Genomic DNA, 57,671 nt, shown 5'->3' with positions numbered 1-57,671 from the left:
CGATTTTGAAAGCGAAGAGTTTATGAAATGCGCAACTCCATCTTCTTCACTAAAGTTACGCATAGCATCTACCTGATTCTTCATAAGTGCAATAAGCGGTGAAATCACAATAGCAGTTCCTTCCATCAAAAGTGAAGGCAACTGGTAGCATAGCGATTTTCCTCCACCGGTAGGCATCAACACAAAAGTATCATTACCATCAAGAAGACTTCTTATTATAGCCTCTTGGTTTCCTTTGAAAGTATCAAAACCGAAATACTTCTTCAACTGTTCTGTCAAATTGATTTTTTCCGCCATTGCTTCCTATGAATTAAATGATTTTATGATATACTGAAAAGTTCTTATGTAACAAAGTTATAAACAACTTTCAATATTACGCAAATAAAAGGAGAAAAAAAATCGCTAAAACATGCTTTTTTCCCCTTTATCAATTTAAACAGACTGCAGACGAGAAATATTCGACTTTTCCATCTGCTCTTTGGCATATTCCATTGTTACAACAAATTCTTTGACGTTCTGAGACGGTACTGTATACATAACATCTATCATTATTGTTTCAACAATAGATCTCAACCCACGAGCTCCAAGCTTATATTCTACTGCCTTATCAACAATATATTCCAATACCTCTGGCTGGAAGACCAACTTAACTCCATCCATTTCCAGAAGTTTAATATATTGCTTGATTATAGAATTCTTAGGTTCTGTCAGAATATTACGCAATGCATTTCTGTCAAGAGGATTCAAATAAGTTAAAATAGGCAGACGACCTATAATCTCAGGTATAAGTCCAAACGATTTCAAATCCTGCGGTGCGATATATTGCATCATATTGCTACGATCAATCTTAACAGCATCTCTTACCGAATTATACCCTACCACATTAGTATTGAGTCTTTGAGCTATCTTGCGTTCTATACCTTCGAAAGCTCCACCACAGATAAACAGAATATTCTTGGTATTTACCGGTATCATTTTCTGATCAGGATGTTTCCTTCCTCCTTGTGGCGGAACATTCACTATAGAACCCTCTAGTAATTTAAGCAAACCCTGCTGTACACCCTCACCACTAACGTCTCGTGTTATAGAAGGATTGTCACCCTTACGTGCAATTTTGTCTATCTCATCAATAAACACTATACCGCGTTCAGCCTCCTCTACATTGTAGTCGGCAACCTGCAGCAAACGCGTCAACAGACTTTCAATATCCTCACCAACGTAACCGGCCTCGGTCAATACAGTAGCATCTACAATTGTGAATGGCACTTTCAACAGTTTAGCTATAGTACGTGCCAGCAGCGTTTTTCCGGTACCGGTACCTCCAACCATTATGATATTTGACTTTTCTATTTCAACATCATTATTGTCCGATACCTGAAGGAGACGTTTGTAATGATTATATACAGCCACAGACAAATATCTTTTGGCATCATCCTGACCTATTACATACTGGTCAAGAAAAGCTTTGATATCAGCCGGTTTTGGTAATTCTTCCAAACAGATATTACCTACCTTACCTGAATGTGAATGTATATTGGCTTCCTTAACTATCTCATGAGCTTGCTCCACACATGAATCACAAATACAGCCATTAACTCCAGTTATCAGAAAACCTACTTCATTTTCCGAACGTCCGCAAAAGCTGCATTTGTTCCTATTTCTAGTTGTTTTTGAATTTTCCAATGACTATAAATTTTAGTTCTTTAGTTCTTTTTGAGTTTGCAAGTTTTTAAATTACAAAGAAGGCTTGCGAGACATAACTTCATCAATTATACCATATTCCTTCGCTTCCTGCGCAGTCATCCAGTAGTCTCTGTCCGAATCCGCCCACACCTTGTCAAAATCAGTATGCGAATGTTCAGCTACGATAGTATATAACTCTTTCTTGAGCTTCAATATTTCGCGAGCTGTAATTTCTATATCCGAAGCCTGACCTTGTGCGCCACCCAGAGGCTGGTGTATCATCACTCGTGAGTGCGTCAATGCAGAACGTTTGCCCTCCTGACCAGCCACAAGCAACACAGCAGCCATTGAAGCAGCAAGACCTGTACAGAAAGTAGCCACATCACTGCTGATAAACTGCATTGTATCATATATTCCCAAACCGGCATATACAGATCCGCCCGGTGAGTTTATATATATGGAAATATCCCTTCCTGAGTCTATAGAGTCAAGATACAGCAACTGAGCCTGCAATGTATTGGCTGTGTAATCATTGATTTCTGTTCCCAAGAATATGATACGGTCCATCATCAAACGAGAGAACACGTCAAGCTGAGTAACGTTCAGCTGTCTTTCTTCAAGGATATAAGGATTAAGATAACCAGCCTGTGACTTTATAACATCATCAAGCACCATGCTGCTCATTCCCAAATGCTTGGTTGCATATTTTCTGAAATCATCCATAAGTTATATTTTTTTATCTTTTAAAAATACAGAAAGAGACTTTTAGCCATTTCTTTTCCGAGTACAGGACTAGAGCTTGCACCAACCAGAAAAGCCTCGGTTAAAAGCCTCTTCCATTATAATAAGCCTCAGCAATTAACTTCAGCCTGGAATTATATTACTGAAACATTTTGTTGAAATCTTCTACAGATACAGCTTTGTGGTTCAATGTTACCTGACCCTTAACAGCTGCAGCAAGCTTAGATTCAATTGCTCTGTTTACAAGAGCTTCAACGCTTTCGCGTTTCTTAAGCATTTCTTTAGAGTAGTTTTCAAGCAATTCTTCAGGAACGTTGATCATACCGTACTGAGCGAACTGAGCACGAGTAGCTTCCTTAGCCATATCCTGAATGTCAGACTGTTCAATCTTGATGCCGTTAGCTTCAACAAGTTTTTCCTTGATCAAGTGCCAAGTAAGTTCTTCAAGGCTCTTTTCGTAGTTTTCGTTTACGTATTCTTCACCTTTTTCCTTGTTGTTGTCAAGCATGATACGTTTCATCAAATCGTCAGCAAATTCCAATTTACCAACCTTACCCATAGTGTAAGCGCGCAAGTCGATAAGGAACTTATAGTCGCTGTCAGCTACAAACTGAGTAGAGATGCTTTCCTTAACCTGAGCACGGAATTCTTCTTCGTTTGAAGCCTTGCCTTCGCCAAGAACCTGGTCGAACAATTCCTGATTCAATTCACCCGGAATCATACGAGTGATTTCTTCAATCTGGAAGCTGAAGTTACCTTTGTAGTTAACAACTTCTTCTTTCTTAACTTTCAGAAGAGAAGCAAGTTCTGCCTCGTTGTTATCGAAAGCTACAGAAGGATTGAACACCAATACAGTGTTTACCTTAGCACCGTTGAAGATAGCTTTCTGGTCGTCGTTCTTCATGTATGTAGGCATCATAACTGCACCTTCTACCTGAACACCGCCTTCTTTTGTATTTCCGTTTTCATCAAGCTCAGCCAAAAGACCTTTTAGCATATCCTTTTCCTGATAATCTTCAACCTTGTCATATTTAGCTGTACGCTGTCTGTACATATTAACCTGCTGTTCTACCATTTCGTCAGTTACATCGATATCATAGTAGTCAACAGTATCATTGTTTGACAATTCTATAGAGAATTCAGGAGCCAAAGCGATATCGAAAGAGAATTCGAAGTTTTCGTCTGTTTCGAAGTTAGCGTTGTTTTCCTTTGGAAGTGGAGTACCCAACATGTTCACTTTGTTTTCGCGGATATATTCACCAACTTTTTCCTGCAACAGCTTGTCAACTTCTTCAAGAAGTACAGATACACCATACTGTTTCTTGATAAGACCCATCGGAACCATACCTTTACGGAATCCAGGCATATTTACTCTCTGACGAAGTGTCTTCAACGCTTTTTCAACTTTTTCCTGATAATCAGTTTTTTCGATTTGCGCAGTAAGCACAGCACTTACGTTGCTTACATTCTGTAATGAAATATTCATTTCTTAATTGTTTTATATTAATTATTATTCTTATTTTCAAAAGTATAAACTTTTTGGGGTGTGCAAAAATAGTGTTTAATCTTGCAACTACCAAAAAGTCAGGACAAAAAAAATTTCAAAACGGATATGATATAACACTATCACTCACGTATATTCTGTACTTGAAATTCTTTTTTTCTCAAGACAAAGCTATTACTTAAGTACTTTTCTCGTACTATTTTATTCTCTGCTAATTCCTCAGGAGTACCCTGGAAAAGGATTCTTCCTTCAAACAATAGATATGCTCTGTCGGTTATACTCAATGTCTCCTGAACATTATGGTCAGTAATAAGAATTCCGATATTCTTATCCTTCAATTTCCAGACTATATGCTGTATGTCCTCCACGGCAATGGGGTCAACACCAGCAAACGGTTCGTCAAGCATTATGAATTTTGGATCGATAGCCAGACATCTTGCAATCTCAGTTCTTCTGCGCTCACCTCCTGAAAGCTGATCGCCTAAATTTTTTCTTACTTTCTGTAATCTGAATTCAGCAATAAGACTTTCCAGTTTATCTTTCTGATATTCCGGACTTTTATTAGTAAGTTCAAGAACAGAGGCTATATTATCTTCCACACTCATTTTCCTAAATACAGAAGCTTCTTGAGCCAAGTAGCCTATTCCCTTTTGTGCACGTTTATAAACAGGATACGATGTTATATCTTCATCATTCAAAAAAATATGTCCTTCATTTGGTACTATAAGTCCTGTTGTCATATAGAACGATGTAGTCTTTCCTGCCCCATTAGGTCCCAATAGACCGACAATTTCTCCCTGCCTTACGTTTATTGACACATCATTTACTACAGTTCTTTTACCATATTTCTTGACAAGATTCTCCGTACGAAGCACCATACATTCATTATAATCCGCCTGCAAACCGGCATTAGCAGACTTACCTTCGTATTCTTTATCTTTCAATTCTTCCATATAGCTTATTTTGAGCACAAAAGTAGTAAAATTCTTGGGTTATATGGTCATTTACATTAAAATCCTCCTATCTTTTATTATTTAATAGCTAAAAAACAGTACTTTTGCAACAAATTATTTTTTGACATCATGATAAAACCAATCAGTATTCTTGGCAAATACGTAATTCTTATGGGCAGAGTCTTTTCCCGTCCAGAAAGAGTAAAGATGTATTTCAAACAATATGTAAACGAATTGTATCAACTTGGAATAAATTCCATTGGTATAGTACTCCTGATTTCATTTTTCATTGGAGCGGTAATATGTATTCAGATTAAGTTAAACATAGAAAGTCCGTGGATGCCGAGATTTGTCGTAGGATATACTACCCGAGAAATCCTGTTGCTTGAATTTTCTTCAGCCATAATGTGTCTTATTCTGGCTGGAAAAGTCGGTTCTAATATTGCATCCGAACTTGGTACAATGCGAGTCACCCAACAAATAGACGCACTTGAAATTATGGGTATAAACTCGGCATCATACCTTATTTTACCTAAGATTCTTGGACTTATGACCATGATTCCATTTCTTGTAATATTCAGTATATTCGCAGGAATAATAGGAGCATTCTGTACAGCATGGTTTGCAGGTATAATGAACGCAACCGATCTTGAATACGGTCTTCAATACTGCTTCATAGAATGGTATATCTGGTGCAGCTTTATCAAGTCACTGTTCTTTGCATTCATTATAGCGAGTGTTTCGGCATATTTCGGATATACAGTTGACGGCGGTTCCATATCTGTAGGTAAAGCAAGTACAAATGCCGTTGTTTCAAGCAGCGTACTCATTCTATTCTCAGATTTAATTCTTACACAACTATTAATGGGATGATACAGTTAAAATCTATATGTAAGTCATTCGAAGGAAGAACAGTCCTTGATGACATCAATTTCACTTTCGAAAACGGAAAGACCAACCTAATCATAGGTCAGAGCGGCTCCGGAAAAACCGTTCTAATGAAATGTATTGTGGGACTTCTGACACCAGAAAAAGGTGAAGTGCTTTATGACAACAGAAATCTTCTCGGTATGGGAAAGGCAGAAAAGAAAACTCTACGCAAGGAAATGGGCATGATATTCCAAAGCGCAGCATTATTCGATTCACTATCCGTTCTTGAAAATGTCATGTTTCCTCTCGACATGTTCTCGAATGATACATATCGAGACCGAGTTAAACGTGCCCAATTCTGTCTCGACAGAGTAAACCTTCTGGATGCACAGAATAAATATCCCGGCGAGATAAGTGGAGGCATGCAAAAGCGAGTAGCAATAGCCAGAGCAATAGCTTTAAATCCACAATATCTGTTTTGTGACGAGCCAAACTCTGGACTTGACCCTAAAACATCTTTAGTGATTGACGAACTTATACACGACATTACTACAGAGTTCAATATGACAACCATAATCAACACTCACGATATGAATTCTGTAATGGGTATAGGCGACAGTATACTGTATATATATCAGGGACACAAAGAATGGTCTGGAACAAAAGATGATGTGTTTACAGCTACTAATGAAAGATTGAATAATTTCATTTTTGCATCAGACTTATTAAGAAAAGTAAAGACAGAAGAAAATAAGAAAAAATTCTGAATATATAAAAATCACTAATATATGATTTTTTCACATTTTCATGATATCTCGAAATATTCAATAAATATCTTTTAAAATAAAAATGGCATATGAAAATGACAAATTGAAATCATTTCATATGACATTTTATTGACAGATATAGAGTCATATTATATGACATTTAAATGCTTCTTATAAATAAGAGAGCAATTTTCTAACACACAATACATTAAAAATCAATTATTTCACAATAAATTAAACATGTAAGTTACCTATTAATATTTATTTACGGAATATAACAAGTTAATGATAACCTTCCATGAATACAAATTCAAGTTTTCTTATAATAAAATTCCACACATTTTTCTTCAAAAAAAGCATCAAACGCATTTTTACAAACACGTCTGATGCCTAATTAATTAACCATTCAGACTGTTTTTTAAAAACAGTCTATTCCCCATTTGATGTTATTTCATAGTTAGCTTCTACTTTAAAATAAGCACAATCCATAATCCGTTTGTCCCTGTATTTTCTGTATGACAGTTTCCTGATTCCTTGTGGATTTTCAGATTCCAATTATTCTCATTTTGGCAAGCCAAAGGCTTCTGTCATTTCCCTCATCTGATTTTCTGTCATTCCATCCGGTTCAAAGCCCATTTGCTTGGCTGCCGCATATATCAATGCTGATTTATTCAGTACATCTATCTGATCGAATGCAGACATTATGTCTACATCTACGGCAAATGCCCCATGTTTCTCCCAAAGAACTACATCATAATCGTCAAGTTTACTCAAAGTTCCATCAGCAAGCGCTACAGAGCCAGGCAACTCGTAAGGTATAATACCAAGACCGCGAGGACAGAAAGCTTTTGTTTCAGGTATCATACTCCACAATACTTTTGTAGCGACATCCTTTTCCAAAAATCTCTTGTTGTGAGACATAGCTATCAATTCTATGGGGTGTGTATGAAGCGATGCCTTATAAGGAGAATTATTCTTTATAAGATAATTATGCACGCTCAAATGTGCTGGAACCTCTGAAGTAGGCATTACTGGTTGATCGGCTATTATCACATAATGGCTACAGTCGTCAAGTATCCTGATTACAGAACCGTTCTCCATGGGATTACGGGCCAAGTCACGCATACGTTTCTGAGTACCCTTACAATAGAAATAACATCCCTTAAGATAAGGTAATGTTGCGCCTATGGATATCGGCTCAGTGAGGGGAGACATCGATATTATGTCGTCATCCACAAACTCGGTAATATTAAGTGTTATATTACCACCATTACGCTCTGCCCAGCCTTTTTGCCATAGATATCCTGCCACTTCTGCGGCTTGTGATATCTGATAGGCCAAAGTAGGACGATTATTCAAAATTGATACCATAATTGATAAAATTAATAAGTTGTTAAATACTATCAAGTAATTTGTCAAGCAAGTCTTTAAGTTGCAATGGTGTAAGTTGCTGTCCGGAATCGGATAGTGCAGCATCTGGATTGCAGTGACTCTCTATGAAAAATCCCTGAATGTCATATTTTAATGCATCGACACATATACCTTCTATAAGGTCACGTCTGCCGGAAATATGACTAGGGTCGCAATACAAAGGGATGTGTCCGAATTCTTTACGGACTTCAGAACAGATGTTCCATAACGGTGTGTTGCGGTATGGTGTATTGTCCTGAAGACAGAAACCGCGATGAATGAGCCGTACATCACTCAATCCATATTTCATGATTCTTTCTACGGCTCCTTTCCATAACTCTACATCCGGACAAACAGGATTCTTTATAAAAACAGGAATTTCTACACCACGCAAGGCTTCTGCAAGCTCTGTAATCATAAAAGGATTGACTGTGGTACGTGCACCTATCCATAACTTATCTATACCATATTTTAAGGCAACCTCAATATGAGAAGGTAATGCCACTTCTGTCATGACTTCCATTCCAAAATCATGGCGGATATTCTTAAGCCATGGAAGAGCAAGTTCACCAAGTCCTTCGAAACTACCATACCTGGACCGTGGCTTCCAAAGTCCTACACGCATGGTTCTTATACCTATTCCGTTTAAGCCTGATGCTGTATCATAAAGTTGCCTTTCTGATTCTGCACTACATGGCCCCGCTATTATATCAAAAGTTTCTTTCATAACAGTTACAGACTTAAAACAACATCCCGCCATACCGGAGCATGGCAGGAGTTCTTATAAAATAATAATTACTTTTTCAAATCTTCATAAAGTTCAAATGCTTGTTCAGGAGTAAAACCATCATGAACAACAGCATGTACGGCCTGAATCATAGCTGCCGGAGCGTCGCTTTGGAAGACATTACGTCCCATATCAACACCGGCTGCCCCATCATTTACAGCCTTATAACATAATTCAAGTGCCTCTTTCTCAGGAAGTTTCTTACCGCCGGCTATAACTACCGGTACAGGACATGATGCAGCTATCTTCTCAAAGCCTTCACAATAATATGTTTTAACAATTGATGCACCATTTTCAGCACATACGCGTGATGCCAATGCAAAATAACGGGCATCGCGTGCCATCTGTTTGCCTACTGCAGTAACTCCCATTACCGGTATACCATATCGGTAACCCAAATCTGCAATCTTAGCCAAATTAGAAGCAGTAACAGCTTCCTGTTCACCATCACCTGCAGAGAACATTACTGCCATTGCAGATGCATTGACGCGTATCGCATCTTCTACATCTATAAGTACATTACGGTTTAATTCTGTGAGGATTGTCGAACCAGCATCTGAACGTAAACATATCGGTTTGTTGAACACTGGTGGAACTGAAGTACGCAGTATTCCACGTGTACACATCAGGCAATCGGCATATTCTATCAATGGAACAATACTGAGGTCTATCCTTTCAAGACCTGAGGTTGGTCCCATAATAAAGCCGTGGTCGAAAGCCAACATTACTGTACGTCCTGTCTTTGGATTGAATATACGTGAAAGTCTGTCTTTCATTCCCCAACCGAGTGATGAAGCTCCTTTTACATGAAAATCCTGTACGTTGTTTTTTTCCCCTATTCCGAAATTTGCGGCTTCTCTGAAGCCATCCATATCTGCCATAATTCTTAGTTTTTAGTTTGTAATTATATAATATTGTCCCTTATTTTACTGCTTCGCTGAACGAATGAAACATACAGCTCCATGATGTGGCTCCGCTATCGGCAAAACCTATGGAACGTTCGCCATAATTACGCGCACGGCCAAAATTGGCTTTCATCTCTATTGTCCGCGCTGCTCCTTCCAGAGATGCGTCAGCTCCTGCCTTAAGTATTTCAGCAATATCAGAGGATGTACAGGAAGTTATTACATCTACTGCTGGTACCAATGCGTCCATCATGGTCTTATCACCTGGTTTAGCCTGTGTCTGCATCTGAACATTAGCAAGTCCTCCAGCAAACATTTTCTTCACCCCTTCGGCATCAAGTTCAATTCCTGACACTGCATCACTCATTCCAAGGAAGAACGCACCCAGAAGCGTACTTGTGGAACCACTCACCTGAAGCATTACATCAAAACCCATATCGCTAAGCATGGCTTTGAATTCTGTTCCCTTTCGTGCTGTTTCCACTACTACTGTCATAGCGGCTGCTATTGCCTGTCCGTGATCACCGTCGCCTATAACGGCATCGAGGCGTGAAAATTCATCTTCCCTTTCCTTTATATTCTTCAATGCACATTCCAGCATTGACTTGAAATCATCTATGGTAAGCTTGTCTTTCATAGGCTATATGTTTATTTTCCCAGTGTAGTCCAATAAGGAGCATTAGACGGTCTATTCTTAAGATATTCGATGTGGTCATCATCCAATACGGCTACTATCATCTGGAAACCTGCCTGTTCCTGTACGGTGAGCAGTTCCTGAATACGTCCGTAAACCACTTTCAGTCCTCGCGATTCGAGTTCCTTATATGCTTTGCGGAAAACGATGCTCAGCTCCATATGTGTTGTAGCTCCTACACCGTTTATAATAAGCATCATCTTGCTTCCGACAGAAGGTTTAAGCTGTTTACAAAGAAGATCAGTCATCTCTGCTGCTGTATCATCTGCCGACACAAGAGGCTTCTGTCCTCCACCACCTTCACCATGTTGTCCCATTCCTATTTCCATTATTCCTTCAGGAAGATCGGTAATGACAGCTCCGTTCTGAGGATGTGAACATGATTTCATTGCTACTGCAAGTGTAGCTACATTATTGTTATATCTTTCTGCTATCTCTACAAGTTCTTCCAAAGATTTACCTTCTTCAGAAGCTGCTCCCAAGATCTTATATAGAGGAACACACCCCGCAAGTCCGCGACGGTCTGTGTCATCTGCTCCAATACCGGCACTGATGTCGTCGTGTGTAAGTACCTTAGCTACCTTAATGCCGGAACGAGCCGCAAGCTGACAAGCCATATTTGCGCTCATGACATCCCCTGAATGATTAAGAACAACAAGCAGGATACCAGCCTCACGCTTCATAATCTGCAATGCCTTGAACAGGCGTTGCGCACCTGGAGCCGCAAATATATCGCCTACTACAGAACAGTCAAGCATTCCTTCACCTACGAAACCACTTAATGCCGGTTCATGACCAGAACCTCCTAATGTAACTATGGCCACCTTATCTTCTGATTTCGGATTGGCGCGTACCACAATGTTCTCGTCTGCCAGTCTGACCTGGTCTAGATACGCCATTACATAACCTTCAAGCAGTTCGGCTGTTATATTCTCCGGATTGTTTATAAATTTTGTTTGCATAGTAATATCTCCTATTCTTTTAATGTTTTACATGGTTATAGGTCAATGTCATTTTATTTCCATCAGTTCAATTGATATACCTTCTTCTTCGATAAAAGCTATCGTAAGGTGTTCATCGCAGACAGCAGGACCGAAAATCACTTTCTTACCTTTAAGCTCTTCCTCAAGAGAAGATACTGTATATGCGATATGTCCCTGTTTCTGAACTAGCTCCGGCATACAACTACCGGGTTCGAACTTAAGAAACTCGATTTTATTCGGGCTTTTTGAAAAGTCTGTAAGCCAAACGCTCAACCCTTCATTATAGACCGCTCCGGTAGGAATTGTGTCGGTTACAATTCCGACATGATTAAATGTTCTCATGGTTTTAATACTTTTTTAAAGGTTATTACTTATATATCTGTGCGTTTTTATATACGAATATATTCCCAGAATAAATACAGCCATGAAAGCTGATACGACCCATACTATGGCACTGGAGATATCTCCACTGTGACCGTAAGAATGCATCCCGCTAAGAAAATAGTTTACTCCGAAGAATGTCATCAAAACTGTTGATATTGACAACACTGAAAGAAAGTTGAACAGCCACACTGTTATACGTGACTTGAGAAGATGTATATGCGTAACTATAGCATATATTACAACCGTGATCAAAGCCCATGTTTCTTTGGGATCCCACCCCCAATACCTTCCCCATGATTCGTTTGCCCATACTGCGCCAAGAAAAGTTCCTGCAATCATCAGTGCAAGTCCTATCCACATTGATATCTCATTCAGTATGCTGAGTTCATTTATAGTATCAAAGTTCTTTACTACAGATACAGACATTATGGACATATTGGTTAGCCCAATCAGACAGCTGAGACCGAAAAAACCGTAAGCAGCTACTATAACGGCCACATGTATCATCAGCCAAGGGGATTTAAGTACAGGAACCAAAGGAGTGATATGTGGATCCATCCAGTTTAGACCGGAAACAAACAGAAGTACTCCGGCAAATATAATAGCAAGACTGAAAACCAGATAACTGCGACGCATGAACAACAATCCGGCGCAGACGGTAGCCCATGCCACATAGACCATTGTCTCGTATGAATTGCTCCAGGGAGCATGTCCAGATATATACCAACGGAGTGACATTCCGTACATTTGTAAAAAAAAGACTCCAACTATAAAGACGAAAAGTATGGATTTAAGTGTTCTGAATCTTAAACGTTTAATAAGCGATAATAGAGACAGAATCAAAGACAAACCTCCTAAAATGAGATATCCCATCCTGCAATACTTGAACGCATTCAATCTATTGTATTTCACCTCAATCCCCATACGTTTGTGGGAGATATCAACACCAATAGACTTTGCCTGTTGGTAAGTATCTATCATTCCAGCTATCTCGTCAGGAGTCTTCCAATCACCACTTTTCAATGAAGATGAAACCTCTTCAAGATACCAGTCGAATATTCGTGACACAAACATCGAATCTTTCCCTGAAAAAACTGTAAGATCGTCTCCAGGAGAATACCATGTATGAGTAGAATCACCAGGCAAAGGGAATATTCTGAATGCTCTGCGATTCAACAGCATATCCATAAGATTTATCTGTTCGTTGAGTTTCAGCAAATCCTTATCGAATGTATCTCTCTCAGAAGGATTTTTCCTGTAGGTTTCTTCAAGGTCTGTCTGAAGTTTGTATGCACCTAAAGAATCAAGAACTTCAACAAATGCACAATATGGCATAGACAAACCGTAGCGCTCAGCAATATTTCTGTCATCGATGTTTATAAAAGGTACGTTTATCCAGACATCAGGCATAAGGAACATACTCAATAGAGACTGTTCGGCCGAAAGATTTCCAAACTTGTCCGATTTATGTATCTTGCGCAAAACCTCTGATGCAAAAGTTCCTACAGGCATCATCCTACCTCCAGGAGACTGTAGAGGTAATTTACCAAAAATCTCGGCATGTGCTGGATTTATAGCATATTTATTTATGACAGCCTTAAAATCGTTCGTTTCAGAAGCTGTTACTTGTAAGGAGGTTGACAGGAATATTAAAACGGGAATCATAACCTTTACAGACTGAATCACACACAATTTACGGTATAAAGTCATCACACGGGAATGACGTCCGAAAAGTGAGAATAACAATCCGGCCAATAATATTACATACCCGGCATAAGTAATACTACGTCCTGGAAGGTCATAATTTACTGTGAGTATTGTGCCATGCTCGTCCCTGTCGAAAGAAGACTGGAACAAGCGGTAACCTTCGATATCAAGCACATTATTCATGTAGATATGGGCCTTTATACTCACTCCCTCACAAGACACAGTAACAAAACTTTCGTAAGATGAAGGGCTACCAGAACCTGGATAACGTTCAAGAACAAAATCATCCAGTCTCACACTAAACGGGAGCGAAACTATGTGATTAACCCCATTTTCTGTCATAGTCATGCTATCAGCCGTTTCTCCTTCACGAATATGAAGAATACCTTCCTTACCGGCAAAATGGGTTGTAACAGCCCCTGCTATTATTACAACAAAAGCCAAGTGCGTAAGAACAACACCGGGACGTCTGATGCTCAGATATTGATGATTGTGGCTATATACAAAGAAATTCACAATCAGCAATAGCTGAATAAGAAAAAACAATGGGGAATAATACACAACGTCTTTTGCTACGGGGGTGCCGTATATCTTCTCTATAATTGTGGCTACAGCCAATAATACCGCATAAATCACCAATAATATTGCTGAAACCCGGAAAGAAGAAAAAAAACTGTATATATTATTAAAAATCTTATGCATACAAATTAAAAACAAAAAGAGATTCCGGTGCAAACCTTCATTTACATCAGTATTTCCTAATCAGTATCGAAGTATCTGCAGGAAGCACCGGAATAACCCAACAATCAATCCTAAATAATCAATCCTCAATAATAACTCTAAATCCTACATTGAATACTCTCTGGTATGGTAAGAAGCCCTTACGTGAATAAGAAGTAGAGAATTTCGGACGCTCTATATATGAACCTCCACGGGCAACCTTATATTCAGTTACCTGCTTACTGTTTTCTTTATATGGATATGGCAAATAGTCAGAACGGGTCCATTCTGAAACATTTCCATGCATATTATAAAGTCCGAATGGATTAGCTTCATATATTTTACCACCCACTTGTACCAGATTACCGTCATCAACGCTTTCTTCCTTAGGAAGGAATGTATAATACTTGTACCAAGGACTGGACGGAGACATCGGTTTCGGATCAACACCCGACACGGCAAAAAGGAGTGTTGTCTTGTCTGCCAGATTCTCTTTTTTACCAAAGTCTGTGTGCATGTCACCGAACCAGAAATCGCTGTCACTTCCAGCACGGCAAGCCCATTCCCATTGTGCCTCCGTTGGTAACGTAATATTAAGACCTGTCTTTTCGCTCAACTTACGACAATATTCCATTGCGTCATTATAGCTCACACGTATCACAGGCTGTTCAGGTTTGTTGGCAGGATAACCCTGTACAACGTGATCTTTCCACTGTTGGTCAACGTAACGACTATCGTGATCAGGGAAAATTACATTAAACTGTTCATTAGTAGTTTCAAGTTCCGCCATCCAGAATGCCTTCCTAATCTTAACCTTAGATGTAGGATAAGTATCAGAAGGACCATTATAGCTACCCATAACAAATTCACCGGCAGGGATACGCACAAAAGTCATCTTGATTCCCGGAGCAATTTCCACGACTTTACGTGTCTCGCCCTCTTCAGACTGTTTCTCCGAAGCTTTAGCCACATCAAATGGCCATCCCTTGGCTTTGAGTTCCTTAACCTTAACCTCCTTCATCGGTTCAGGCATTTCAGGAGTAATATCGCCCTTGTTCTTCAGGTATGAAGCATAGTCAGCGAGTTCCTTTTTCCAGTCGACACCTGCACCGTTACCATATTTATCTGTAAGTTCCTTACGGCGTTCTATTTGGTCGAATCCCTTATACGGCAACACATCTATTTTATTGGCAAGGAAATATCCCTTGTCCGGAGCGTTATAATCTATCCAGTTATACAATATACGCCATTCTTTGTCTGTAAGCTTGACATTATAATGTCCACGCTTTAACATACGGACCAGTTCACTGGTATTAGGATGGTATTCGTATGGCTGAAGAACAACCATATCACCTTCACCACCCTGACGATGTATATAAGGGTGGAAGTTAAGATATGATGTTCCATAACCTTTTTCATCCTTTTTACCACCTCTCAAATCAAAAGCTTTTTCTCCATTATGACATGCGATACATGCGCGGTCGAGGATAGGCTGTATCTCAAGATCGAAAGTAAACGAGCGTACACCACCTTCCGGAGGAGTAAGTTTAGAAGGTTCCTTCTGTGATGCAATCACGCGCTTAGGTATTGCAATCTGGTTTTGATCCTCATGACATCCGATACATGAAACCACCTCACCAGGCTGACCTGTAACCCAACTTCGCATCCACTGTATTGCTACACCGTCCTTATCAATAGGCTGGATTGAAATAGGAGTATTAGCTGGAGCCTTGAAGATGACAGAACCGTCCTCTTCCACAGGAACCGTACCCAAAAGTCTCTTTATATCCCAACCGGACTGAATTCCGTGCCAGTTATGGTCAGATATTGTCTTTACGTAGGCATATTCGTAAGCATGAAGCCTGAGTTCCTTCACTGTTCCACGAGGAATACCACGCAAGCCTTCTCCTTCATAAATATCCTGAATAAAGAATGTAGCTTCTTTCTGGTCTAGTTTTACACGATCAGGAATTACCGGAGGAGTTACTGATTTTTTTCTCAGAATAGGACTTATAAATCCTTCGCCTTCAGCTTCCATAATACAGGTAACATTGTCAAATATATCTACAAGATAAAGTCCCCACAATCCTGTAGGACTCAATTTAGCAGCTACAAGAAAATATTTGTCATTTATCACAGTAGGCTTGATGAACTGAGGCCATACTCCGTCAACTAATCGATCTTTTATTTCCTCTTTGATTGGTCTGTTACGGTGCGGTATTTCCTGTACCATACCACTAACGCTTTTTCTACCCTTGGCTGGGTCGAAAACTATCATACGTCCGGAACGTGCTATTCCATGATGTCCGGAAATAATTCCAACAAATGAAGAACCTTTTCCAGGGATAGGCTGCACATCGAAAGTACTGTTAGGAAACATGGCACCACTTCCATACAAAGCCTTGTTCTCAGTACCGTCAGGATTCATGTGCATCACGATACGCGAATAATAGTGTGTAAGGTCTGTATATTCCCAACGTGTATACATGATTCGACCGTTACCCATAACCACAGGATTCCAGTTTGCATCCTGATCAAATGTGAGACGGCGCAGATTCTTGTCCTTAGGATTATACAGCACAAGATTACCAACCTGATCACTACCGTTCACACATGGCACTCCCTGATATCCGATATTTGATATGGCAAGAATTCTTCCGTCAGGCAGATATGTTCCATCATAGAACTCTAGATCAGGTTCCTCATTCTCAATCAGCTTGCGGAAACCTGTTCCATCGAGTTTTACTTCGAATACATTCCACCTTTTGTCTTCCTGAAGCTGAGTAAACATTACCCTGTCAGCATCCCAGTGCATACGCAAATCAGCAATAGATGAACCGTTATCCGGTTTGTAAACAGATGTCATATTCACATCACCGTCAATATTTGACAGCGAAACTATTTCAGCGTCAAACCCACCACGACGTGCCGATTCCTGGTTGCTCCAGTTATTGGACTGTGTTCCCAATTGTGGCGCCATAGCTCTATTGGCCTCAGCTCCTAACTTGTACCTCACTGCCAAAATATCCTTATTCTTGACAAGTGGGTTAGAAAGCAAAATGCTTTTCTTTAAAGCTAAAGCTTCCTTAGCATTCTCAACAGCTTGCTTGTCAGCATTGTATATACCGTTAAAACCATTATTTACCAGTTCTGTCAATCTGTCAAGCTTTGAGGAATTCTCCTTATAATCAAATCCTGACAACTTCTTCATATCATCAAAAGCCAACTTGACAGCGTCGACATTTACCCACTTCAATTGCTCCTGAATATTATAAACCTGAAGAAGTTCTTTAGAGAAAGATACATAATCGGTAGTACTACGCAACAGTTCCGAATAATACTTCTTGTCTGCCAACAGACTGACGATATGAGTCAACCCGTTTGTCACAGGATTCAATATCCAGTCTTTCAGATTTCTGTGAAGATTGAAAAGCTGACTGAATAACGCCTCATCTTCTATAAGCGGATTATTTATTGAATAAGCTTTAAAATTTATACTTCCAGAATTAGAACTGTCATCAATACCGACCTCGGCTTCGAATCTGACAGAATTCTTGGGCAACTTATACAATATCATTCCAGGACCCCAGATAAGCACACCGTTATTATACTTTTTGCCTTTAATTGTTATTTCGTCGCCATTATAATCAATATTCTTTTTTACTCCGCCTTTAAGTGCCTGAAAACGCGTATAATCCAGTTTATCCAGCCATATAGAAGATCCGTCTTTCAGACAAACCTTAGCATTTGCCCACAGCGCATAATCATTTTTTCTACCCAAAGAGCCCTGTTCTGCCACAAGCAAAAGGTAATCAGAGTTTTTAGTATCAATCTTCAATAGCTTTGCTTCCTGATTATTTTTAAGTTCAGGTACCACCACCTCATTGCTAATGAATGGTGGTGAACATGCTTTACCACTTTGTGCAAATGCAGGAGCAGCACTACCGCATAACAAAGAAATGAAAGCTATATTAAAAATTTGTCTATACATAAAACCACATTTTACAAAGAAGCTTTGGAATTAGTAAATCTCAACCCAGCATTATCGTGATAACAAGCCCATTCATCAACAATAGCGCCTTCAGGACCGGCCATCATAAAATGGAAAGAACCCAATTTCTTAAGTCTTAATACATCACCAACGTTCTGCACTACATAATTCTTGCTCTTGATAGGACCGTGTACCGCACTTACAGCAGGAGCGTTAGGAGTCTCCTCGCCAATCTCCGAGAAATTATATACCCAGCCGTGATTCACCATCCACGATTCATGCTTGGCAGGGAATCCTTCAGTAGCCACATGAGCATGTTCCGGTATCATCTGTCCTGGAAGCAAATATATGGCATGAGCAAAATATTTGTATTCTGGATCGTTCACCCAAAAAATACCCCCCATACCTACATTTTCAAAATCTCCCAATCCAAAATCTGTAACCCACATATCCTTCGCCATCAAATCAGTGAACGGTACGTTATAGAATTTGAACATGTCTTTCATAGCTTCAATAGCCACATCTTGCTGAAACTTGCCGTCCTTATAGAAATCGGCATTTGTAAATTTTTTACTGTACTTCATAGCTTTATTAATTTCTGTTTTATTACACTCAACTTTTTTTTCTGAATCTTCTTTCGTCTGCGAATTTCCAGCACAAGAAAATCCGAAGGCAGCTACCGCCATAACAATTAAATAATTTTTCAAACTCAAACCTGTTCTCATATCCGTTATTTTTTAAAGTTAATGAATCGCATTATCTACAGTCGATAGCCACGCCCTCTATTTCTATGAGTAACTCGTCACGACATACATCCGCCAACAAATAAGACTGACTTATATTCTGATATTCAGCCATAATCTGATGTACCACCTCATAATCTTCCTCATTTTTCAGATAGATCCTCAATAGCTTTATTTCGGAATCGCCCGTCAGCTGTCGGATATTCTCCATTGTCACATGAAGTTGTTCAACCACATCGTCAGTAATACTTTTCTCCCCACGTATTGCTGCCGTACCGGAGACATAAACCATTCTTTCATTCCCATAACCAAGAGATTTGGCACGTTCAAACTTCGGAGTTGTAAGCCCTGTATCAGCTTTCTCCAACACATTTTCGGAATACGCATGCGCCGCAATCTGCAATTTATTGTCAATAGGCCTAATTTCAAAATCTGCACACTTCAACATAACCGCATCCGCATCCACAACAACACTTTGCCCCGATGTTCCTATCCCCGTAGCAGCCGGATACCCATCGGACCATCCCCATGAAGAATAAAAATCCGTACGCGCGTTATTAAACATCTGGTAATGCTGATTTCCACTATCGTCGAACGAAGTTATGTTTCCTATATAATTCCATTGCCTGACAATAGAATCCACATTAAAACCTTCACCGCGCAATATATTTCCCAAAACATTAAATATACCGACACTACCGGCAGATATATCATCGCCAGAAGAAGAGTGTAAACCTCCAGCATAAAGGAATCTGCCATAGCGGTTTTCCAGCACCACATACGGAAAACCGTTAAAATCTTTGTAGATAAGAGATTCATCCGGGTCAGGTCTGTAACTATGTACCTCAACCACGAGTCCAGCATCCAAAGGTTTCTGAGGCACCAGAGATATTATAGGTAGTTTCCCCTTAAAAAGCTCTCCAACTCTGATACGCAAACTGTTCAGTTTGTCCCGATAATCATCATCGTCCGCCACAGCAGAAAAGAAAACCAATCGTAGAATTTTATATCCGGTATCCATTTTCTGCAATATTTCATTCAGCATTCCATTAAAATCATCACCGGCAGACTTCAATATACTATAATCTATATTCTTAAAATAACTCATAATGAATTAACATATTCAGTTAATGCCTCTATTTCCTTTTTTGAAACTTTTTTATCAATACCATGTTTATGCACCTCAAAAACCTCGCGCATCGTAGCAGCCCTTCCATCGAACAAATATGGAGCCGTACGCCATACCTCCCTCAGCGTTGGAGTATCCCATCCTTGCTCGAATTCCACATCATCTCCTATAACATGCATTTTCATGTCCGTAAAATAAACACCTGAATGACATTCTCCACATTTAAGCTTATCAAAAACCTTCTTACCAAGTTTGGCCTTATCAGAAAGTTCTCCATTCACCAGCCAGGGGCTCGGGACGGGCTTCAAAGATTTGAGGTACTCGTCAACACAACGCGCATCCTCTTCGGAAATATCGAAAAACTGAATGAACTTATATCCAGCTCTGACTGCCAGCTCAGCTGATTCTCTAATTCCTGAAATCATACACCTTGGTGTTACATGGCTGAAAAGCATGCTTTTGCAGTTTTTGGAATTACCGACACCGTCATTCATCAAATCCCAGTTCATACCGTCAGTACGCCCATCACCAGGATGACACCCATTGCAACTTTGCCAATTCTGGAAGCAGTGTGAAGCATCATTGAAGTACTTTTCCCCTTTGTCTATATCGCTTTCCACTCTTTCAGGATTCAGATTATAGCCTTTCACATCCAAAGTATTGATATCCATCACGTTCAGTACATCAGCAAAATATGTCGGAACAATTATGCTACTGTCTGTTAGCACAAAATTCCTGGGGCCGTTTCCCTCCAAAGGAATACGCTGTCGCAAGCCGTACAAGAAAGTAAGATCGTACTCAAGAGCTTGCTTGTTCGGATATGCAAGGAACTTATCCATCATTCCTTTTCGATCTATGACACTGACCTCGTGAGTACCAGAATGTGTAATAAATATCTTGTCATCATTACACTGTATTCCCCATATTCCAGCCGCACCGCGTTCAGGCTCATCCACCAGTACTTCCCCCAAATAGCTCTGTGCCTCCACATCTATCACACTGAACGAACTCGTGTTCATCCAACCCTGCTGTAACTGCGATGTGGGAACTGTGTAACGCCCCAAATTGTGAGAAACATAAATGTATCTGCCATCGGGAGTGATACACACACCACGTGCGGCATTACTACCGTTTGCCAGTCTGATATCCTTTATCTTAGTAAAACTGTCCAGATCAATTACAGACACACAGGTAGCCACATAATCCAAATCTGCCCTTTGAGCAGGAAGGAAATTCGCCACAAACAGATACTTTCCGTCCTTACTAACAACAGCCGACTTAGGTTCCCTCAGAACCTTGACCTTCCTTAACACCTTATTGTCTTTCATATCAATTTCGGAAACAGAATCGTCAAACTGATTACAAACATACAGCCGGTCTGCCTGTCCGTTAATTACAGGACTACATGCACCAGAGCCTGTACTCATTGTAGCAATTTCTTTTCCATCTAAAATATTTATAACATGAAGCAATCCCTGGGTTTCGAAGGTAGTAACATACATCACATCTCCATTCACGGCTACACCTGTAGGAATCTCATTAAATTTATATGATATACTTTCTTTCACTCCTTCGTCAGTATATACCGAAACCATGCGTGTTCCTTTTTCAGAAATAAAGCATTTACCTTCACTGCTCACTGCAATTCCGGTGGGATAAAATGGCGAATTACCCGCAAGCAAAATATTGGATACCCCCCAAAAACAAAAAGCTAATATGTGTTTAAAACTAATGTGTGTTTTCATGATATAATATAAAATTTAATGTCTTACTTTTATATATCCAAGTTCCGCTGAAATTCGTTTCGACGCTTCTTTCATTATAACAGCATCATCACTGATAATTTCATCTGTAAGACGTCCTTTAGGTCCCGAAATCCAAATAGACCCACAAGGATAACCATTATAACCAAATATCGGGACACCTATACAGACCACTCCAGAAAGTTCTTCTTCATTATCCATGGCAAAACCCTGGTTGAAAACAATATCCAGTTCCTTCAAATAATCCTCCTTGCAAACTATAGTACGTTCATTAAATCTTTTAAACTCCATATATGAAAGATACCTGTCACGAACACTCACAGGCAGAAATGCCATAATAGCCTTACCCGGAGCCGAACAGTGCAGTTCGAAAGGCTTTCCCGGCGACAATTTGAAGCTGAAGGCATAACTACCTTGGGCCTGCTCTATGAATATCCCTTTCCTTTCACCCAGCACCCCGAAACATACAGTTTCTTTAACCTTGTCCCTTAGTTCCCTTAAATGGGGCAACACGGTCTCGAGCAGCTGATGCTCATTCAGGGCTCTAAACCCCAAAGTCAGCAATTTGCGCGACAGTCTGTAGCGTTTTGTATCTTCACTGTAAATCAGATAGTCCAGACGTGTCATCGCATTAAGAATTCGATATGCAGTGGTCTGCGAAATATCAAGATCATCTTTTATCTCCTGCAGTGTTTTGCCCTTTACATCAAAAGAGAGATAATCTAACACAGCAAGACCTTTTTCGAGATTAGGAACCTTATAATTGACATTTGGGTTTTTCATATTTGACTCAGCGTTTTCCATATTTGAAATATCATTTCATGTTTTTGACAAAGTACATAGATTATATGAGAAAAGCAAATCATTAACCATTTTTATTATTGAGATATAATAATTTATTTGAATTTCAAATTGGAGAAAAAAAACTAAATACTGCTGATATATTCACAATATCTTCAGAAGGATATAATGTCCATACTATTTTTTTATCTGAATCGAATTCAACCAAAAGCGGCTGGGACTTATCCTTCGTATGACCATTCCAGTTACAGAATAGAGTATTTTCATTTTCATAAACCAATGCTTCTGCAACAAAATTCATCGATAGATTTTCAAATGATGAAGAATCAATAGTATCAGTTATTTGTCCATCATTAGGATTTATATAAACTAGCTTATGACCATCACCGCAAGATACCATCCATTTTCCTTCTTTTGTAACAAATACAGAAAAAGGATTACCTCCACATTTTACCCTCCGTATTATTTCCATTTTTTTATTTGTCTCAATAACTTCACCTTTACCCATTAATGGTATTATATATCCACCATCTTTTTTAACAGTTAACTGTCTAAACTGTCCATGGACGCTTTTTATACCGGTATCAAAGACTTTACTTTTAACCACTTTACCTTTTTTGTTTATCTCTACAATACGAGCTGGATGTCCACACATAGCGAGCAAATATCTTCCATTCTTAAGTTGACGGGCAGTGAAAAGTTCCTCTCCTTTATTAACTTTAAAATCCCATATCACTTCATGGTTCATATTAACCAAACGTGCGCCACGATTATATGCATATAAGATATTCCCGTCAGAAGTAAGTTGAAGATCATTGCAATCCTCACGATTAAAAAAAACATGTTCCCACTCTATTGTTTTAGTGGTTTTATCTATTATCGCAATTTTATTCCATCCACAACCACCAATTAGCAATTTCTCATTGTTCTGACCGAACAATATCAAATAAAAAGACAAAAGGACAAAAACAAGATTTATACGTTTCATATTACTCCTCCATTATTACTCTAAATCCAACATTATACACTTTCTGATAATCTCTATAAGGTAATCTGTAAGTAGACGTTGCACGTTTTGGACGATCATACCAAGAACCGCCTCTAGCAACTTTCTTCATATCACCCATATTTATATCATTTCTTCCATCATTATCAGAGTATGGATATGGTTTATATGATGATAAAGTCCATTCCCACACATTTCCATGCATATCAAACAAATCCCATGAATTGGGAATATAACCTCCTACATTCTCCGATATAAAACCTCCATCATTAAATACTGTGTCACGAGGAATCCAATCATCATACCTGTTAGGTGTGGATATAATCTTTACACTTTCATAATTTTTATATGCAGTACAAGCAGCAAATTCTTTCAGTTTTACATCTCCCAAATTCGCAAAACGTGTAAAATCTTCGTTTTCTTTTCCATACCAATATGGCGTAGCACTACCAGCACGACATGCCCACTCCCATTGCGCTTCAGTCGGTAAAGAAAATTTCATGCCAGTTTTATCGGATAGCCATTTACAGAAATTCATAGCTTCTTGCCAAGAGACTCTTACTACTGGTTGTTTATCACCATTCATAGAGTATCCTCTACGTCCAAATTGATATCCATGCCTATGTTCATCTCTGCTGTCATGTTTAGGATTAAACGCTCTATATTGTTCATTCGTTATCTCAAAACGTCCCATCCAAAACGGTTTGTCAATTGTAACCACACATTGAGGCGATTCATCGACGTTTCTGTCACTTCCCATAATAAATTTTCCAGATGGGATTTTCACAAGTTCCAAACGTATTCCATTGCCCAAATCAATAGTTTTATTTATATTAACAAGATTTGTCTGGATATTCTGCGGCTTTTTCCAAGAATCATATTCACCTTTCTCCGGATTATAAAGAGGCCAATTTTCAAGTTCTGTTTCTCCAATAGTTATTTCTTCTTTTTCCGGAATAACCGGTGTTGTGTTTTCATCAATCTCAGGAAGCCACTCTGTATCTCTCTTTGGAGTACCAAACATATCACTATATAATGCACGCATCTCGTAACTAAGTTTTGTTACTTTAGAGTTAGGTATATCCGTACGCCTTCCATGAAAAGGTGCATTGAAATCAATCCAACAAGATAATTTCCTATAAGATTCATCATCCAACTTTACATTATGATGCCCTTTAATCAACATTTGCATCAATTCAGTCTGGTCTGCATGCACATCCATAGGTACTAACATGTGAATATCACTTTCAATACCAGGACGTCGTACATGACGATGCAAGTTTACATAAGAAACTGTAAAATGTCCACCAATCTTAGTTCCTGCCCTACCACTGATACCTGAGACCCAATCGCTAATCCATTTATCACCCTTCAAATATGGTTTATCTGCATTATCTTCACTATTATGACAGGATACACAATATTTATCAAGTATAGGTTGAACTTCGTGTCTGTAACTAAATCCACGTTCTCTACCATACCATTCTTTTATCTCTTGTGGTTTTTTTCTTGAAGCTATTGTAACTTTGGGTATTGGCAATGAGTTCTTATCTTCATGACATCCAATACATGAAACCATTTCTCCAGGCATACCTGTAAACCAACTTCTCATAACTTGCAAGGCCTTACCTTCCTCATCAAGCGGCTGTACAAACACCGGTGTATTTGCCGGAATATTAAAAATAGCAGAACCATCTTCTTCGACATCCACTTCTCCAAGTATGCGCTTGATGTCCCAAGGACCGTCCATTCCTATCGTTCCCAAAAGTCCTCCCTGTTTCAGTGGACTAAAATCATAAGAACCTATACGAAGTTTTTTCACAGTACCACGAGGAATACCCTCAAGACCTCCTCCATGATAAACGTCTTGTAAGAAAACTGTTGCATAATTCTTGCTTATATCAACCCTATTGGGAATAACGGCAGGTGTTTTTCTTGCTTCCATTATCACAGGATCCAAAAAAGCAGCATTCTCAGATTCAGCAATCAATGTTCTGTTATCAAATCTGTCTACAAGATATATCCCCCACAAACTTTTCTCTGAATCCTTCATTGAAACGATAAAATAGTTTTCATTCAGAGGATAAGGTTGTAAGAACTGTGGCCATATTCCGGTTGAAAACCTATCTCTTATCAACGGTTCAACTTTTTTACCGGAAAAAGGAATCTCCGCAACTACCCCATCAGCTTCCTGACGTCCTTTTCTGGTATCTATAATCATAAGTCGACCGCTTCTGGACCAACCATGATGTCCTGAAGCAACTCCAACAATACAAGTCGGCGAACCTGGAATAGGACGTGCATTAAAAAACGAAGTAGGGAAATAAGAGTTTGAGCCATAGTATGAGTTTTGAGTCGTTCCATCAGGATTCATCGTAAAAATAATTCTTGAATTAGAATGCGGCAAATCCGCATATTCCCACCTTTGATAAAGTACAGTTCCATTATCAAGAATCACCGGCCCCCAGTTACTATCCTGATCAAATGTCAACTGACGTGTTTTACCTGTTGTAGGGTTATATGTAAATAAACCACACATTTTATTGCCGCCATCAGTACAGGGCAATCCTAAGAATGTACCTGTAGAACAAAATATATAATTACCTTCCGGTGTATAACACCCGTCAAAGCTATCAAAATCTTTATATTCTTCAGGAGTAAGTTGAGTCACATTCCCGGATTTCAAATCATATTCAAATAAATGCCACCGATCATTAGTACCTATAGAAGAATACATAAGTCTAGAACCATCAAACGAAGGTTCAGGATCTGAGATTATCATACCCTTAACAGGAGAATACATAACTTCTTGTTTAATACCATCAGAACTGCATACAATAGAAACAAATTCATTATTCCACCCTGTCTTAGGATTTCTTATCTCTGAATTGTTTTGGAAATTTGAAGGTGCAATACCTAACGATGCACTCATTACATTTCTTGAATTGTTATCAAAATATCTTTTTATAGCTACTATACGCTTATCTCTAATAAGAGGATTATCCAGCAAAACGCCATCGAGTATATCCAATATCTGTTCTACCTTTTTCACAGTTTTTTTGTCCTTGGCACGCAAACCGAGAATATACTTATTTCTATTACTTTCCAAGTCATTAATAGCATCTTTCCATTTTGAGTCTGGATTATATATCCCATTAAAATTCCTTTCCAAATCATTTACAGCTTTAGAATAGCTCTCAACAGTATAAAAACCTATACGTTTTTCAAGATCAAAACAATAATCATTAGCAGAGATATTAAGTGAAAATAGCACAGCAATCCCCATAGAATAAAATTTTCTCATAGTTACTATAATTATAAAACCACCATAGACACAACCCTAATTCCATTTTTTCATATATGAATTCACTATTTTCATATATAAAATCAATGATTTTAGATTTACAAATATATCAATAACAAGATAAAAGCAAAGGAATTAACTCTATTTAATAATACATATTAAAGTACTAGATATTAAGATTTTATAGTAATATACAAATGATATATTTTAGTTCATTACAGATGTTTTTTATATTTCAACACTTCAGAAATTGTTAATGCTAAATATTTGAACAAAACACCTTGTCATTTATGTTCGAATGACAAGATGTTTTTTAGATAGATCATTGAAATAATTTGATTAGAATATAAAAAGACTAACTCTCTTTTCTCATCTTATATCCATAAACTACAATTACCACAAAGCAAATCAGTGGAAGTATAAATGATACATTTACGGCAGGCATTTCAAACAACGTTTTACAATCTATAATTGATGCTTGCAAAGGAGGCAATACCGAACCGCCCAAAATTGCCATTATAAGACCGGCAGCTCCAAATTTAGCATCATCACCCATTCCTTTCAACGCTATACCATAAATGGTTGGGAACATCAATGACATACAAGCCGAAACACCGACTAAACAATACATTCCCCAAATATTTTCCAACAGAATAACACCTGAAGTAAGAATAATTGCTGCAAATGAAAGTACCATAAGCAACATTCCTGGTTTTACAAAACGAAGCATAAAAGTACAGACAAAACGACTTATACAGAATATCACCATTGCTACTATGTTATATTTCTGCGACAAGACCTCTGCTGCTTGTTCTTCCATACCCTGCGCCATAAACAGTCGTGTTCCATATTGTATAATAAATGTCCAACACATTATCTGTGCTCCTACATAGAAAAACTGCGCTATAACACCATATTTGTATCTTCTTCTCGAAAATATTCGTTTCAATGTGGGAACAAAATCTATAGAATGTGATTGATCTGCATTTCTTGGCATTTTTGACAATCTGATTACTAAAAGCATTGCCATTATTACTAAACCTATTACTAAATATGGCGCTATAAGAACTGACAAATCGGAATCTCTTACAGCTTCAAACTCTGCCTGACTTAACTGTGCCCTTTCAGCTGTATCCATTGGATTCAATTTATTTTGAATGAAATTCATTGCCACATACATACCCATAAGAGAGCCTATCGGATTGAACGCTTGAGCAAGGTTAAGACGACGTGTAGCAGTTTCTTCCGTTCCCATTGACAATATATACGGATTACAACTAGTTTCCAAAAAAGATAATCCACATGTCATAACAAAATATGCCAATAAGAAAGGATGATAATCACCAGTAAGTTTTGCAGGGAAAAATGCCAATGCACCTACAGCATATAATCCCAATCCCATCAAAACTCCTGCCTTATATGTATATTTTCTTATAAACATAGCTGCAGGAAAAGCCATGGCAAAATATCCACCATAAAAAGCTACTTGCACCAAGGCTCCGTCAGTAACGCTCATTCTGAATATTTTTGAGAAAGCCTTTACCATAGGATTAGTTATATCGTTAGCAAATCCCCATAAAGCAAAACACATTGTTATCAATATGAAAGGGAATATATAACTGACTCCGTCTTTACTAATAATAGATTGTTTCATGAATAATTTTAAAGTTTAGGTTAATGATTTAAGACGAAAGGAATAGGGTTAATAAAGATAAAACATTCTTTCCATTGGCTGCCATTTTTCTGAAGATGTACTTCCCGGTTCAGAACACTGGAATATAGACATATAATCTTCCCATTCCTGCTGTCTCGGCAATACTGCAAGTTTATCCATCGCAGAGTCCCAATCAAAATCCAAAGGAGTTTCCACAATCATGAAAAGTCTTGTTCCTAGTATGTATATTTCCATTTCTAATATTCCTACACTGCGTATACCCTCAAGTATTTCAGGCCATATTTTTTCCTTGCTGTGACGCAACCTATACTCAGCAATCAGGTCTGGATTATCTCTTAAATCCATTGTTCTGCAGTATCTCTTAACATTACAATCATGTTTTCTGGCTTCATATCCATTATTTACCATATATTACATTTTTTTAAATTCACATTTTCGTCTATATAAATTCAGAATAATAATACTGCTAATTACATTAACTTACAATTATCTTGTTTCAACTTTTGTCAATTACAATTGTCAGTTACAAACAGACAGTAAAGAATTTACTGTCTGTTCATGAACTTCAAAATTAACTATAATCTTATAATCACCAACAATCTATTTGTTTTTATTTATAAATAGGCCCATAATTCTGGCAAGCCCTATAGTCTGCACCTTCCTTGTCCATGCCAAATGCGTTCCATGCTGCAGGACGGAATATCTTGTCATCGTCAACATTGTGCATACATACAGGGATACGGAGAATTGAAGCCAAAGTAATCAAATCTTGGCCAATATGACCATAGCTGATGGCTCCATGATTTGCTCCCCAGTTATTCATTACAGAATATACATCTTTGAAAGCAGGTTTGTCGCACAAGCGTGGTACGAACCATGTAGTAGGCCATGTACGGTCAGTACGTTCGTCAAGAAGTTTATGTATTTCAGGATCAATTTCCACTGTCCAGCCTTCGGCAATCTGAAGAACAGGACCAAGACCTTTCACCAAGTTAAGACGGCTCATAGTAACAGGCATACCACCTTTTGAAAGGAAGTTTGAAGAGAAACCGCCGCCACGGAAATAATCTCTGTTAGCAGGATACCAAGTAGTAGCTTCAAGACATTTTTCCACTTCAGCATCTGTAATTTCCCAAGACGGTTTCATTGTAGGATTTCCTTCAGCATCTGTCTGCTGACCAGTTCCGTCAAGAGTAGTTGCACCGGAATTGATAAGGTGTATGATACCGTTCTTTGCCAAACCTGTAAGTTCTTTTCCTGTCACACGTTTAACTGCTTCTGGACTCCAGTATGTACGAACATCAGAGAAGATCTGTGCACGGTTTGTCAACAAGTGACCGAATAGCATAGCTACACCGTTGCATGCATCGTTTTCTGTTGCCACGACAAATGCCTCACGGATACCATTCCAGTCGAATGATGTATTAAGCAACGCTTCTGAATAGTCACCGTTTGGATAGAAGTCAGTCCACTGACGCTGTCCTTGGAAACCTGCAGCTATTGCATTATGTCCTAAGGCTTCTTCCTTGAATCCCATTTCCTTCAGTTTAGGATTACCTGTCATAAGGTCTCGCATAATGATAGTCATCTTGACGATAAATTCCCAATCGGCATCCTTTTCTTCACGAGTCTTTTTCTTTGCATCTACATTGAAATCATTGCCTTCGTTCTTCTTGCAATATTTTTCTGTCCATGCCATAGCTTTGGCAAATTCTTCCTTATCATATATGCCTTCAGTCATACGACGGATAATTTCAGTCAAGTCAACAGACTCATTACGCATTCCAAGGTATTCCTGGAAGAAATCCGGATTTACGATAGAACCTGCAATACCCATTGACACGCTACCCATAGAAAGATATGACTTGCCGCGCATTGTAGCTACAGCCTGTGCCGCACGTGCAAAACGAAGTATCTTTTCCGCTACATCAGCAGGGATTGTATTGTCTTCAATATCCTGTACATCGTGACCATAGATACCGAACGCAGGTAAACCTTTCTGTGCATGACCAGCAAGTACGGCAGCCAGATAAACGGCTCCCGGTCTTTCAGTTCCGTTAAATCCCCAAACAGCCTTTGGATAATAAGGATTCATATCCATTGTTTCAGCTCCATAACACCAGCAAGAAGTCACAGTGATAGTAGCACCTACACCTTCACGTTCGAATTTTTCTGCGCAAGCTGCACTTTCAGCTACACGTCCTATAGTAGAATCAGCGATTACACATTCAACAGGACTTCCGTCTCCATTTTTCAGATTAGAAGAAATAAGTTCTGCAACTGCTTTGGCAAGATTCATAGTCTTTTCTTCAAGGCTTTCGCGGACACCACCCTGACGTCCGTCGATTGTGGGACGAATCCCGATTTTCGGATAATTTTTCATTGTTTCAATAGTTTTTAAAGTTTGTTTTTAATATTTTTACTTACATAATCCTGCATTCCATAGCTATGCTGAACTATGCTGATTTATCTGTATTAATAAAGGAATATTGTAAATGAATAAAACTGAAATCATACCGAATTACGTAAATGCACCTCAGTATGGAGATAAGTCCGAACTACCTCACCCGTAAGTATGAATTTTGCAGCCTGCTTTCCCATCTCATCCCAATTTACACTCAAAGCAGTGATTCCGTCATCTATAACTTCGTATGCGGGCGTATCATTATATGCAATAATACCAAAGTCACGTCCGCACTTAATCCCTTTTTCTCTACTTCTCTTTATTATATTCACAACATCTGTCTGACGAATAACTATATAAGCCACACCATTCTCCACATCTGTGATGTCCTCCTGTTCGGATATTTCAGAAACTATGTCATTATCATGACAGTACTGTATGAAGCTGTCAGCCGAGACTCTAGGATGTTTTGAATCAGCAGGAAACTGGAATACTATCTTACGATATTTCTTCAGCCTATCAGTAAGTTTGGTAAGAGCATTATAGAACTCATCATCAAAATTCTGGCATATATAAGAATAATTCTCCTTCTCGAACTTTCCGAAGTCAAGAAGTAACAGACGTGAAGAGTTTATCTTATTAAACAAAGGCGAGAATTTCTCATTGTCAAAATTCATCACCACATAATAATTGTAACGGCCTATAGCTTCATGCAATATAGTATTGAATATATGTTCATTATATTGATGAAACCACAAATCCACTTTATATGATGTAGAAAGTTTTCTTACGAAGCTATTATATAGCGTGTTTTTAAAAGGTGAATACTCATCAAGAAGAAGAAATATTTTCTCCTGGCGATTGGTCACATAATATCCCTTACCTGGAGTAGAATCGATAAGTTTCCTCTCACGTAAATCAGAAAATGCCTTAAAAACAGTATCGCGCGACACATTGTAAGCCTTGCTAAGATAATTTATGGAAGGCAGACTGGTATCTGTCTTGTATTTCCCCATCATGATATCCTGTTCTATGATATCAGACAGTTGCTTAACCTTTGTGGATTGCTGTCCGAAGTTTACTTTATCTTTCATTTGCAAGGTCTTAACTGTGCTGAACTGTTCTGACACAAAGAAATGAATTTTATTTTTGACAACAAAAAGTTATGACATGTTTAACAACAGAAAGTAAAGGAAAACTTTAAAAGATATAATATACAAAAAAACCCAAAGCTGCGAACAAATCGTAGTTTTGGGTCTATTTTATTTATTTCAATTATATAATGAAACTAATATTATTTCTGCCTTACAAATATATTTATAGGAGTTCCACATAATTTCCACCGTTCTCTCATTTTATTTTCCAAGAAACGTTTATAAGGTTCTTTCACATACTGAGGTAAATTTGCAAAGAAAACAAACGAAGGAATCTGTGTATTTGGCAGCTGGGTAATATACTTAATCTTGATATACTTTCCTTTATTTGATGGAGGTGGATAGGCTTCTATAAGCGGCAATAATTCCTCATTAAGTCTTGCAGTTGGTATTCTTGTTGTTTTAGCAGAATAAACATTTTTTGCCTCCTCCAAAACTTTAAGGATTCGCTGCTTTGTTAACGCTGAAGCAAATATTATAGGGAAATCTGTAAACGGTGCAAATCTACTACGGATAGCATCCTCATAGTTTTTCATTACTTTTACAGTCTTATCCTCTACCAGATCCCACTTATTAACGACAACGACCAAACCTTTCTGATTTCTCTGAATAAGACTAAAGATATTTAAATCCTGTCCCTCTATACCCCTAGTTGCATCAAGCATGAGTATACATACATCAGAATTCTCAATAGCACGAATAGAACGGACAACAGAATAATATTCCAAATCCTCATTAATCTTATTCTTTTTTCTTATTCCTGCTGTATCTACCAGATAAAAATCAAAACCAAATTTATTATATCTGGTATATATAGAATCACGAGTCGTACCAGCAATTTCAGTGACGATATTTCTTTCCTCTCCTATGAAAGCATTTACAATGGAAGATTTACCGGCATTAGGTCTACCTACAACAGCAAATCTAGGTATGTCCTCCTCAAATATTTCATCTGCATCTTTTTTGAATTTCGACACTATAAGATCCAGCAGGTCACCTGTTCCGCTTCCGCTAAGTGCCGATATACAGTAAGGATCACCCAGCCCCAAAGAATAGAACTCTGCTGCATTATATTGCAAATCGTTATTATCAGTTTTGTTTGCAACCATTATTACAGGCTTCTTTGAACGCCTCAGAATATCTGAGACCTCCATATCAAGGTCTGTAACTCCATTCATTACATCAACCACAAACAATATAACATCGGCTTCATCCATAGCCAACAATACTTGTTTGCGAATTTCCTCCTCAAAAATATCGTCTGAGTTAACCACCCAACCTCCAGTATCTACAATGGAGAATTCCTTTCCTAACCATTCAGATTTACCATACTGACGATCACGGGTTGTTCCCGCCTGTTCATTAACTATTGCCTGACGAGTTTTTGTCAGACGATTAAACAGTGTTGACTTTCCTACGTTCGGACGTCCAACAATTGCAACTAAATTTCCCATATTCTTATTTGTTTACGGCTATCCCAGCCGGTGATTAATCTAATTGATAACCAAAATTCCTTAACTCTTTATCAGAACTTCTCCAATCCTTATCTACCTTTACAAATGTTTCCAGATAGATAGACTTACCAAAGAAATGTTCAAGTGTCTTCCTAGCTTCAGTTGCCACCTTTTTAAGAGCCTTACCTTGTTTTCCTATTATTATCCCCTTCTGTGAATCACGTTCAACAAAAATAACAGCATTAATACGAATACAATTCTCTTCCTCTTTAAATTTTTCAACTACAACCTCAACAGCATAAGGAATCTCTTTATCATAATACAAGAGAATCTTTTCTCTTATTATTTCAGTTACAAAAAAACGAGCAGGCTTATCAGTCCACTGGTCCTTACCAAAGTAAGGAGGTGAATCTGGAATCAGTTCCTTAATTCTCTTCATCACAACATCAACATTGAATTTTGCAATTGCAGAAATCGGAATGATTTCAGCATTAGGCAACATTTCATGCCAATCCTCAACCAGCTTAACCAATAAATCCTGATTTATAAGATCTATTTTATTTATCAACAGTATAACCGGCACGTTTATATTACGCACTTTCTCTATAAAGTCAGTATTCTTATCCGGTTTCTCTACTGTATCAGTGACATACAATAACACATCGGCATCAACCAATGCAGACTCTGAAAAGTTAAGCATTGATTCTTGCAACTTATAATTAGGTTTCAACACTCCTGGAGTATCAGAAAATACTATCTGCATGTCTTCAGTATTCAATATACCCATAATACGATGACGTGTGGTCTGAGCCTTGAATGTTGCGATAGATATCCTCTCACCAACCAATAAATTCATTAATGTAGATTTACCTACATTAGGATTTCCGACAATATTAACGAAACCAGCTTTGTGCATAATATATTTTTATATTATATGACAAAAAAACGCATCTGTCAGGGATGCGTTTTTTGTATATTTGTTTTTTACTGTCAAATATTACTTATTTCCGTCATAACCCCACTTTACATAAGCAGCTCCCCAAGTAAATCCGGCACCAAATGCAGTGAAGATTATGTTGTCTCCTTTTTTCAGCTGTTTTTCGTAATCCCACAAGCACAATGGCAATGTACCAGCACTAGTATTTCCAAAATGCTGAATATTAACCATCACCTTTTCCATTGGAACACTGAGTCTGGAAGCTACGGCATCAATAATTCTTAAATTAGCCTGATGAGGAACAATCCAGTCTATATTATCTTTATTCAGACCATTTCTTATTGCTATTTGTTCGGTAACATCCGACATATTGGAAACAGCATATTTAAAGACAGTCCTTCCTTCTTGATAAAGATAATGCATCTTATTGTCTATAGTAAAATACGAAGGAGGGCATACAGAGCCTCCGGCCTTCATATGAAGAAAAGGAAGTCCCTTACCATCTGTCCTTAAAATGGAATCCATGATACCATAATCTTCAGTAGTAGCTTCAACCATGCAAGCTGCAGCACCATCACCAAAGATAGGACATGTCGCACGATCAGAATAATTTACCATTGAAGACATCTTATCGGCTCCAACTATAATAATTTTCTTATGTCTTCCCGACTGAATCATACTTGCAGCAGTTTCCATTGCATACAAAAAACCGCTACATGCAGCCTGCAAATCAAAAGCGTAAGCATTTTTCAGTCCCAACTTATCACACAATATAGAAGCTGTAGAAGGGAAATGATAATCAGGAGTAGTTGTTGCAACTATAACACAATCTATAGAATCAGGATCTGAGTTCGTTTTCTGCATAAGCTGCTTTGCCGCCTTACGCGCCATATATGATGTACCCAATCCTTCTTCATTAAGAATGCGTCTTTCTTTCACACCAATTCGAGTCATTATCCACTCATCATTAGTGTCAACCATTCTTGATAATTCTTCATTTGTAAGAACATAGTCAGGAACATATCCCCCAACACCTGTTATTACCGCATTTATTTTTTCCATCGTTTCAAATTTTAGTTTGAATCCTAAAAATAAAGCCGAAGAGCCGAAGCCCTCCGGCTTTATTTTTTCAAGAACATAAACTGTTCATGAAAAAGTTCCACTCTGATTATAGAGCAGCCTCTTTTTCAATTGCTAATTTACCTCTGTAGTAGCCACAAGCTCCACATACTGTGTGATACACATGCCATTCACCGCAGTTTGGGCAAATAGCCAAAGTAGGAGCAACTGCTTTATCATGAGTTCTTCTCTTAGCAGTTCTCGTTTTTGATTGTCTTCTTTTAGGATGTGCCATTTTACTAAAACTTTATTTAATTATTATTTAATATTTTCTTTAATGCATTCCAACGCGGATCCGTTTCCTTCGCTCCATCCTCATCATTTTCGGATTCATCACATTCGGAATGAGCAGCATCTTCGTTGTCATATCTCATCAGACCACTCAATGCCTGTTGCATTTCTTCGTTACATTCCCCCTCTTCATGTACTATTCTGTATGGGAGACTAAGATATGCAAATTCATATATATTCCAAGCCACATTTATTTTTCCTTCCGATTCCGGAATAGTCAAGATTTCATCATCATCAGAAAATTCATCTCCTAGTTTTACCTTCAATTCATTCTCTGTGTCAACATCAACATCAACTTCATCCAAACATCTATCACAAATGCCAACAACATACCCCTCAATGTGAAATTCCAACAAGAATGCCCCTATTCCTTTTTTCACTGTCACAGTAACATCCAACTGGCCTTTCTGAATATCTGTAGCCTCTATCAATTTAAAGAATTCATCATCCACCTTATATTTATATACAGCAGATGATTCTCTCATATTCTTTAAATCTATATCATATATTTCTATCTTTTCCAAGTTTGAATACCATATAAATCGGGCGACAAAGTTACAAAAAATAATTCATTAATTCTAATATTTGCGTTCAATATTTTGTCAAAAAAATATATACACGTATAGTAACCCTCTGAAAAGAAAATATTTATTACAATAAATCTTATACTTCATGCACAATACCAACAAAAGAAATAACTTTGCATAAGAAAGAAATATTAGTCAGAGTTTTTAATGGATAATTTATCTCAAATCACACAAGAATTTATCTTAAACCACCGTAAAGATAATGTTAAATTGCTTGCTTTACAGTATAGCAAACAAACATGTATTAATATAAACGAAGCCATTACACAAATAGCCGGATGGCAAATCGCAGAAAAAAAAATCCCTTCATGGGCTAAGCAGGAAGGAATCATATACCCTCAACATTTATCAATGGAACAATGTTCCTCAGAAGTTACAGCCAAGTATAAATCCTCACTTATAGCTGGTGAAAGTTTTGTAGATCTCACAGCCGGCTTTGGAGTCGATTGCTCATTTATGGCAAGTAAATTTAAAAAAGTCCATTATGTAGAAAGACAAAAAGAATTATGTAAAATTGCTGAACACAACTTTCAGACATTGGGATTAAACCATATAACAATACACAATACCGACGGAATTGACTTTTTAAAAGAAATGAATAAGGTAGACTGTATCTTTTTGGATCCCGCCAGAAGAGATAGTCACGGAAGTAAGACCGTTGCTATATGCGACTGCGAACCTGATATAAGAACTATTGAAGATATGCTGGTAGATAAAGGACAGACAGTCATTATAAAGCTATCTCCAATGCTTGATATCTATTCCGCCATGAATGACTTGAAATATTTAAAAGACCTGCATATAGTATCGGTAAACAATGAATGCAAAGAGCTTGTAGCAATACTTCAAAAAGACATAAACAATAGCAACATAAATAAAGACAAAATAAATATCGAATGTGAACAAATTCTCACCAACTCACAATCACAACATTTCAAATTCAACTTTTCAGAAGAAAAAGCCACAGAAATCGAGTATTCAGACAGTATAGAAAATTATCTATACGAACCAGGAGCTTCCCTACTTAAGGCCGGACCATTTAAATTAATATCAAAAACATTCGGGATAAAAAAGTTACATCCAAACAGCCACCTATATACATCAAAGGAAAAAATTAAAAATTTTCCAGGCAGACAGTTTAAAGTAACAAATGTTTCAACATTCAATAAAAAAGAGCTCAAGACCTTCCTTCAAGGCCTTGAGAAAGCTAATATAACAATAAGAAATTTTCCTTCCACTGTTGCAGATTTAAGAAAGAGATTAAAACTTAATGAAGGTGGCGACATATACATATTCGCCACAACACTAGGAAGTGGCGAAAAAGTTCTTATAAAATGCCAGAAAGATTAAAATCACTTTTTCTTCAATAAAAAATCATCAATTGCACGCTTTAAACTTTCTTTTGGAAGAGCCCCTTGAGCAATCTGCGGATCACCACTTACCGGAATAAAAAGCAAAGTTGGAATACTACTTATGCCAAACGCTGCTGATAACTCCCTCTCCTTGTCCGTATCTATTTTATAGATAACTATTTTACCGGCATATTCCTTGGCAAGCTCTTCCAATACAGGTGCAATAGCTTTACATGGACCACACCATGTAGCATAAAAATCTACAATCGCAGGTTTATCCCCTTCGTATACCCACTTATCCGAATTCTTCTCATAATTATAGACCTTTTCTATGAATTCTTTTTTAGTCAAGTGTTTTACATAAGACTCATTCTCACCAATTCCAACTCCCCTGACAATAAAAATATTCATAAAAAATATCACCAAAGCAAACAATACGTTTTTTCTCATATTATATCAATTTTAAATTATAAACATCTTATTTTTTTAATAAACATTCAAATTTACGACACTGTTTCATACATTAAGAATTTGTAAAAGGTACTACGACTACATATCATCCATAGACAACCCCTTATAGGAGATTTTATACCCCCTGAACTCACCCGTGGCACGCAGAAATGCCGCTGCCTTATGTTTCAGGACATCCAAGTCGATATTATCAGCATTACGTTTCACCTCGTAAAACGTAGCTTCTTCGTCCAGTTCATTCTCGGCCACAATGTCGATTTCATTTTCACCCTTGCGGTCCCACCATCCTCCAATGCGCGTGTAGGCATGGCATCCAATCAGCATACGCCTGAAATAGCGTTCGAGCATCAGACCGCTGAACGTCTCGTAATCCCGGTTGATTATTGTCTTCAGGCTGTCATAGTTCTCAATTTCAAGCATATAGCTGTACTTATAGATGAAACGGAACCAGAACGTGAAGAAGTTGTCCTCAATCGTATAGCGGACATTCTTTGTGGAACTCTTCTCAAAGAGGGGCTGCTTCTTGGCAATGACCTCATACTCGTTTTCCAGCTTGGTCAAGTATCCGCCGATTTCCCTGCCCACAATGTCCTCTATTTCCGAACGGGAGGTCTTGCCTCTTGCTATAGCTGACAGAATCGAGAAATATACACCATAGTCCTTACCGAACTCCTCGATAAGGACAGCCTTGCCTTCTCCCAGAAAAATGGAATCAGCCTTTATAATATTGTCAATCATGGCCGACTTGGTAGTCGCTCCGGCATCCACAAGCAGCTGGACATACTTGGCCACGCCACCCGTGAATGAATACAGTGCCAGCAAGTCCTCCGACGTGTGTCCCGGATGATATTCCGCGAGTATTTCTTTCAACACAGTAGGAGTGAACGGGCGTACGGTCATAAAACGTGTCTGTCTGTTATACAGAGGTTCCTTCTTGTCCTTGAATATCTTTGTCATCATAGAGTATATCGAACCGCAAACGACGAGATTCATGTGAGCTTTCGTACTGTATATGTCCCAGATCCGCTGCATGTCGCTATACACCGACTTGTTCACGCGGAAGAACTCCTGGAACTCGTCAATGAACAATGTGACCGGACGCTCCATGGAAAGCTTCATCAGGAATTCAAACACATCAGCGAAATGTTCTGCCCGTCCCATTGTTGGGACTCCAAGCTTGCTCTCTATTTCAATCCGATAATCCTCACACAAATCACCTTCAGCCTTACGGGCAACAAAGAAATATAAAATAGGTTCGTCCTCGTATGCCTTCCACACGAGAGATGTCTTACCTATACGGCGGCGTCCTGTCACTACCGTGAACTGGGCGTTGTCCCTCGACATCCTGCGAATCTCACGCAAGGATGCTATTTCATCTGTTCTATCAAAAAATCTCATATCATTAGTCCTTTCTTTGTTTATTCCCGAAACACTCATTTCGGAAATGACCGTTTCGCTACTGCAAAGATAAAGCAAACACACTGAAAATCAAAATAGAGGTGGAAGTTTCATAAACGAAACAACCAAGGATCATACTTTTCAATAACCGTATTTGGTTATTGAATTGAATTTTCTTATGAATGCATAAAACAGTAATTACAGATAAACATCATGAAATTGTAATGTCGCAAAACAAATAAATATAATTCATTTGTCAGTTTTACGGAAATTATTATCATTGTTCATAAAGAAAATCAGTATATTATGACAGATGTCGTAAAAATAGCATCCTATATCTGCCGACGTTATCGGCAACAGTTTGGTAGAGAGATTGATGAAAAGAAGTTGCATAAGTTACTTTATTTTACTCAGCGAGAATCTATTATCCAAACAGGAGAACCTTTATTTAAGGATTGTTTTGAAGCCTGGAAATATGGTCCTGCAATGGTTCCTGTAAGGCAGAAATATCGGGATAATGCATTACATGAAGAATTGTTACCTGAAATAATAGAAATTTATAAGTCTGTATTTGACATGGTGTTTGAAACATATGCACAAAAGGATTCTTGGAGTTTAAGTAGTATTACACACGGAGAATACTCTTGGCAAAAAGCAAGACAGAAGGTTACAATAGAAAATCAACATGCGCTTATCATTACAGATGATATCAGAGAAGATGCCGAAGGGATAAAAATTAGACGTTTTATATATGAAAAGGCAAATTCCTTGATGACAAAAACAAACAATCATGCAAATAACTGAAGAGCAAAAGTAAATACTAAATTCCCTTGTTTGCGAACGCCTGTCTTCTAACGATAAGAATCTTAGGTTGGTCAAGGCTTTTTGTAATGTAAGAAACGGAAGTTTGGAACACACCCTAAAGAACGAAGCCTATGAAGAGGACGTGGCTGAAAATATTGCTTATTATCTCATTAAAGACAAAAAAGAGAATATTCTTTTTTATTTTTCTATAAAATATGGAATCCTATATGATTTGTTTGGTGAAGAAGATAAACTACGCAAAATAAATTCTCTTTTCCATTTTCTCGTAGAGCTAGAAAAAGATCCGTCTTCTACTGAAGAAGACAAAGAGACTAAATCCAATTTAGGTTTTAAGAATTCTAATGAATATGTTACGGCTATTCCACTTTATGATTATGCTTGCAAGTTCATGTATCAAGAATTAAAAGATATTGAAAAGAAAAGAAAGAATTTCTACTTGGAATTTAATCCTGATGAAAAGAGTATTTAATAACTCAAATTTCAAGGTGATCTGAAAAGAGTAGAGGGTGTGCCAAAGACACACCCTCTACTTTGTATGAGATTTTAATAAAATTTATTCTGAAGGAAGTTTAAAAGTTTCAGAATAAGTACCAAAATACCCTGCAGACACATAATAGTACAAATTTGCAACTATAGTGTTAGTCTCAGGATTATATTCTCCACCATATTGGCTATTGTTAACGTAGATAGGGCCATAACTGGCATGGGTACCTATTTGCTGGTCTTCTACTACTACTTCATTATTTTCATTTACTTTAATAACCAAGTCTTTACCTTCTTCTGTTAATGAAACAAATTTATACCAATTTGCATGTGATGCTTTCATTGTTTCACATGTAATTGTTTGTTCAAAGAATTGACTTATCATTTGACTTTCACCTATAGGATTCCACTGAACAATTTGGACACTACCTACTAGAGTTGAAATGGTAGATTCAATATATGGATCTATAGAGTGATTATCCAGTTCTATTGTTAGGTTGTATAGAACTCCAACTTCTGCATCCGGAAATGTAATGTCAAAAGTTTTAGATGATTCACCATCAGCAAAACTCACATATTCCGGTACATTGAAAATACCAGTCTTATTATCTATTATATTTAGACCAACAGTGCACTCGCCTTCTGTTATCTCTCGTGTAACAGTTAAAGTAATTTTCTTCTCTTCATCAGGTGTCAATTCCTTAAAGAAGCCATCTTCACTCTCTAGAAATGAAGCTTTTACACAATCTTTGCTTATTACTTGAGCTGGTGTATATTCACAATCTTTAGTACAAGAAACAGAGCCAAACACAAGTACCATTAACAAAGCCGCGTAACCATATTTATATAATTTTCTCATAAATATTTCTTTTTAATATATTACATTTATATTAGTAAGCTTGACTAGGATCAGGATTTTCATAACCTACTAATGCAGAATTACTGTTTTTTTCTGTAGCTACTATACAGTAATTCATCCATGCAGGTCTTCGTGAAGTATTGAAATTAGTTAATGATTTCCAATTTGATCCTTGATAATCACGTGTAACAGACATATCTAAGCGTTTAACGTCAAAGAATGTCAATCCTTCGCCCCAAAGTTCAACTCGTTTCTGGAATACTATTTCATCAATTACATTTGAATTTGTACATGAATAAGTATATTCAGCAACATCGTCTGCTATACGATAATTATTCATAAAACTTTCAAGAAGTGTTTTACCAGTACCTGGTGCAACATGTTCAGCAGCTTCCGCCTCAATAAAGTACATTTCCTCTACACGCATTAATGGGTATGCAGTAGCAGCAGTAAGGTTTACATCGTCTGCGTTTCCTTCACCTGGACGGAATTTTAAACTACCATATTCTTTTACTGTAGATGAAAAATCCATATAAGCAGAGCTGACGTATTCATTTTTATCACTTAGTGGTGAACCATTTGGAGCTTTCCAAAGGCGTTTTCTGAAGTCATTATCATCTATGCGATTATACATACTGGCATCTATCATAGCTTGTGCTCCGTATGCACCAGCATAACCAAATGATGTCTCATTTGATTTCCATGAGGTCCAATTGATTATACCTGTTTGAACAAGATCATTTTCTTTAACTAATTGCGCTCCCCACATCCAACAATTTATATTATTAAATCCTTTAGATGTACTTAAGCATTCCTCTTGTGTCATTGGTGCTAAATTAGATTCTGTAATAGCTAACCTCGCATATTTTTGGGCATTCTTATATGCTTCAATATCGGAATTACCATTAGCATCCTCAGCTAACCACATATAATATCTTGCCATTAACCCATAAACAGCATCTAAATGAGGCAATACATGAGAACTTTCTGTTAGATTGACAATATATTTTTCTGCAGCTTGTAAATCTGACAATATAAATTCTGCCATTTTCTCACGTGTTACACGTGGATTATTCTTTGCTTGCTCTTCTGTTGTAGTTTCTGTTACAATAGGAACTGTAAGTCCTGTTACGTCATTACCTGCTAGGTTTGGCATTTTAGTACCATCTGTTGGCAGATATTCATACATGCGGGCTAAATCTAGATAAAGCATTGCTCTATAAGCATATGCAGCACCAATATATCCCTTTTGTATTTCTGTAGCCTTATCAATAGGAAATGCTGCTAATAATTTATTTGCAGATAATACACATCTCCAATAAAAATTCCAGACAATTTGATTGTATAAATAATCCTCTCCCATAGAAATATTACGCTCCCATGCCTGAAACTGATCGTAATTACTTGCGTAAATTGGCATATCATTTGTCTGTATATCACGAATATGCATCATTGCCCCATATCCCCAATCAAAATGATAATCTCCAACTGTAAATACAGGAGTATTTAGCATTGCGTGCATACCCCAAAGCATAGCTGAGGCAGATTGATCCGATGAAATAATTTGGTCTTCTGTAGCTCCATTAGTAGGAAATGTCTCTTCTATACAGCTACTCATTACAAGTGATGAAGAGATACAAAAGCCTGTTAAAAGTTTTATTATATTTTTCATATTTGATAATCTTTTTATCTAAGTTATAAGTTTAGAATGTTAATGTAATACCTCCTGAGATAGTACGCATAGGTGCATAATATGAAGATGTTACATTACCAGATATACTTTGTCTAGGATCGAGTCCCTGACGTTTCGACCATAACCATAAATTCTCACCAGCGAAATATAAGCGAATTTTTTCTATTCCAGCTTTACGAGTTACACTTGCAGGTAATGTATATCCAAATGTTACGTTTTGTAAGCTCAGGTAAGAAGCATTAGTTAAGAATCTATCAGATGATGAAGCTGTAAACTGATCATCAAATTGCAGGCGAGGAATATTACTGTTTGGATTCTCAGGAGTCCAAGAATTTAGTAAATCAGCATGGAAATTACTACCTTTTGAACTTGTTCCAGGAGAAGACATCATTGAAGCGTAATCACTATCATAAACTTGCCCTCCTATTTGGTAATTAAAGTCTGCCGAGAAGTCAAATCCTTTGTAGCTAAATGTTGTACCAAAACCACCATATGCATCTGGCAATGCAGTTCCGCAATCATAGAATGTTGCTGATGAATAATTAGTTGTCTTTACACGTGTTACATTACCTTCAGAGTCCTTTTGATCCATGTAATATAGAGCCTCACCATTTTCATTAACTCCAGCATACTGTTTCATTCTATAGGTGTATAGAGGAAGACCTTCACCAAAGAATTTATCGCCACTGCTAAATCCTTTATGTTCACCTAAACTCATACTTTTACGTTCTTCTGGAAGGTAAATTATTTTATTTTTATAATGTGTCAGATTCAAACGAATATCCCAAGTTATATCTTTTGTTTTTATAGGAGTTCCTGTTAATTCTATTTCAACTCCCTGGTTACGCATATCACCAACATTTGCGTAATAAGAACTATATCCAAAAGATGGAGCTAATGGGAAGCTGAATAGCATGTCAGTTGTTTGACGTAAAAAATATTCTATACTACCATTAAATCTTGAATTGAACAATTCAAATTCGATTCCTGCATTAAAGTTTCCATTTGTTTCCCATGTTATATCTTTATTACCCATTGTCTCAGGAACTGCAGCTGGTTCACCTCCTGAATTTACAATTGTATATGTATTTACATAACGATAATTACCTATATTATCATTTCCTTGTGAACCGTATGATGCTTTAACTTTCAACAAATTAATCCAATCTACATTAAAGAAATCTTCTTTCGATACAATCCAAGCAGCTCCTGCAGACCAGAAATTACCCCATCTATTATCAGGATGAAATCTACTTGAAGCATCGCGACGGTATGATCCAGACAAGAAATATTTCTCAGCGTAATCATATTGGATACGGCCAAAATATCCTTCTGTATTATAGTCTGTTGTGTAGGAATTACTACTTCCATCAGTAATAGCACCAGCAAGTTCATGATTGGTAGGATCGAACATATTTGATTTACTTGCATACAAATAATAATATTTATATTTATAAGCTTCATGTCCGATCATGACATCCAAATTATGATTTTCAAATGAACGTTTCCAATTCAATATCTGTTGGTGATTGAATGCCAGACTGCGTGTATGAGATTTATTTACTATACCATTCTGGCTAGCATACTGGCCATAATATGGATTTGTATATGATGTTTGACGTGTTTCATCAAGAAATACACTGCTATTCCATGTGAATTTAAAATCTTTAAGGAAACGTATATCAACGAACCCAGAAGCATTCATTCCATTACCTTCAGAATTATTCTCATCTAGTATGTTTGAAGCGTATGCATTAGCGCCAGACATATAAGGGCGTTCTAAATATGTATTATTTCCTTCTGCATAATAACCATCACCATAATCATAACGCTTAAAGCCATTAGAATCATATAATATGTTTCCCTGAGCATCACGTATATACATAGGATAAATCGGTGCCATTTGTGTAGCAATAGCAAAAACATTTCCAGAAGAGCTAGAAGAACCATCTTCAGTCAATGAATTGGCGTTAAAATGAATATATGCTAAATTAGCCCCCACTTTCAACCAATCGTTTACTTGATAATCAGCTTTTAATCGTCCATTGAGACGTTCGTAATCAGACTTAGCAGTAATACCTTCATTGTTTAAATAGCTAACAGACGCGTAAAATGAAGATTTATCTGTACCAGCACTTACATTTACATTATATTCCTGTCTTAATCCATGATTGTAAACTTCATCCAACCAATTATCCGGACTTAATAAATACTGTTGACCTCCATATTCAACAATATTTCCTAATGTCGCATTAGGATTAAGTTTTCCATTTGTTCCGATTAAGAATTGTCCTTCAGGTATATTGTAAACATTATATCCTAATGAATAAGTATTAGCAGAATTAGGATCAATCATGTTTTGATTAGTTGCTATATGTGCTTGACTAGGAGTCATACCTTCAGCATTAACGTAAAAGCTCTTCAATGCTCCATAATACATTTCATAATATTGAGCTGGACTCTTAATTATATTATAATCTTGCACTCCTCTTGAGTTTGATCCCCATTTTGCGTCAACTGTAACTCTAGCTTTGCCAGAATTTCCCTTCTTAGTTGTAATGATAATTACGCCATTAGCACCTCTTGCACCATATAAGGCATTTGAAGCGGCATCTTTCAACACTGTCATAGATTCTATATCTTGAGAAGATATATTATTCATATCTCCGTCATATGGTACACCGTCTAATACAATCAAAGGGTCGTTTCCTGCATTAATAGAACTGATACCACGTACACGAATAGTTGGAGAAGTTGCACCTGGTTGCCCAGAGACATTATTTAATTGCACACCAGACACCTTACCACTTAAGGCATTAGCAACATTTGAACTTTGAATTTTGCCAATTTCTTCTGATGAGACAACACTTGCAGATCCCGTAAATGATGATTTTTTAGCAGTACCATAAGCAACGACCATAACTTCATCCAGCATTTCTGCATCAGAATGAAGAGACACTTTAACTACAGGTTTAATAGCAACCTCCTGTGGTTTCATTCCTATGAATGAAATTACCAGAGTTCCGGCCGAACTTTTCCATAATATCTGTTTCTCAATGAATTATGTTAGTGTATATAAATAAGAATATAGTTAAGATAATCAGGCATTTTTTTCTAAATCCTTCACTATTCCCTGCGGAAGTATGTCTGCATAATGTTGTGTGGTACGGATATTCTTATGTCCTAGTAGTTTTTGTACCGTGGTAATATTTACACCTTTATATACAAGTAAAGTTGCATTAGTATGCCTTGCTGTATGAAAAGAAATGTGAGTATTTACACCAGCCAATGCCTTTATTCTTTTAAGTTCCTTATCTATACTGGAGTTTGAACTTATTTTGAAAAAAGAATTCATATTGTGTTTATACTTATTTAATATAGAAATTGCTTTACCGTTGAATAATAAATACAATGGCAATCTAGTCTCAACTCCAGTTTTAACAGATTTGTACATAAGCCATATCTTATCATCAATATTCATCAGATTATCTTTTGTTAATGAACAAAAATCAGAATATCTTAAACCTGTATAACAACAAAACAGGAATGCATCCAGTGTATGTTGCATATTTCTATTTTTTTTTGCAAGAACCAGTTTTTCTAATTTGTTTAATTCTTCAGGTAATAAGAAAGTATATTGAGACTCGCCTTTAAGCATTTTGTATCTTCTGAATGCGTCATCAGAGTTATTTATTAGTTTTCTGTTCACAGCTTCATTGTAAAAGCTTCTAAGATGTTTTATATGTTTAATGATAGTATTTATCTTGTATTTTCTGGCAAAAAGAAATTTTTCAAAATTCATAATATATTCATACGTAATATTGTTGAATGTTGTGTTATAATTGAATAGACTCAATACTTTTACAGTTGTCATAAGATTTCTTTTTGTACTTTCCCTTTTTCTACTAATATGAATATATTCTTTACAGAAGTTTAAAAATGAAGATTCCTTCGCTTCATTACACCAGCTATCTGGCATGGTTAATTGTTCCAAAGTCATTGGAGTATCGTTTTTCCACATTTTAAGTTCTTGCCATTCCAGTTTGAGGATACATTCCTGTAAATATCTATTCAGAAGTTCATGGTTTGGGTGAGTTGAGTTTACCTCTTGAGAATATGAATTCCAATATTCCGGTTTAAGAGAAACATTTGTTGGCAAATACACTTTTTCTGAAAACTGCCTTGCTTCTATTACGACCGTGCCAAGTGTATCGGCATTTAGATTATTTTCACTATTAAACACTAACCTAAAATAAATTTTCTCCATAATACTTTTTAATTTATAAATTGTGAATATAGTTATATATTATTTGTCAACACATAAACAATGGCTATAATAAACTTATGATTTGTAACAAAAGGATTGTGATGCTTACAAAATGATGTTTTTATGATGTAAAACATATTTTAGATTGCATTTTTAAAAGAAAAATGTCAATTTAAGTGTTAAAAAGCAGGTTGTGTTGATATTTTGCTTGAAAAAAGAGAAAAAAATCCAAATTTTATTAGTACTTTCGCAACCTGTTAGAGAGAACAAATTTTTATTAATGTAAAGTTAAACTTTAAGAGAGATTTTTATGAAAAGAAAATTGATGCTGTTAATGACCTGCCTGTTTATTGGCATTGGTCTGGTAAACGCTCAGGTCTCTAAGGTGACAGGTACTGTCACTTCTCATGAGGACGGTTTACCGGTAGTAGGTGCATCTGTATTGGTTAAAGGTACTACAGTTGGTACTGTAACTGATATTGATGGTAATTTTACTATTACTAACGTTCCAAGTTCGGCCGGAACTCTGATTATTTCATTTATCGGTATGAAGACTCAGGAAGTTGCTATTAAACCTGTAGTTAAAGTAAGCCTTCATTCTGATACAGAAGTTTTGGACGAAGTTATGGTTGTAGCTTATGGTACAGCACGTAAAGAATCTTTTACCGGTTCAGCTGAGGTTATCAAAGCTGATAAGATAGAAAAAAGACCTGTTGCTAATGTTACTAAAGCATTAGATGGTATGGTTGCTGGTGTACAAACGACATCAGGTTCTGGACAACCTGGATCAGGAGTATCAGTAGTCGTTCGTGGTTTCGGTTCTATTAACTCATCACAGAACCCATTGTATGTTGTAGATGGTGTACCTTATGATGGTAATATTTCTGCAATAAATCCTAATGACATTGAATCCATGACTGTACTAAAAGACGCATCAGCTGGTGCTCTATACGGTTCACGTGGTGCCAATGGAGTAGTTATGATTACTACTAAAAAAGGTAACTCAGGCAAAGTTAAAGTTAATTTGAAAGCTAATTGGGGTGTTTCTTCAAGATCAATCCCACGTTATGAAACAATGGATGAAGCCGGATATTTGGAAACTGTATACCAGTCATACAAAAACGATCTGATATACAATGATGGTATCTCTCCTTCGGATGCAGCTGTATTAGCTCTCCAAAATATGAAAAGCGGCGCTACAGCTATCTTGGGAGTAAACGAACAGTATAATCCATTTAATTATTCTATTACAGAACTTATCGATCCAACCACAGGAAAAGTGCGTAGTGATGCTTATTTAAAATATTCAGAAGATTGGATGGATGAAGCAATGGATAAAAGCCCTTTACGCCAAGAATATAATGTTTCATTCAACGGTGGTAACGAGAAAACTAAATATATGTTCTCTCTGGGTTATCTTGATGAAGAAGGTTTGTTGAAAACAACAAGCTTCAACCGCTTAAACGGTCGTATGAATATCAGTACAGAAGTTACTAACTGGTTAAAAGCGGGAATGAATGCCAGCTATTCAAGAAACGAGAGTAATACTGCTGTAGAAAACTCTTCTGGTTCATCAAACGTATGGTACACTGCACAACTTATGGCACCTATCTATCCGGTATTCGAGAAAGATGCAAACGGTGCTACAGTTATGGATAATTTAGGTAATCCGGTATTTGACTACGGTTCTAACCGTCCGGCTGGAGCAAATGCAGATTGGAATACAATCGCTACATTATACGATGACAAATATTCAACAACAAGCGACAACCTAAGTGGTCGTATGTTTGCTGATTTAGGAGACCTGAAAACAGGTCCATTGCAAGGATTAAAATTATCTGTAAATTACGGTTTCGATATTGTAAACTCTGCAGGTATGACTTATTATAATCCTTATAACGGAAACTCTGTTTCAGTAAAAGGTACAATACAAAAAGCTGTTGCCAGAACTATGAGTTATACATTCAACCAATTATTAAGTTATGATAGAAAATTTGGAGTACATCATGTATCTGCTATGGTAGGTCATGAGTTCTACAAATATAACTACCAATATCTTGGTGCATCAAAAACCGGTTTCCCATTTGGTGGATTGTATGAATTGGACGCTGCAACTACTATTACTAGTGCATCTTCTTATCAGCATAATTATGCCGTTGAATCAGTGTTATCACGTTTTGCATACGACTATGCTGACAAGTATTATTTGTCTGCAAGTTTCCGTACTGACGGTTCTTCCAGATTCCACAAAGATAACCGTTGGGGTAACTTCTGGTCTGTAGGTGCAAACTGGCGTATTTCACAAGAAGAGTTTTTAAAAGATGTTTCTTGGATTAATAATTTATCAGTTAAGGCCAGCTATGGTGTTCAGGGTAATGATAATCTGGGAACATATTATGCATGGCAGTCATTCTATGATTTAGGATATCCAAATGGCAATATGAGTGGTGTCGCATTGTCATCACTTGAGAACAAAGACTTGAAATGGGAGAAAAACGGCAACCTGAACGTTGGTTTAGAAGGTAGATTCTTTGATCGTTTATCTGTTGGTATTGAATGGTATAGCCGTAAAACTAGTGATATGTTAATGTCATACCCTATGGCAACATCATTAGGTTTCGATGGATATAACAAGAATATCGGTAGTATGCGCAACACAGGTTGGGATATTACATTAAATGCCGACTTAATCAGAACAAATGATTTCAACTGGAATCTTACTTTAATGGGATCAACCATTAAAAACAAAGTGTTACAGCTTGCTGACAAACCTGAAATCATCTCTGGTAGCTACATCATTCGTGAAGGTGAAACATTAAATTCATTCTATACAGCAAGTGCAGCCGGTGTTGATCCAGCAACTGGTAAGCAACTATACTGGGCTTGGGATACAGATGAAAATGGCGTAAAAGGTGAAAAATATATTACTGACGATCAGGCAAAAGCTACTGCATGTAAAGAAATTCAGGGCAGTCGTATTCCTAATCTATATGGATCATTTACTAACAGTTTTAAATACAAGAACTTTGATTTGAGCGTTCTGTGTACTTATTCTATTGGTGGTAAAGTCTTAGATGGTGTATATAATACATTACTTTATGGTAACTATATTGGTCAGGCAAAAAGTAAACATCTTGAACGCGCATGGAAACAACCAGGCGATATTACCGACATTCCTAGAATTGAAATAGGTAAGAGCTACATTATTACAGATAACAATTTGATTAATGCATCATATTTGTCTATCAAGAACATTACATTAGGATACTCTTTACCTTCCAATTTGATCAAGAAACTAAATATGGAGAATATCCGCATCACAGCAACCGGAGACAACCTGGTACTATTCAACCATTTGAAAGGTATGGACCCACAATACAACTTCACTGGTGGTACAAACTTTGGATATGTTCCTGTTAGAACTATTTCATTCGGTATAGATGTTACATTTTAATGATTAAAACTATAGAAATAAAATGAAAAAGAATTTATTATATATCTTTTCACTTGCAGGTTTATTGACATTTAACTCCTGTGCAGATGAATTGAATACAGAACCAACTGATAAAGTTTCAGGAACTCAAGTTTTCGAAGATGCCAATAGTGCAGAAGCGGCAATAAACGGTGTATATAGAATGTTATATGTTGCCGGATGGAGTGCAAACTGGGGTTCAGAGAACTGTGGACAAACAGCAATCCAGTTGCTGGCAGACTTAATGGCAGAAGATCATTTGATGTATAGCCAGGGACAAGGCTGGTTCTATGAAGATTACAGACTAAATGTACATGGAGATTTTTCGAATACTTCAGGTCGTTCATATTCTATTTGGAACTTCTACTATACTATAATCAGTAATCTGAACTATATCATTGCTTCCGAAAATACAATGGGAGGTGATCCAGCAGAAGTCAAAAGAATAGTAGGTCAAGCATACGCTATGCGTGCATATAGCTATTTCTATTTGATACAATTATATCAGCAGACATATAAAGGTAATGAGGATAAACCAGGTGTTCCTGTATATACAGAACCTACAGTTGCTGGTTCCGAAGGAAAACCTCGTGGTACTGTTCAGCAAGTATACGACAGAATTAATGAAGATTTAACTAAAGCTACTACTTTATTAAAAGATCTTGAACAGAAAGATATTTCTCACGTAGATTACTATGCAGCTCAAGGTTTTCAAGCCAGAGTTTCATTGGTACAACATGAATATCAGAAAGCTGCCGATGCTGCTGCTGAAGCACTTAAAAAGCCAGGACTCCAATTGGCAAGTGTTGAAGATTTAGGTGGAAATAATAACGTAGACGTTTCGGATGTTATGTGGGGTATGAAAATTATAGCAGACCAATCTAGTGGATTTGCAAGTTTCTTCTCACACATGGACGCTGATGCCCCTGGTATGTACGGTTCGAAAGCACCTCAATGCATTAGCACAGGTTTATATAAACTTATACCAACTACAGATACACGTTTAGCATGGTTCCGTGGTGCACTGAGTGAAGATGAAGAAGTTGCTGGAACATCTAAAATCAGCTATTGTCAGTTAAAATTCAAAATGGCAGATTATACAACTCGTACAGGAGATTATATACTGATGAGAGCTGAAGAAATGGTCTTAATTAAGGCAGAAGCAGAATGTCATTTGGAACAATACGCTACAGCTCGTAACACAATAAAAGAACTAGGTACATTACGTGATAATGGTTTTGAAACAAGATTGGCAGGTAGAACAGATTCTAATTCTTATAATTCTAACACAAACTCAGCATTAGTAACGCTGATGGATGAAATTTTATTCCAACGCCGTGTTGAATTATGGGGTGAAGCAGGTAGAATATTCGACTTGCAACGTCTTGGTTTAGGTTACAACCGTAAATATGAAGGTTCAAATCATACTGAGACTGTTCAAACAAAGAATACTGAAGCGGCTTCTCCACTATTTATCCTTCCATTACCTCAATCTGAAATTGACGGTAACGAGAACATAACCGATGCTGATCAGAATCCTATTGTACAATAATTTAATGCACAAATAAAAATGAAAAGAAATATATTATATTGGAGTCTATGCCTTTTATTAGGTGCAGCAACATTCACTTCTTGTAATACAGATGCTGAAGGTGTACTGTACGAAAATGGAACTGGTGTAAGTTTTGCTTCAACAACAATGTCTGAAGAAGTTTCTACAGAAAATGAAGGTAAAATTCTTGTTCCTATATACAGATCAAACACAAATGACAACTCAGAAATACAGATTACTATTGATGAAAATACTGTAGCTGAAAACATATTTACACTGAGTTCGTCAACTGTAAAGTTTAATGAAGGAGAGAATGTTTCTTATGTTGAATTAAACTTTGATCTGAATTCACTGGGTGCAACAACTACCTACAATATCACTTTAGAAGTTCAGGATGCATCACAAGTTTCCATATCAGGAGAGGGAAGTATAAAAGTTACTGTTAAAAGACAGTTGACATGGACATCATTTGGTACTGGACAATTTACTTCAGAGTTCTTTGGACAAGCTTGGCCACAAGCAATAGAAAAAGCTGCTGAAGGCAATATCTATAGATTAGTAGACTGCTATGTTGAAGGATACCCTATAGTATTTTCATTAAGCGATGACGGACAGGAACTTGTTGCCTGGGATATACAAGCAACAGGTTATACTAACGCCACTTATGGAATGGTATATTTTGCAGCTACAAGTATGACACGTGAAGGTAATGTTCTAAAATTCCCTATGCAAGGAGTTGTAGAATACAATGGTGGTTGGGGACTGCTATATCAAGGATTTACTGAAACATTAGAGTTACCAGCTGAATAATTGCCAACAATCAAAAGATTTACATGATAAAAAATAGGCTGTCTCAAAGTGAGACAGCCTATTTTCTTATAAATCCTCTTTCTTTTGCCCACATTTAATAATTATCACAATGTTGCTATTGAATTTAATTGCTCTCTAAAATCTAATATAAAATTACGACTATATTCTTTCACAAAATAAAAGTAATCACTACCTGTCTTGAGAATATCGACAAATTCATTTGTCGTTTGCGATATAGAACTCAAAGTAAACATTTTTGTTTGAATCAAAGTGAGTACAGAGGCTACGTTAAAAATTAATTTTGTATCATCATGAATATACGGAGCAACCAATGTCAAATATTTATCTCTATTACAGTCATTATCAATGTGTCTAAACAGATTTACTGTTTCATTATTTATCTGCTGCGTTTTTGAACGAATCAGAGTTGCTTCAATGAGCCAATATTTTTCGTTACTGAATATTTCAATATCACCAATATTACCCGGAGCATGGGAATAAGGTATACCAGATTCATCGCATATATAATTAGGCTTATAGACCATTTTATCACCTAAATACGTATATACATACAGTGTCAATAAGAACTCAAATTTAACAGGATCCTGTATAAACCAGAATAAATCTTTTCCTTTCTTATCGCCAGATGAAACTTTCAGTAGAGACTGCTCTATAAGTTCCTTAGTAAGGCCATAAGAAGTTATAATGTTTGAAATCTTTTTATTATACTCAGCAGTTGAATAGTCATCTTTTTCCCTATATGCCATTACAATATTCTCTAACCTGTTATCAAATGAACCGAGCAGTTCAAAATACTCTTCCTCATTATCTTTAGCCGTTTCTGTTATAGAGAAATTTTCTGCTTTTAATGCTTGATAGAAACCCATTCTATTCTCATTAGGAGAAAGCATTAATATTCCTTTATAATCTATTGTAATAAAGCCTGTCAATTGAAGAACTCTGAATACAGTATTTCCATAATCACGAAATGCGGATTCCTGCTTTGCTACCTTCGAATGAAGTACATCAACTGCATTATACTTAGACACAACGAGACTATAAGCCTTTTCAGGGTCATTACCTATTTTATTTTTTTCAATCAAACCCAAAAAGTCATTCACATTTCCATCATCTGAAAACAAACCCACATTGAATTGGTTTATTGACAGTCTGTGTCCTCTTTTTTTAAGTTCAATAAGAGTATCAATAATAAATTCAAAGAAATTGAAATCATTAAGAACGCGTCTATATGGAGACTTTCTCCAAAAGCGCATACATTGTACTGCAAAAGCCTCAGACAAAGTTATCTTTTCATTTACCAATGCTTTAGCAATTGGTGAAAGACGTAACTTCTGATTATATTGTGCATAAATAAAACCAAACTCAGATAAAGTCTTTAAGTATCTTGTAAACGCTGCCTGATAACCTGTGGGATACCCCCATTCGTTATTATGATGACAATTCTCCTTTATCCATTCATGCAAATAACTTTCTGTAAGGATTACATCAGAAAGTTTGTCAGTTGTTACTACATAGTCCAAATACAACTGAGAATATACCTTCAAAATACCCTCATCGTCGAGAACTATACCTTCATACTTAGCAAATGTTTTCAGGATTTCCTCATAACGTTCTGGATTTCTTACTGCAACCTCCAATGCCATTTGCTTGAAATATCGCTTACCATGTTTAACATTATTAGCCATACAATCAATAGTTTGTTACAAGCACTTCATTAAAATCCTTTATCGTGTTATCATTAAAACTTATGTAATTACTTTTTATTGGATAGGTTGTATACCGAGCAGACCAATCAATGAAGGCATCGTTTACTCTACCCTTATAGTGTGTTACATTAGAAATTGCAAAATGTACCCCTTGTACAGATAATCTATCAAGTTCTGCAAGTAATTCTCTTTCTGTTTGTTCATTCCATAGTTTATTGTATTCACTGAATGTAATAAGGTATGGAGGATCAAGATAAACAAGGTCACCATCTTGAAACTGAATATTTCGGAGAAATACCCGAAAGTCCTCATTATACCAATCTACCTGCTTATGAAGTAATATTGTAAAATAATCCTCTAAAGCATCGTATGTATTTTTGTTAAAATCCACATTTCCAACAGGCAGATTAAAATCTCCTTTTCTGTTGAAACGTAACATTCTATTGAAACCATACATAAGTAAAATATATAGTCTCATTATATCTTGCTTTCCTTCACTATTAAAATATTCTTTCAATCGGTTATAAGCATCTTTATTATACTTTGCATAATAAGTTTTCGGATACATCTTTTTTAATTCATCAGGAGCTGTATGTCCACAAAAAGACAAAGATAATCCATACTCATTTACCAACTGAAAGAATCGGTCATAGAAGTCTTTCTTATTATTAATATAACCACATAACATTCTGTGAATAGCAATCACATAGCTGTCGATATCATTAAGTATAAAACCATTAGCTTCGACATTCATCATTACACTGCCACCACCCACAAAGGGTTCTATAAGTCTATTTATATTCTGTGGAAAATGTGTTTTTATTTCACGGATAAGTTTATATTTATCGCCTACATAAAACAGTGGCGAACGAGCTATTCCGTTTTTCATTATCAACTGTTGTTATAAATAAATACTCTTTATGATCGTCAAATTCTGTTTTACCTGCATTAAACGCTTGATGTTTATGCGTAAATACCCTGGTTGTACCGCACTTATTCAACACTTCTACAATCTGTTCAAGTTTAATTTTATTTTCAGACGATGAAGATTTTGATTTATACGTATTGTTGTACGACACTACAATATATTTTGCATCAATATTAGCAACAAGGTCTGTGAATGCACTAAATGCTTTCACCCTACAATAGTCACTCATATTTTCTTCTGCAGGCTTGCGGGCAACTCCATTTAATACAGGTTTATCCCATTTCACCAGTACTTCATACACATGATAAAATCTACTATACTGCCTTGAATTGTAAGGAGGATCCATGTAAACAATATCGGCATGAATATTCCTTGCCAATACATTCGCATCTTCTTGATAAATAGTAACTCCCTCAAACGATTTTACATCAACCAAACGCATAATAAATTTACGTGGCTTTATTTCCTTCTTGATATAAGCCTCAAAATGTCCTAGTGTGTTAGCAATTCTATCGATACTATAAATCAGTGAAGCTATAAGGATACAATACTCTTTTTCAGTCAACGTCGGTTTGATCTCTTCAATAACATCGCGTATATAACCTATTATTTTAGCAGATGCCATATCAAAGTATTTATTCCCATAATTCTCGGAAAAATAATTATCCTTTATTGTGTTTGAATCTATACTATTAAATGTATCCAACAGATTAATGATCTTTTCTTTATTCCAGTCACCAGTTGAAAAGAAAGCCTTATATAGTACGTTGTTAGAATAAAGAAAATCATTAATAATAACGTTATTATATAAATTAACAGCTCTATTGGAGACAGATCCAGTACCAGCAAAGATATCACAGAATGTATGAACATTCTGAGTCTCATGCTCTATTAAGTCAAATATCCAATCTATAAGTTTTGCTTTGCAACCAATATATCTACGACTTTCTAATTTGTATGGTTTTGAATATACTGCTTCCTTCCATAAAGGAAGAATCTCTTGCCCATAAGTTGCTACAGCCTCCCTTAATGTAAAAGTATCCAAACCTTCAATCTCTGTATATTTCATCTTATTTAGTAATCCTTATGAGATTTGTTAGTTATATTCTGAATACAAAAGTACTAAAAGCCACTTAACAGATTTCCATATTGGAAATTATTTTAGCATTTTATCAATAATTTTCCTATTTGTGTATTAAACATAAGATCCACAAATACAAATAATAAATACAAAAAGGGTGTAAATCTCGTATTCACTTGATTTACACCCTTTTCAGCGGAGAGACAGGGATTCGAACCCCGGGTACCTCGCGGTACAACGGTTTTCAAGACCGCCGCAATCGACCACTCTGCCACCTCTCCAAAACT

General features: G+C 37.0%; 45 protein-coding genes and 1 tRNA gene (1 of these 46 running past the window's edge). 8 read left to right on the top strand and 38 right to left on the bottom strand.

Annotated elements, in window-relative coordinates; translation table 11 throughout:
- From recQ to lptB, 5 genes are all read right to left on the bottom strand, one after another.
- Positions 1-297, bottom strand: the start of a protein-coding gene (gene recQ / locus Q0486_RS02675) for a DNA helicase RecQ (protein WP_299230166.1). It extends 1,887 nt beyond the left edge of the window; only the first 297 of its 2,184 coding nucleotides appear in the window; its start codon is at positions 295-297; its stop codon lies beyond the left edge, outside the window.
- Between the two features lie 135 nt (positions 298-432).
- Positions 433-1,683 carry an ATP-dependent Clp protease ATP-binding subunit ClpX gene (clpX, locus tag Q0486_RS02670; RefSeq protein ID WP_299230165.1) on the bottom strand — a complete coding sequence of 417 codons (1,251 nt, stop codon included), beginning with the start codon at positions 1,681-1,683 and terminating at the stop codon, positions 433-435.
- A 51-nt stretch (positions 1,684-1,734) separates the two neighbouring features.
- Complete coding sequence (clpP, locus tag Q0486_RS02665) at positions 1,735-2,406, bottom strand: ATP-dependent Clp endopeptidase proteolytic subunit ClpP (RefSeq protein ID WP_154044162.1); 672 nt, start codon at positions 2,404-2,406, stop codon at positions 1,735-1,737.
- Between the two features lie 157 nt (positions 2,407-2,563).
- Positions 2,564-3,910, bottom strand: a complete 1,347-nt coding sequence (tig, locus tag Q0486_RS02660) for a trigger factor (RefSeq protein WP_299230164.1) — start codon at positions 3,908-3,910, stop codon at positions 2,564-2,566.
- Positions 3,911-4,050: 140 nt separating this feature from the next.
- Positions 4,051-4,806, bottom strand: coding sequence for an LPS export ABC transporter ATP-binding protein (lptB, locus tag Q0486_RS02655; protein ID WP_299230194.1), 756 nt, complete (start codon positions 4,804-4,806; stop codon positions 4,051-4,053).
- A 204-nt stretch (positions 4,807-5,010) separates the two neighbouring features.
- Between lptB and Q0486_RS02650 the strand changes: the two genes are divergently transcribed.
- Together Q0486_RS02650 and Q0486_RS02645 are read left to right on the top strand one after the other, a co-directional pair.
- Positions 5,011-5,754: an ABC transporter permease gene (locus Q0486_RS02650; protein ID WP_299230163.1), complete on the top strand. Its 744-nt coding sequence runs from the start codon at positions 5,011-5,013 to the stop codon at positions 5,752-5,754.
- Complete coding sequence (locus Q0486_RS02645; protein WP_299230162.1) at positions 5,751-6,518, top strand: ABC transporter ATP-binding protein; 768 nt, start codon at positions 5,751-5,753, stop codon at positions 6,516-6,518. Before Q0486_RS02650 ends, Q0486_RS02645 begins: the two co-directional genes overlap by 4 nt.
- Before the next feature lie 561 nt (positions 6,519-7,079).
- On the opposite strand, the gene rhaD is transcribed toward Q0486_RS02645, so the two are convergent.
- The 23 genes from rhaD to Q0486_RS02530 all read right to left on the bottom strand — a co-directional run bounded on the left by rhaD (position 7,080) and on the right by Q0486_RS02530 (position 36,364).
- Positions 7,080-7,889, bottom strand: a complete 810-nt coding sequence (gene rhaD / locus Q0486_RS02640) for a rhamnulose-1-phosphate aldolase (RefSeq protein ID WP_299230161.1) — start codon at positions 7,887-7,889, stop codon at positions 7,080-7,082.
- Positions 7,890-7,911: 22 nt separating this feature from the next.
- On the bottom strand, positions 7,912-8,655 hold the full coding sequence (locus Q0486_RS02635; protein ID WP_299230160.1) for a phospho-2-dehydro-3-deoxyheptonate aldolase: 744 nt from the start codon (positions 8,653-8,655) through the stop codon (positions 7,912-7,914).
- A gap of 68 nt (positions 8,656-8,723) precedes the next feature.
- Entirely contained in the window at positions 8,724-9,596 is an 873-nt protein-coding gene (lsrF, locus tag Q0486_RS02630) for a 3-hydroxy-5-phosphonooxypentane-2,4-dione thiolase (RefSeq protein ID WP_299230159.1), read from the bottom strand.
- 40 nt (positions 9,597-9,636) lie between these two features.
- Positions 9,637-10,257: a DAK2 domain-containing protein gene (locus Q0486_RS02625; protein ID WP_299230158.1), complete on the bottom strand. Its 621-nt coding sequence runs from the start codon at positions 10,255-10,257 to the stop codon at positions 9,637-9,639.
- Between the two features lie 11 nt (positions 10,258-10,268).
- Positions 10,269-11,291: a dihydroxyacetone kinase subunit DhaK gene (locus Q0486_RS02620; protein WP_299230193.1), complete on the bottom strand. Its 1,023-nt coding sequence runs from the start codon at positions 11,289-11,291 to the stop codon at positions 10,269-10,271.
- A 33-nt stretch (positions 11,292-11,324) separates the two neighbouring features.
- Complete coding sequence (locus Q0486_RS02615) at positions 11,325-11,639, bottom strand: hypothetical protein (RefSeq protein ID WP_299230157.1); 315 nt, start codon at positions 11,637-11,639, stop codon at positions 11,325-11,327.
- Positions 11,640-11,654: 15 nt separating this feature from the next.
- On the bottom strand, positions 11,655-13,904 hold the full coding sequence (gene ccsA / locus Q0486_RS02610) for a cytochrome c biogenesis protein CcsA (RefSeq protein WP_299230156.1): 2,250 nt from the start codon (positions 13,902-13,904) through the stop codon (positions 11,655-11,657).
- Between the two features lie 304 nt (positions 13,905-14,208).
- The gene (locus Q0486_RS02605) at positions 14,209-18,099 is read right to left on the bottom strand and encodes an SUMF1/EgtB/PvdO family nonheme iron enzyme (protein ID WP_299230155.1); all 3,891 of its coding nucleotides are present in this window, start codon (positions 18,097-18,099) and stop codon (positions 14,209-14,211) included.
- Between the two features lie 11 nt (positions 18,100-18,110).
- Entirely contained in the window at positions 18,111-18,824 is a 714-nt protein-coding gene (locus tag Q0486_RS02600) for a hypothetical protein (RefSeq protein ID WP_299230154.1), read from the bottom strand.
- 31 nt (positions 18,825-18,855) lie between these two features.
- Positions 18,856-19,950 carry an endoribonuclease L-PSP gene (locus Q0486_RS02595; RefSeq protein ID WP_299230153.1) on the bottom strand — a complete coding sequence of 365 codons (1,095 nt, stop codon included), beginning with the start codon at positions 19,948-19,950 and terminating at the stop codon, positions 18,856-18,858.
- Positions 19,947-21,716, bottom strand: coding sequence for a YncE family protein (locus Q0486_RS02590; RefSeq protein ID WP_299230152.1), 1,770 nt, complete (start codon positions 21,714-21,716; stop codon positions 19,947-19,949). The genes Q0486_RS02595 and Q0486_RS02590 overlap by 4 nt, the downstream gene beginning before the upstream one ends.
- A 15-nt stretch (positions 21,717-21,731) precedes the next feature.
- The gene (locus Q0486_RS02585; protein ID WP_299230151.1) at positions 21,732-22,538 is read right to left on the bottom strand and encodes an IclR family transcriptional regulator; all 807 of its coding nucleotides are present in this window, start codon (positions 22,536-22,538) and stop codon (positions 21,732-21,734) included.
- Positions 22,539-22,641: 103 nt separating this feature from the next.
- The gene (locus Q0486_RS02580; protein ID WP_299230150.1) at positions 22,642-23,523 is read right to left on the bottom strand and encodes a hypothetical protein; all 882 of its coding nucleotides are present in this window, start codon (positions 23,521-23,523) and stop codon (positions 22,642-22,644) included.
- Position 23,524: 1 nt separating this feature from the next.
- Positions 23,525-26,845: an SUMF1/EgtB/PvdO family nonheme iron enzyme gene (locus tag Q0486_RS02575; protein WP_299230149.1), complete on the bottom strand. Its 3,321-nt coding sequence runs from the start codon at positions 26,843-26,845 to the stop codon at positions 23,525-23,527.
- Between the two features lie 355 nt (positions 26,846-27,200).
- Positions 27,201-28,499 (bottom strand): L-fucose:H+ symporter permease, encoded by a 1,299-nt coding sequence (gene fucP / locus Q0486_RS02570; RefSeq protein WP_299230148.1) that lies wholly within the window; start codon positions 28,497-28,499, stop codon positions 27,201-27,203.
- A gap of 48 nt (positions 28,500-28,547) precedes the next feature.
- Entirely contained in the window at positions 28,548-28,928 is a 381-nt protein-coding gene (locus tag Q0486_RS02565; RefSeq protein ID WP_299230147.1) for an L-rhamnose mutarotase, read from the bottom strand.
- Positions 28,929-29,130: 202 nt separating this feature from the next.
- Positions 29,131-30,903, bottom strand: a complete 1,773-nt coding sequence (gene fucI / locus Q0486_RS02560; protein ID WP_299230146.1) for an L-fucose isomerase — start codon at positions 30,901-30,903, stop codon at positions 29,131-29,133.
- A gap of 128 nt (positions 30,904-31,031) precedes the next feature.
- Positions 31,032-32,018, bottom strand: coding sequence for a GntR family transcriptional regulator (locus Q0486_RS02555; RefSeq protein ID WP_299230145.1), 987 nt, complete (start codon positions 32,016-32,018; stop codon positions 31,032-31,034).
- A 200-nt stretch (positions 32,019-32,218) separates the two neighbouring features.
- Positions 32,219-33,532, bottom strand: a complete 1,314-nt coding sequence (gene der / locus Q0486_RS02550; protein WP_299230144.1) for a ribosome biogenesis GTPase Der — start codon at positions 33,530-33,532, stop codon at positions 32,219-32,221.
- 34 nt (positions 33,533-33,566) lie between these two features.
- A complete protein-coding gene (gene era / locus Q0486_RS02545) occupies positions 33,567-34,448 on the bottom strand; it encodes a GTPase Era (protein ID WP_299230143.1) in 882 nt (293 codons plus the stop codon).
- Between the two features lie 81 nt (positions 34,449-34,529).
- The gene (locus Q0486_RS02540) at positions 34,530-35,531 is read right to left on the bottom strand and encodes a beta-ketoacyl-ACP synthase III (RefSeq protein WP_299230142.1); all 1,002 of its coding nucleotides are present in this window, start codon (positions 35,529-35,531) and stop codon (positions 34,530-34,532) included.
- Between the two features lie 106 nt (positions 35,532-35,637).
- Positions 35,638-35,823 (bottom strand): 50S ribosomal protein L32, encoded by a 186-nt coding sequence (gene rpmF / locus Q0486_RS02535; protein WP_007559879.1) that lies wholly within the window; start codon positions 35,821-35,823, stop codon positions 35,638-35,640.
- A 16-nt stretch (positions 35,824-35,839) separates the two neighbouring features.
- On the bottom strand, positions 35,840-36,364 hold the full coding sequence (locus Q0486_RS02530) for a DUF177 domain-containing protein (protein WP_299230141.1): 525 nt from the start codon (positions 36,362-36,364) through the stop codon (positions 35,840-35,842).
- Between the two features lie 249 nt (positions 36,365-36,613).
- Between Q0486_RS02530 and Q0486_RS02525 the strand changes: the two genes are divergently transcribed.
- Entirely contained in the window at positions 36,614-37,816 is a 1,203-nt protein-coding gene (locus Q0486_RS02525) for a class I SAM-dependent methyltransferase (RefSeq protein WP_299230140.1), read from the top strand.
- Between the two features lie 2 nt (positions 37,817-37,818).
- On the opposite strand, the gene trxA is transcribed toward Q0486_RS02525, so the two are convergent.
- Complete coding sequence (gene trxA / locus Q0486_RS02520) at positions 37,819-38,268, bottom strand: thioredoxin (protein ID WP_299230139.1); 450 nt, start codon at positions 38,266-38,268, stop codon at positions 37,819-37,821.
- Positions 38,269-38,367: 99 nt separating this feature from the next.
- Positions 38,368-39,687 carry an ATP-binding protein gene (locus Q0486_RS02515; RefSeq protein WP_299230138.1) on the bottom strand — a complete coding sequence of 440 codons (1,320 nt, stop codon included), beginning with the start codon at positions 39,685-39,687 and terminating at the stop codon, positions 38,368-38,370.
- 306 nt (positions 39,688-39,993) lie between these two features.
- On the opposite strand from Q0486_RS02515, the gene Q0486_RS02510 reads away from it, so the two are divergent.
- The gene (locus Q0486_RS02510) at positions 39,994-40,491 is read left to right on the top strand and encodes a type II toxin-antitoxin system antitoxin SocA domain-containing protein (RefSeq protein WP_299230137.1); all 498 of its coding nucleotides are present in this window, start codon (positions 39,994-39,996) and stop codon (positions 40,489-40,491) included.
- Between the two features lie 103 nt (positions 40,492-40,594).
- Complete coding sequence (locus Q0486_RS02505) at positions 40,595-40,981, top strand: hypothetical protein (RefSeq protein WP_299230136.1); 387 nt, start codon at positions 40,595-40,597, stop codon at positions 40,979-40,981.
- Between the two features lie 84 nt (positions 40,982-41,065).
- Here the strand turns inward: Q0486_RS02505 and Q0486_RS02500 are convergent, their stop codons facing one another.
- From Q0486_RS02500 to Q0486_RS02485, 4 genes are read right to left on the bottom strand one after another with little or no spacing between them, the layout of a single operon-like run.
- Positions 41,066-41,854 (bottom strand): hypothetical protein, encoded by a 789-nt coding sequence (locus tag Q0486_RS02500; protein WP_299230135.1) that lies wholly within the window; start codon positions 41,852-41,854, stop codon positions 41,066-41,068.
- A gap of 31 nt (positions 41,855-41,885) precedes the next feature.
- Complete coding sequence (locus Q0486_RS02495; RefSeq protein WP_299230134.1) at positions 41,886-43,526, bottom strand: RagB/SusD family nutrient uptake outer membrane protein; 1,641 nt, start codon at positions 43,524-43,526, stop codon at positions 41,886-41,888.
- A gap of 31 nt (positions 43,527-43,557) precedes the next feature.
- A complete protein-coding gene (locus Q0486_RS02490; RefSeq protein ID WP_299230192.1) occupies positions 43,558-46,593 on the bottom strand; it encodes a TonB-dependent receptor in 3,036 nt (1,011 codons plus the stop codon).
- A gap of 54 nt (positions 46,594-46,647) precedes the next feature.
- Positions 46,648-47,814, bottom strand: coding sequence for a site-specific integrase (locus Q0486_RS02485; protein ID WP_299230133.1), 1,167 nt, complete (start codon positions 47,812-47,814; stop codon positions 46,648-46,650).
- Positions 47,815-48,124: 310 nt separating this feature from the next.
- Here Q0486_RS02485 and Q0486_RS02480 point away from each other — a divergent pair, with 310 nt between their 5' ends.
- The 3 genes from Q0486_RS02480 to Q0486_RS02470 are packed head-to-tail and all read left to right on the top strand — an operon-like array spanning position 48,125 to position 53,648.
- On the top strand, positions 48,125-51,268 hold the full coding sequence (locus tag Q0486_RS02480; RefSeq protein WP_299230132.1) for a TonB-dependent receptor: 3,144 nt from the start codon (positions 48,125-48,127) through the stop codon (positions 51,266-51,268).
- Between the two features lie 22 nt (positions 51,269-51,290).
- Positions 51,291-52,838 (top strand): RagB/SusD family nutrient uptake outer membrane protein, encoded by a 1,548-nt coding sequence (locus tag Q0486_RS02475; RefSeq protein ID WP_299230131.1) that lies wholly within the window; start codon positions 51,291-51,293, stop codon positions 52,836-52,838.
- Between the two features lie 18 nt (positions 52,839-52,856).
- On the top strand, positions 52,857-53,648 hold the full coding sequence (locus Q0486_RS02470) for a hypothetical protein (RefSeq protein WP_299230130.1): 792 nt from the start codon (positions 52,857-52,859) through the stop codon (positions 53,646-53,648).
- 104 nt (positions 53,649-53,752) lie between these two features.
- On the opposite strand, the gene Q0486_RS02465 is transcribed toward Q0486_RS02470, so the two are convergent.
- From Q0486_RS02465 to Q0486_RS02450, 4 genes are all read right to left on the bottom strand, one after another.
- Entirely contained in the window at positions 53,753-55,354 is a 1,602-nt protein-coding gene (locus Q0486_RS02465) for an AlwI family type II restriction endonuclease (protein WP_299230129.1), read from the bottom strand.
- 4 nt (positions 55,355-55,358) lie between these two features.
- Positions 55,359-56,264, bottom strand: a complete 906-nt coding sequence (locus Q0486_RS02460; protein ID WP_299230128.1) for a Dam family site-specific DNA-(adenine-N6)-methyltransferase — start codon at positions 56,262-56,264, stop codon at positions 55,359-55,361.
- Positions 56,218-57,372 carry a DNA adenine methylase gene (locus Q0486_RS02455; protein WP_299230127.1) on the bottom strand — a complete coding sequence of 385 codons (1,155 nt, stop codon included), beginning with the start codon at positions 57,370-57,372 and terminating at the stop codon, positions 56,218-56,220. Before Q0486_RS02455 ends, Q0486_RS02460 begins: the two co-directional genes overlap by 47 nt.
- A gap of 208 nt (positions 57,373-57,580) precedes the next feature.
- Positions 57,581-57,665, bottom strand: a tRNA-Ser gene (locus Q0486_RS02450).
- Between the last annotated feature and the right edge of the window lie 6 nt (positions 57,666-57,671).

It is taken from the genome of uncultured Bacteroides sp. (genome assembly GCF_937912035.1).
Taxonomy (GTDB): Bacteria; Bacteroidota; Bacteroidia; order Bacteroidales; family Bacteroidaceae; genus Phocaeicola.
This window is presented reverse-complemented; position numbering and strand designations above follow the sequence as displayed.

Bases quoted from the DNA above. Each gene is read 5' to 3' on its own strand.
- Q0486_RS02515 (WP_299230138.1), bottom strand. From the start codon at position 39,687: ATGAGATTTTTTGATAGAACAGATGAAATAGCATCCTTGCGTGAGATT.
- Q0486_RS02470 (WP_299230130.1), top strand. From the start codon at position 52,857: ATGAAAAGAAATATATTATATTGGAGTCTATGCCTTTTATTAGGTGCA.
- fucI (WP_299230146.1), bottom strand. From the start codon at position 30,903: ATGAAAAATTATCCGAAAATCGGGATTCGTCCCACAATCGACGGACGT.
- fucP (WP_299230148.1), bottom strand. From the start codon at position 28,499: ATGAAACAATCTATTATTAGTAAAGACGGAGTCAGTTATATATTCCCT.
- Q0486_RS02600 (WP_299230154.1), bottom strand. From the start codon at position 18,824: ATGAGAACAGGTTTGAGTTTGAAAAATTATTTAATTGTTATGGCGGTA.
- Q0486_RS02615 (WP_299230157.1), bottom strand. From the start codon at position 11,639: ATGAGAACATTTAATCATGTCGGAATTGTAACCGACACAATTCCTACC.
- Q0486_RS02625 (WP_299230158.1), bottom strand. From the start codon at position 10,257: ATGAAAGACAAGCTTACCATAGATGATTTCAAGTCAATGCTGGAATGT.
- trxA (WP_299230139.1), bottom strand. From the start codon at position 38,268: ATGAGAAAAAACGTATTGTTTGCTTTGGTGATATTTTTTATGAATATT.
- lptB (WP_299230194.1), bottom strand. From the start codon at position 4,806: ATGGTGCTTCGTACGGAGAATCTTGTCAAGAAATATGGTAAAAGAACT.
- rhaD (WP_299230161.1), bottom strand. From the start codon at position 7,889: ATGGTATCAATTTTGAATAATCGTCCTACTTTGGCCTATCAGATATCA.
- era (WP_299230143.1), bottom strand. From the start codon at position 34,448: ATGCACAAAGCTGGTTTCGTTAATATTGTCGGAAATCCTAATGTAGGT.
- Q0486_RS02645 (WP_299230162.1), top strand. From the start codon at position 5,751: ATGATACAGTTAAAATCTATATGTAAGTCATTCGAAGGAAGAACAGTC.
- Q0486_RS02480 (WP_299230132.1), top strand. From the start codon at position 48,125: ATGAAAAGAAAATTGATGCTGTTAATGACCTGCCTGTTTATTGGCATT.
- Q0486_RS02500 (WP_299230135.1), bottom strand. From the start codon at position 41,854: ATGAGAAAATTATATAAATATGGTTACGCGGCTTTGTTAATGGTACTT.
- Q0486_RS02575 (WP_299230149.1), bottom strand. From the start codon at position 26,845: ATGAGAAAATTTTATTCTATGGGGATTGCTGTGCTATTTTCACTTAAT.
- clpP (WP_154044162.1), bottom strand. From the start codon at position 2,406: ATGGATGATTTCAGAAAATATGCAACCAAGCATTTGGGAATGAGCAGC.
- Q0486_RS02565 (WP_299230147.1), bottom strand. From the start codon at position 28,928: ATGGTAAATAATGGATATGAAGCCAGAAAACATGATTGTAATGTTAAG.
- Q0486_RS02595 (WP_299230153.1), bottom strand. From the start codon at position 19,950: ATGAGTTATTTTAAGAATATAGATTATAGTATATTGAAGTCTGCCGGT.
- Q0486_RS02525 (WP_299230140.1), top strand. From the start codon at position 36,614: ATGGATAATTTATCTCAAATCACACAAGAATTTATCTTAAACCACCGT.
- Q0486_RS02635 (WP_299230160.1), bottom strand. From the start codon at position 8,655: ATGAAAGAAACTTTTGATATAATAGCGGGGCCATGTAGTGCAGAATCA.
- Q0486_RS02650 (WP_299230163.1), top strand. From the start codon at position 5,011: ATGATAAAACCAATCAGTATTCTTGGCAAATACGTAATTCTTATGGGC.
- Q0486_RS02555 (WP_299230145.1), bottom strand. From the start codon at position 32,018: ATGAAAGATAAAGTAAACTTCGGACAGCAATCCACAAAGGTTAAGCAA.
- tig (WP_299230164.1), bottom strand. From the start codon at position 3,910: ATGAATATTTCATTACAGAATGTAAGCAACGTAAGTGCTGTGCTTACT.
- Q0486_RS02455 (WP_299230127.1), bottom strand. From the start codon at position 57,372: ATGAAATATACAGAGATTGAAGGTTTGGATACTTTTACATTAAGGGAG.
- Q0486_RS02605 (WP_299230155.1), bottom strand. From the start codon at position 18,099: ATGTATAGACAAATTTTTAATATAGCTTTCATTTCTTTGTTATGCGGT.
- Q0486_RS02460 (WP_299230128.1), bottom strand. From the start codon at position 56,264: ATGAAAAACGGAATAGCTCGTTCGCCACTGTTTTATGTAGGCGATAAA.
- Q0486_RS02495 (WP_299230134.1), bottom strand. From the start codon at position 43,526: ATGAAAAATATAATAAAACTTTTAACAGGCTTTTGTATCTCTTCATCA.
- der (WP_299230144.1), bottom strand. From the start codon at position 33,532: ATGGGAAATTTAGTTGCAATTGTTGGACGTCCGAACGTAGGAAAGTCA.
- Q0486_RS02465 (WP_299230129.1), bottom strand. From the start codon at position 55,354: ATGGCTAATAATGTTAAACATGGTAAGCGATATTTCAAGCAAATGGCA.
- Q0486_RS02540 (WP_299230142.1), bottom strand. From the start codon at position 35,531: ATGGAAAAAATAAATGCGGTAATAACAGGTGTTGGGGGATATGTTCCT.
- Q0486_RS02475 (WP_299230131.1), top strand. From the start codon at position 51,291: ATGAAAAAGAATTTATTATATATCTTTTCACTTGCAGGTTTATTGACA.
- Q0486_RS02530 (WP_299230141.1), bottom strand. From the start codon at position 36,364: ATGAGAGAATCATCTGCTGTATATAAATATAAGGTGGATGATGAATTC.
- lsrF (WP_299230159.1), bottom strand. From the start codon at position 9,596: ATGGCAGATATGGATGGCTTCAGAGAAGCCGCAAATTTCGGAATAGGG.
- Q0486_RS02580 (WP_299230150.1), bottom strand. From the start codon at position 23,523: ATGAAACGTATAAATCTTGTTTTTGTCCTTTTGTCTTTTTATTTGATA.
- rpmF (WP_007559879.1), bottom strand. From the start codon at position 35,823: ATGGCACATCCTAAAAGAAGACAATCAAAAACGAGAACTGCTAAGAGA.
- Q0486_RS02485 (WP_299230133.1), bottom strand. From the start codon at position 47,814: ATGGAGAAAATTTATTTTAGGTTAGTGTTTAATAGTGAAAATAATCTA.
- Q0486_RS02585 (WP_299230151.1), bottom strand. From the start codon at position 22,538: ATGGAAAACGCTGAGTCAAATATGAAAAACCCAAATGTCAATTATAAG.
- Q0486_RS02590 (WP_299230152.1), bottom strand. From the start codon at position 21,716: ATGAAAACACACATTAGTTTTAAACACATATTAGCTTTTTGTTTTTGG.
- Q0486_RS02510 (WP_299230137.1), top strand. From the start codon at position 39,994: ATGACAGATGTCGTAAAAATAGCATCCTATATCTGCCGACGTTATCGG.